Genomic DNA, 57,671 nt, shown 5'->3' on the forward strand with positions numbered 1-57,671 from the left:
TTTTTTGTTTCTGATGATAAGTGCTTTGGGCTATCTGATAACTTGGCTAAAAATATCTTTGATTGGTGTTAAGTCTCATTTTTTCTTTTTACTCGTGCCGAATTGGCCATCAGTTTTCAATTTTTAATATAGATCACATATAATAATACAATATTATTTTATTGTTCTGACAACCTACATTATGACGACATAAAGGAAACCCAATAATGAAGCTGTCTTACCTTAGCCTACTGACTGCCAGCCTTTTAGCCGCTCCCGCTCTTGCTTCTAATCACGATATTGGTCAACAGTTCAATCTTGACCCTGCAAAAGCACCAGCACAAAACTTCGATTTATCTAAATGGAAAATTAACTTACCGGAGCTGACGACTGAAGGGTCTAGAAAAGGTAAAACGCTGGAGATTGGTAAAAAGGAACTGTCGAATGTAGACACGCCTTACGTTCACCCTAAATGGTTCTACACGGATGCTGAATCTGGTGCGATGGTGTTTGTGGCTCCGAATACAGCTCCAACGACGCCAAACAGTAAAAACACGCGTAGTGAGCTAAGAGCGATGCTAGCGGATAGCTACTCTGCGCCGAGCAACAACTTCGCGATTTCAAGCCATAAGAACGCGGAAGAGTTTGGCTCTATCGGTGGCCAGATGACGGCAACACTTTCTGTTGATCAGGTGAGCACCAGCGGTAATTATAAGAAAACCGGTGCATTCTCTGTGGTTATTGGTCAAATCCATGGGTCGGATAATGAACCTCTGAAAATTGTTTACCGCAAGTTGCCAGAACATGAGCATGGTTCGTTAACGTGGAACTATGAGTTAAACCCGCCGACAGAGATGAAAAACGCGAAGGATGAAAACGGAAAGAAACTTCGTAAAGACATTCGCCATGATGTATTTGGTCAATACAATCTGAAAAAAGGCAGCTCGGACCCTGCTGATGGCATCAAGCTAGGTGAAGTGTTCTCATACGATGTGAATATCAAAGATAACATCATGCACTTAACCTTTACTAAGAATCCAAACTCAGCCGATCCTATTGTGAAGACGTATGATGTTGATTTGGCTAAGGGTAAGTATCAGGGGCATGATATCGACCTTGGTTATGGACAGGACTGGATGTACTTCAAGGCGGGCGCATACAATCAATGCAACACTAAGAAGTCGAGCTCAGCCTGTGAATGGCGTGGTATGGAAGCGGGTGATTACACTCAAGCGAGCTTCTACCAGTTAGTGCTCAACCAATAATATGGCTGAATCAGTCACCATTTGAACAATATTTAACTGATTAATATCTATTTGAAAAAGACCTTCCACATGAAGGTCTTTTTTTATGGCATCTGGAATAGGGTTGAGGTTTCAATGTGGCGACAAATGCGAGAGTTTCTCAACATTGGAGCCTTAATTGGCAAGGGATCGGTCACTTTTTACCTTTATGTAAAAAGATACGGGAAAAAATAGATTTTTTTTACTTATTCCCTTGAAAACCAGTTTGCAGCCCTTATCTATGGTGCATACGAAAGCAAATTACATTTGCACTTTAATTTTGTGTATTAGGGTTGATTCCCTGATTACCACCCCCACATATGTGGGTATAGCAAAAACTTAATAGAAAATATTTCGGAGATGGCCTGATGGGTAAAATCATTGGTATTGATTTAGGTACTACTAACTCTTGTGTTGCTGTTCTTGACGGCGACAAACCACGCGTAATTGAAAATGCTGAAGGCGAACGCACAACAGCATCAGTAATCGCATACACAGAAGGCGAAACGCTAGTTGGTCAACCTGCAAAACGTCAAGCTGTTACTAACCCTCAAAACACACTGTTCGCTATCAAGCGTCTAATCGGTCGTCGTTTTGAAGATGAAGAAGTTCAACGCGATATCGAAATCATGCCTTTCAACATTGTTAAGGCTGACAACGGTGATGCATGGGTTGAAGCGCAAGGCCAAAAAATGGCTGCTCCTCAAGTATCTGCTGAAGTTCTTAAGAAAATGAAGAAAACAGCTGAAGACTTCCTAGGCGAAGAAGTAACTGGCGCAGTAGTAACTGTTCCTGCTTACTTCAACGATGCTCAACGTCAAGCAACGAAAGATGCTGGCCGTATCGCTGGTCTAGATGTTAAACGTATCATCAACGAACCAACTGCTGCTGCTCTAGCTTACGGCCTAGACAAGCAAGGTGGTGATCGCACTATCGCTGTATACGACCTTGGTGGTGGTACATTCGATATCTCTATCATCGAAATCGATGAAGTAGAAGGCGAGAAGACTTTCGAAGTTCTTTCAACTAACGGTGACACTCACCTTGGTGGTGAAGATTTCGATAACCGCATGATCAACTACCTAGTAGATGAGTTCAAGAAAGAGCAAGGTATCGACCTTAAAGCTGATCCACTAGCAATGCAGCGTGTTAAAGAAGCAGCAGAAAAAGCGAAAATCGAGCTTTCTTCTACTACTCAAACTGACGTAAACCTACCTTACGTTACTGCTGATGCGACTGGCCCTAAGCACATGAACATCAAAGTGACTCGTGCGAAGCTTGAGTCTCTAGTTGAAGACCTAGTTCAACGTTCTCTTGAGCCACTAAAAGTTGCTCTAGCGGATGCTGACCTATCGGTAGGCGAAATCACTGACGTTATCCTAGTTGGTGGTCAAACTCGTATGCCTATGGTTCAAGCTAAAGTAACTGAATTCTTCGGTAAAGAGCCACGTAAAGACGTGAACCCTGACGAAGCTGTTGCAATGGGTGCTGCTGTTCAAGGTGGTGTACTAGCTGGTGACGTTAAAGACGTTCTACTACTAGACGTTACTCCTCTATCTTTCGGTATCGAAACGATGGGCGGCGTGATGACTAAGCTTATCGAGAAAAACACAACTATCCCTACTAAAGCGGATCAAGTGTTCTCTACAGCTGAAGACAACCAAAACGCAGTAACTATCCACGTTCTTCAAGGTGAGCGTAAGCAAGCGACTTACAACAAGTCTCTTGGTCAGTTCAACCTAGAAGGTATCCAACCAGCACCACGTGGCATGCCACAAATCGAAGTAACATTCGACCTAGATGCTGATGGTATCCTGAACGTATCTGCTAAAGATAAAGCAACAGGTAAAGAGCAGAAGATCACTATCCAAGCATCAGGCGGCCTGTCTGAGGAAGAGATCGAAGCAATGGTACAAGAAGCAGAAGCTAACAAAGAAGCGGACAAAAAGTTCGAAGAGCTAGTAACTGCACGTAACCAAGCTGACCAAATGATTCACGGCACTAAGAAGCAAGTAGAAGAAGCTGGTGAAGCTCTACCTGCAGACGAGAAAGCTAAAATCGAAGCGGCTATCACTGCACTAGAAGAAGTTAAGTCTGGTAACGATAAAGAAGCTATCGACGCTAAAGTTCAAGAACTTATGCAAGCAGCTCAAAAGCTAATGGAAATTGCTCAACAGAAAGCTCAAGCTGAACAAGCTGGTGCTGACGCTGGTGAACAACCTAAGCAAGACGACGATGTTGTAGACGCTGAGTTTGAAGAAGTTAAAGAAGACAAAAAATAATTTCGTCGCAGAGTAGCCTGATTTCGTTATCGGAAGTGTCCACCTACTAACGTAGGCTCCGCGCTTCCACTTAGGACTCAAGCTATCTGCTTAGAAATTTGTCTCAAAGACTTATTATTGCGGGCGTCAGAGGTAACTCTCACGCCCGTAAATTTGTATTTAGACTTGTCGATCTAGATAATAGCTTTATTCGGCATTTCAGCCGGCAGAACTTTTATCTAGATTGATACACAGACTACTGAAGTGATCATTCGGTAGTAGCAATTATTTTGGTGACCTAGAACATGTCAAAACGTGATTTTTACGAAGTATTAGGCGTAAGCCGCGATGCATCAGAGCGCGATATTAAAAAAGCGTACAAACGCTTAGCGATGAAATTCCACCCGGACCGTAACCAGGGTGATGAGACCGCAGCAGATAAGTTTAAAGAAGTAAAAGTAGCGTACGAGATCCTAACCGATTCTCAAAAGAAAGCAGCTTACGACCAATACGGTCATGCAGCCTTTGAACAAGGTGGCATGGGCGGCGGCGGTGGTTTCGGCGGCGGTGGCCAAGGTGACTTCGGCGATATCTTCGGTGACGTATTTGGCGACATCTTCGGCGGCGGTCGTCGTGGTGGCGGTCAACAGCGTGCACAACGTGGTTCAGATCTACGTTACAACATGGAACTTTCTCTAGAAGAAGCGGTTCGTGGTGTTTCTAAAGAAATCGAAGTACCAACACTTGTAGAGTGTGATACTTGTGACGGCAGCGGCGCGAAAGCGGGTTCTTCTGCACAAACGTGTGGCACTTGTCATGGCCACGGCCAAGTACAAATGCGCCAAGGTTTCTTTGCGGTTCAACAGACTTGTCCTACTTGTAACGGTAAAGGCAAGATCATCAAAGACCCATGTAACTCATGTCATGGTCAAGGTCGCAAACAGAAGACGAAAACACTTAACGTTAAGATCCCTGCTGGTGTTGATACTGGCGATCGTATTCGTCTATCAGGCGAAGGCGAAGCGGGAGAGCAAGGCGCTCCAGCTGGCGATCTGTACGTACAAGTACACGTAAAAGAGCACAACATCTTCGAACGTGACGGCAACAACCTTTACTGCGAAGTACCAGTAAGCTTCTCTATGGCTGCTCTAGGCGGTGAAGTTGAAGTTCCAACACTGGATGGTCGTGTAAACCTTAAGGTACCAGAAGAGACACAAACGGGCCGTATGTTCCGTATGCGTGGCAAGGGCGTGAAAGGCGTTCGTGGTGGCGGTGTGGGTGATCTAATCGTTAAGCTAGTGGTTGAGACTCCAGTTAAGCTAAGCGCTCGCCAGAAAGAATTACTGCGTGAATTCGAAGAAACCTGTGGTGGTGAAGCGGCAAGCAAGCATAAGCCAAAGTCTGAAGGTTTCTTTAGCGGCGTTAAAAACTTCTTCGATGACCTAACTAAGTAATTAGATTGTTGATACTTTAAGTTGTTGATAAAATTAAAAAACCTGCTCATGTAGCAGGTTTTTTTTGTATCTCAAACCTGGTTCTTTCTCTTTCTCTTTCTCTTCACCTGAAACCCTCATCACACTACATCCAGCAGGCTTCTGGGTATTCGACATTAGCACTGTCGAGAGTGAGCACTTTATGGTTTTGTCCATCGAAGCAGTTGTCTTTATCTTGACCTACTCCCGACTGAGGTGTTGCTGTAATCGTATAGGCAGCAGAAGCCGAACTGGTGACACTGAAAACAAAACGACTCGCTTCGGTATCGCAGATCAAACAATCGCTTCCCGAAACAATACCACTCCAGTCATAACCGCTGTCATAGGCTGCTTCTAGTTCTAATTGAATTCGAGCTATGTCAGCGAGTGCGCTAGTTCGATGTCCAGTCACTACGTGGTTGGTATAGCTCGGATAGGCGATAGCCCCCAAAATCCCAATGATGGCAACCACAATCAATAACTCGATCAATGTCATCCCTTTTACGCGCGTGTTGTTGCTGTTGCATTTATTTTTTCGAATCATCACGAGGACTTCCTTTTCACTTATCTGGCTATTTTTCCTTAGTGTTAGCATGTGCGCAAGGTTGAGTACGGTTGCTCAAGTTATTACATAGGAATTTGGGAAATGACTCGCGGGTTTACGCTATTAGAGCTGCTGATTACTGTAGTGGTGCTTTCAGTGCTACTGGCTGCGGCTGCCCCTAGTTTTAGTTCTTTGTTGGCTTCTTCTAAACTGCAGCGCTTAGCCCCTGAGGTTCATAGTTTTCTTATTACTGCCCGATCAGAAGCGGTCACTCGTAACCAAGAGCTTTATGTTTTGTTCTTGGTTTCAGGTGCCTTAGGTGGAACCGAAAGTTCTGATGGTGATTGGGATATGGTGTTGAGCAGTTCAACATTTTACGTTTCTGATAATGTACTTATGCATCTTGATGGTTCGGCATATAGAGGTATAAAAGTAGACTTTAATTTCTCCAATAGTACTTCAATTGCGATCGATAACGTCAGGGGACGTTTTCGAGACGGTAATGTTTCACTCGCCTCCACGAATGCGCTGTCGGATGTACTTTCAATCATCGCATCGAAAACGACAGGGCGGATCCGAATTTGCAGCAGTGACCCAAACAGCGATGGGCGCAATAGCATAGGTCATTATGGTTATGAGATCTGTGGCTAGGAGTGTTCAAGGTAGTACCTTGGTCGAAATGTTAGTGGCCTCTGTGATCGGTGTGATTGTTATCGGTACTATCGGCTCGGTATTTGTTACCAACCAACGTTTGAGTTCAGAAAAGAGCTTGGAGCTGCTCTTATCTCAGAACCTATTCGCTACTACTCAAATGATGAAAGAGGAGCTCTGGCGAGCCGGTTATGATGCAGACTCTGGACAATCAGTGAAGCTATCGGGCGCTGCCAATACGATTTATACCTTTCAATCCAGTGCCAGTGAATCTTACGTTGGTTTTGTTTATCGACAAAACAGCGCATCTTCGGCCTATCGAAACATTGTCTATCAATTTAAGGGTAATAAGCTGAACTATTGCCAAGAAGAATCTTCTTATTTATTAGATATCACTCAGATTACGTCATCTGGTTTGGGAGCAATGACATGTGAAAGTTTGTTTTTCGAAAAGCAAATAGAAGTAGAACTTTTTTTGGTTTCTGTAACTGAGTTATCTAACAGTCTGGCAACCTCGCAAAGAGTCGATATCGCTCTAGAAGCTTCTCTTGTGAATGCAGATGAAAGTCAGAGAGTAGTGACTTCAGTGGTACAAAGGAATTGGCAATGATGCGATTAAAGCAAAATGGAGCGGTAACACTACTTCTAGTCAGTATTCTATTGATTGGTGTGCTGATCGTTTCTCTTGGTAGCTTTAAAACCACTTTTTACCAAATAAAGCGTGCTCAAAACGAGGTTCAAGCTCGCAAAGAACATTGGACCGCCGAGGGGGGATTGGAGTGTGGTCTAAGCGTTATTATTGAAAACAGCAGTACCGCGATCCCAGGTGATCTCCTGGATTCCTGTAGCAACAAGCTTTCTTCATTAGATAAATCATCCGATAACGCTAATATCCTTGTCTCAACCGCCAACAGAACATCGATTAATAAAGAAATTCGATTTTCTAATGATTCGGGTTTGGGGGCCATACAAGCAATATCGGCTCTCGAAATTATTTCCGAGGACATCATGGATATCGACCCTGAACTCAGTGAAACCAGTAACAACGGTGTATATGAGTGTGTGGCAGTTCGGTTTTTCGACTCTGTTATACACACCAAAGGTACAGGGGGGAGCTTAATCACCGTTTCTAATCCTGAGAATGCACCTGCAGATTTTAGCGCTTGTAAAGATGCGGTAACTGACTTGAGTGAGAGCGCAACGATTACCGCATCGGGTAGTGATCCTAGCGGTGCTTTTATGAGTGATTACGTTCATGACACCAATCTAAATGGTTTCGAAAACTACTTCGGGGTAAAGAAAACAACGGACAATATCAACGCCCTTAAAAGTAATGAATATGAGGTAATAAACCTATTAGAGACGGATTCTCACGGGAATACCGTGCATGTAGATTTCGATTCAAACACAAATAAATACGTGGGCAAGGAGTGCAGTACTCGAATCAATGATGCCTTTTCAGCTGGTAAAACTAAGGTGTGGGTCATTGGGGACTGTGTAGTTTGGCACCCAGCCATTAATATTGTGGATAGTGCAGGAACGATCACACCACGATCTTTAGTGGTCGAAAATGGGATTTTCGCAAATGGAAACGCCAGTGTACTTGATGGTGCTTTTTATCACTTGAATGACATGAGTGTCTTCAAGGACGCTTCAGGTGCTGAAAACAACACGGACTTTCTTGCTGATAGTTGGGATAAGTTACCAGCAACGATGGATTACTCTTTATTGGTTAAAGAAAATAGTACCTATATAGCTAACGCTTCCTTCTTCCCTAAAGGAGGCATATTTTTGGATTCAATCGGGGGGCTTTCTACGATTAAAGGCTCGATGAATCTAGATTATCGAGGAGAATACAACCCGCATGATGAACCTGTCGAAATACAGTGGAAAAAGGGCTCATGGAGTGATTTCTAACCAGCGTGGTTTTAGTTTACTTGAAGTACTTATCTCTTTTCTACTGGTGGGCGTGGCCGCGTTAGGCATGGTCAAGCTGCAGACCTACACTGAGCAGAAAGCCGACTATGCGATTCAGAGTATCGAAGCGCTGCATTTTGCAGAAAGGCAGATGGAGTATTATCGAACTCGGGCGTCTAATGCGAGTGGGGCGGTAGGTTTAATTCCTTTTTCGGAACTAAATCAGGCGAGTTATTGTCTCAACATAGCAAGTTCAGATGCTTTATCCGGTTTGTCGGGTTCTGCCTATGCCATGACCTGTGAAGTGACTAATGCAAACGGTGCTCTGTCTAGCGCATTAAAAAGCATTACTGTCACAATTGCATGGCAAGATCGTATGAACCACGCACAAAGTATTTACCTCGAAACTATGCTCTCCAAATACAGTGAGTTTGATTGACCCTCAAGCAAACGTTTACTGCATGCCAAGGCTCATGCTACCCCTTTTACTGATAATTTTCACTCCTCGGACATTCTTTATGTGCCAGTTAAAACTCTGTATATGGAATGGTATGTTTTGTGTTTTTATATTGTTGCTGTTGTATGGTATTTTTGCAAAACATGTCTCCATTTATGGAAAATTAGGTGGAATCTTGTGCTTTTTAACAACGACTTTAATAGAATATGTGCTGTACCAATAGGCCGTGGTCAAAACTTATATTAGGCCTAAACAAAACAACATCACATATGGAGTTACAATGAGTAACCAAGCCGTAAAAAAAGCACCATCGACTGAGAAGATCAGTGGTATGGACCGCTTTCTAAACTTCATTGAACGCGCCGGCAACAAAATTCCAGATCCAGCAATCCTGTTCTTCTGGGCTCTAGTTATTGTATGGGTAGCATCTGCACTTTTATCGAATCTTTCATTCGACTTAATCAACCCTCAAACGGGTGCTGCTCTTGAAGTAAACAACCTACTAACTGGTGAAGCGCTTGCTAGCTTCCTAGCGAATATGGTTACCACGTTCACAGGCTTCGCACCTCTAGGCATCGTACTTGTTGCTATGCTAGGTGTTGGCGTTGCAGACTCTTCAGGCTTCATTACGACTGGCCTTAAGAAGATGCTTAACTTCACGCCAGCTAAGCTACTAACGCCGATGCTAATCTTGGTTGCTATCGTGTCTCACACAGCAGCTGATGCAGGTTACGTTCTAGTAATCCCTCTTGGCGGTATCATCTTCCACGCTGCGGGTCGTCACCCTCTAGCGGGTATTGCAGCAGCGTTTGCTGGTGTATCAGGTGGTTTCTCAGCGAACTTTATCCCTTCAGGTATTGATCCGCTACTAGCTGGTTTCACTCAAACAGCGGCAAACGTTCTTGACCCTGCATATGTGATCAACCCTCTAGCGAACATCTTCTTTACTGGTTTGTCTTCAATTCTAATTGTGGCAATTGGTTGGTACGTTACAGAGAAAATTATCGAGCCTCGTCTTGCTAATACGCCTGTAGATGAAGATGCAGAACAAGCACCTGATCTAGGTACGTTCACAGCCATTGAATCTAAAGCATTCAAATTCGCTGGTTGGGCAATGGTTGCCGGTATTGGTCTGCTTATCGCGGCTCTAATGCCTGAAAACTCAGCACTTCGTTCACCTGAAGGCGAATTAACGGCGTTCTCAGCACCAGTAATGAAGTCTATCGTTCCTCTGATCTTCATCCTGTTTATTATTCCGGGTATCGTCTACGGCCGTGTAGCGGGTACATTCAAGAATAGTAATGATGTTATCAAAGCAATGTCTGAGACGATGGCAACGATGGGCGCATACATTGTAATGTCGTTCTTCTGTGCTCAGTTCCTATCTGCATTCGCTCAATCAAACATCGGTACTATGCTGGCACTTTACGGTGCTGAAGGCTTGAAAGCGATGGACCTTCCAGGTGAAGCAACGGTTGTTGGTATGATTCTACTAACGGCTGCAGTTAACCTTCTTGTTGGTTCTGCTTCAGCTAAGTGGGCACTGATTGGTCCTATCCTAGTTCCAATGCTAATGGTTGTGGGTATCTCTCCTGAGCTATCTCAAGCGGCTTACCGTGTAGGTGACTCAGTGTCTAACATCATCTCTCCACTAATGGTGTTCTTCCCACTGGTTGTTGTTTACTGTCAGCGCTACGTTAAGTCGACAGGTATCGGTACTCTAGCTTCTCTAATGATGCCATTCTCGATTGCGATGTTAATCGGTTGGTCTATCTTCTTGCTAGCTTACTGGGCTCTTGGTATCCCACTAGGTATCCAAGCACCTTACACTTACACAATGTAAGATTGAACTAAGCAAAACTAAGCTTTATTCATTGCTAAGCCCGCACCGAAATGTGCGGGCTTTTTTTCGCTATTTTTTCCGTTTTTTATATCCAAGGTTTTTATATCCAAAACTTTCTATATCCAAAACTTTTTATATTCAAAATAAAGGCACTCAGCTTATACTCCGGATTACGGCTAATTGTTGGCCGGTAAATTTAGGAAATCCAAGCCACATGAAAATTCTGCTTTTAGTAGGGTTAATTGTTTTAAATGGTCTGTTTGCCATGTCTGAGATTGCATTGGTAGCAGCAAAAAATAGTCGGCTGAAACGCTTAGCCGAAAACACCGCTCCGCTCAGGTTGCTCTTGATCTCAAAGAAAACCCAACCCGCTTCCTCTCTACAATCCAAATCGGTATCACGGTAATCGGCCTACTCAGCGGGATTGTGGGTGAGGCGACGCTATCGGCTCCACTGGCCGTTCAACTTGAACTGTGGGGATTAGACCCAACACAAGCAAATATCTTGTCTACTGCGGTTGTGGTGGTGGGTATTACTTATTTCGACCAAAGCGTTTTGCTCAGTCTCAAGCTGAAAACATTGCTGTGTTAGTCGCGCTGCCAATCTTCTGGTTATCTAAAATCGCGACGCCGTTTGTGTTTGCGTTGTCGGCTTCAACGGAAGGTATTCTTAAGTTGATGGGCCGAGGCGGTGAAGAAGATAGCGTTACCGAAGATGATATCCATGCACTTGTGAAAGAGGGCTCAGAATCGGGTGTGATTGAACGCGGCGAACAAGAGATGATTCGTAATATCTTGCAGCTTGATGATCGTCTTGTGAGCTCATTGATGACTCCGCGTCGAGACATCGACTTTCTGGATGTCGACCAACCCGTTGAGCAGATATTAAAGAAACTGCGTTCATCAAAACACAGTGTGTTTCCATTGTGCCAAGATCACCTCAATAAAGTGGTGGGTACATTGTCAGCCAAAGCCTTGCTGAATCAGGCGGGCAATCTAAGCATTCAAGTGATCATGGGGCTGTCTCGCTCGCCGATCTATGTTCCAGAATCGATGAAAGCTCTGCGTCTACTTGGCTACTTTAAAGAGTCGGGCACCGAGATGGCATTCATTGTCGACGAGTATGGCGATGTTCAAGGTCTTGTGACTCATTACGATATTCTTGAGGCGATTGCTGGCGAGCTATCGAATAATCCGAACGATCTTTGGACCGAGCAAGTGGAAGACGGTTTGTTGGTGGATGGATTGATTCCTATCAGTGAACTGAAAAACCGTTTAGAGCTATCGGATTTTGAGGGCGAAAGCGAGAGCTTCCAAACGCTGAATGGCCTTGTGACATGGTTAATAGGGCGCTTACCGGATGCAGGCGAAGTTGTTCAATACCAGCAGTGGCAGTTTGAAATTATCTCTGTTGAGAACAATCGCATTGTGAGTATCAAAGCGACGCCAATAGCCGATGACATAGAAGACGCTAATAGCTAACAGTTCGACCAACCAGCAAGCGGCAATGGTTCATTGTCTGTTGTTGTCTATTACCTCTTTATTGTTCATTATCTCTAAGATTAGGTATGCTTCACCGCATACCTATTTTCGTTTTTATCCTTTGTTTCTGGAGTTCCCTTTGTCAGACCATCAATTCACCCCTCAAGATGAAATCTTCATGCGACGCGCCATTGAGGTAGCTAAGCAAGCAGAGAGCGAGGGAGAGGTTCCAGTGGGTGCGGTATTAGTGAAAGATGGGCAGATTATCTCTGAAGGATGGAACCGTTCGATTGGCAGCCACGATGCTACGGCACACGCAGAAATTGAAACCTTGCGTAAAGCCGGTCAAGCCTTAGAAAACTATCGGCTACTCGATACCACTTTATACGTTACGCTAGAGCCTTGCCCAATGTGCGCAGGTGCCTTGCTACACAGCCGAGTAAAGCGCATTGTGTTTGGTGCTCCAGACTTAAAAGCAGGCGCTGCAGGTACAGTGTTGAATTTGTTTGAAAGCCAAGCCTCATACCACTATGCCGACGTTGAACATGGTTTGTTAGAGGAAGAGTGCCGTGAGCAATTACAAGCGTTTTTCAAGCGTCGTAGAAAAGAGATAAAAGTGAAGCGAAAGCAAGAACGTCTGTTGGAAGAGCAGCGTTTAGAAGCAGAGATGAAGGCTGGCAATAAGAAATAGCAGCGTACTTTCGGCACTCTCTATCGCAAGAGTGCCAAGCAAACTGACTGAGTAACTACATTTACTCAGCAATCATCTGCATGAAAGCGCGATTGCGCCAAATGATCTTCTTCTTATTATTTGAAAGCATACGCTTACGACGGTTTGCAGCAACGGTCTTATCAAGGCGTTTCGATTTCAGTTTCTTCATCATTTCAATGATTTCCTATTTGTCGTCTGACTTTTTAGTTTGGACTAACGATTTAATTATAGTGTTATTCGTTTGTTTGGCCTGTCGCACGCTTGGCTTAAATAGAAGAGCAGTTCTAGTCTAAAGCCAGCATTGCAGTGCAACAGAGCATAATCTTGATTGTGGTGTGCCGTTATAAGGTTCGATTGTTACTGCAATATGACACTCTAGATCTCATCATCATTTTCTTGCCTGCTTCCCTTATCCCTTAGTGACGAAAGAAGAGTCGAAAAAAGACAATAAAAAAGAGCAATGCTAGATGGCATTGCTCTTTTGGGTTTTACTGTGAAGGCTCAGAACTGCTTACTGTCGACTGAGCTGCGCTGATACTCGATTCAGCACCTGAGGTTTCTAAAGGTGGGATCACCACCAAACCTTCAAGGGTCGCTTCTTGTTCTTTATTGCGCTTATTTACATGGCCAATAATGCTTTGGTAATAACGGCGAATGTTTTCAACGTAGTTTCTCGCTTCATCACCACGCGCATACCCATATCGAGTTTGGCTGTAGTACTTCTTCTGTCTTAACAGAGGTAATCTGTCTTTCACATCGCCCCAAGCATCAGGATCTCCTCCTTGTGCCTTCGTGAGGCGACGCGCGTCCATCATGTGCCCGTAACCGACATTGTATGAAGCAAGTGCAAACCAGATCTTTTCGTGTTGAGTGATTGAATCTGGTACTCGGTTCACGATACGACGCAGGTACTCAACACCGCCTTGTACCGACTGGTTCGGGTCGAGACGGTTGGTTACCCCAACACTCTTCGCGGTGGGCAGTGTCAACATCATCATGCCACGAACACCCGTTGGTGAGCGCGCAACAGGGTTCCAGTGTGATTCTTGGTAGGCCAAAGCGGCAATCAAGCGCCAATCAAATTCTTGAGAGTACCTTTGAAATAGCGGCGACCATTTTGGCAACTTGCTGTCCAGTGCGCGGATAAAGGCACGAGTATCAACGTAGTCAAAAGTGCCGATGTGGCCGATGTATTTCTCTTCTAGTGAAGCCAGTTCACCAGACTGTTTTAGGTTACCGAAGAACTCAATCAACAGAGCATAAAGGCTTTCATCTTCAGACTTCTGCAAATACCAAGAGATAGGTTGGTCTTCTGTCAGCTCAAATGCCAAGGCAACATCTGGGTACAAACGTTGCGCCAGTGATAGCTCGATAGAGTCGGCCACTGTGAATAAACGTTCGCCTGTTGATACTTCTTTGAGCAGGTCGTTGATATCAGCATTGCCGACCGCATCATAGATAAAGTCATCGTGTGTTTTCTGCAGCTGCTTTAGTGTTGGCTCAAAGTGTGAGTCTTTCACCACAACCAAAGATGGCGTTAATGTGTCAGTAGACGCCGCCTCTTCTGATTCAGTTTGTGCTTTAACAAAGTCAACCTGACGCTCATTCTCGAAATTGATCAGTTGTTCAAGGTTTCTCGGTCGCCACTGGCCTTTTTTGTATACGACCTGTTGGCTTACGTAGTAATAAGCAGGTGCGGCGCGATAAGCTCGTGTCAGTTTGTTGTTTTGCGTTAAGCCGGTCGCGATAAGATCGATTTCGCCTTTCTGCAGTGCAGGGAACAAGCCAGACAAACGGTAAGCGGGTTTAACCTCAAGCTTTACACCAAGCTCCTGCGCAAATTCACGAGCTAATTCGTAATCCAAGCCAGCAGGACCATCAGGACCTATGTAATAAGAGAGTTGGTTATTTAGGGTGCCGACACGAAGAACGCCACGATCTCGTATCTGCTCAAGGACACTTTTAGGTTCAGATTCAATCTGGCATCCAGCCAACCCAAATAGGGCGATGGCGAGCAGAAGGAACTTAGACGAAAAGATGAGCGTAAATTTAGGCATCAAAATGAAATCTCGAAAAGTGGAAGCTCCTTTATACCAAACCCCGCAAGGCTGGCAAAGCAGGTTTAATTAAACAGTTGTAAAAGTGGTGATAAATGCAGCAAAAGTACCATTTACGCAGAAAGATAAAAAAAATCACGCAAACGGTTGCTTTTGGTGTTACGTCACAAAAAGAAATGCTTTATAATGCGCTCGCATTGAAGAGGTGGGATCGGCATAGGTTTTTAAACCTTCGGGAATAGCTTCGAAGAAAACAGTTAGGTTTTTCCTTTAACCCACTGAATTTATTCCAATACTACCTTAATCAACTGCATAAGAGACGTAAGCACATGAGAATTTTGCGTGGCTCCCCAGCTCTATCTGAGTTTCGTGTTAACAAGCTTTTAGAGCTTTGTCGTGAATTAAGCTTACCTGTAACAGGTATTTACGCTGAGTTTGCCCACTTTGCTGATCTAACGGCAGACCTAGATGAGTCTGAAGTTGAGAAGCTAGAAAAGCTACTGACTTACGGTCCAACGATTGAAGAGCATGAACCTGAAGGTTTACTGCTGCTTGCAACGCCACGCCCAGGCACTATCTCGCCTTGGTCTTCAAAATCAACAGATATCGCACACAACTGCGGACTGGCTAAAGTGTCACGTCTAGAGCGCGGTACTGCTTTCTACATTGAAACCTCTGCTGAACTTTCTGAACTTCAACTTGTTGAGCTGAAAGCAATCCTGCACGACCGTATGATGGAAGTGGTTTTCACTGACTTCGAATCAGCGGCGGCACTATTTACCGTTGCTGAGCCTGCTCCTTATGCGGAAGTTGACCTACTAACTGGTGGACGTAAAGCGCTTGAAAAAGCAAACGTTACCCTAGGTCTTGCACTTGCAGAAGATGAGATTGATTACCTTCTTGAAAGCTTCACTGAGAAGCTAGGTCGTAACCCGACGGACATCGAGCTAATGATGTTTGCACAAGCGAACTCAGAGCACTGTCGTCATAAGATCTTTAACGCTGATTGGACTATCGATGGCGTTAAGCAAGAAAAATCATTGTTCAAGATGATTAAGAACACCTTTGAAACGACACCAGAACATGTTCTGTCTGCTTATAAAGATAACGCAGCGGTAATGACAGGTTCTGAAGTTGGTCGCTTCTTCCCAGATCCAGAAACTCGCCAGTACAACTACCACCAAGAGAAAACACACATCTTGATGAAGGTTGAAACGCACAACCACCCAACGGCAATCTCTCCGTGGCCAGGCGCATCGACAGGTTCAGGCGGTGAAATCCGTGATGAAGGCGCAACCGGTATTGGTGGTAAGCCAAAAGCGGGTCTTGTTGCTTTCTCTGTATCTAACCTTAAGATCCCGAACTTCGTTCAACCTTGGGAAACTGACTTTGGTAAGCCAAGCCGTATCGTTACTGCTCTGGATATCATGCTTGAAGGTCCTCTTGGTGGCGCGGCATTCAACAACGAATTTGGTCGTCCAAACCTACTTGGCTACTTCCGTACTTACGAAGAGAAAGTAAACTCTCACGCAGGTGAAGAAGTGCGTGGTTACCACAAACCAATCATGCTAGCTGGTGGTCTTGGCAACATCCGTGATGAGCACGTTCAGAAGAAAGAGATCCCGGTAGGTGCAAGCCTAATCGTTCTAGGTGGTCCTGCGATGAACATCGGCCTTGGCGGCGGTGCGGCATCTTCAATGGATTCTGGTTCTTCTTCTGAAGATCTTGATTTCGCTTCTGTACAACGTGAAAACCCAGAGATGGAGCGTCGTTGTCAGGAAGTTATCGACCGTTGTTGGCAGCTTGGTGATGCGAACCCAATCGCATTTATCCACGATGTGGGCGCGGGCGGTATCTCGAATGCTCTTCCTGAGCTAGTCGACGATGGCGAGCGTGGCGGTATCTTTAATCTACGTGACGTGCCAAACGATGAGCCGGGCATGAGCCCACTTGAGATCTGGTGTAACGAATCTCAAGAGCGTTATGTAATGGCGGTTGCTGATAAAGACATGGCAACGTTCGACGCGATTTGTAAGCGTGAACGTGCACCGTACGCAGTGGTTGGTAAAGCAACTGAAGAACGTGATCTGAAATTAGAAGATTCACACTTCGACAACACGCCAATCGACATGCCAATGGACATCCTATTAGGTAAAACACCTAAGATGCACCGTGACGCGAAAACGCTAAAAGCTAACAACCCTGCGATTGACCGTTCTGGCATCGAGATGAACGAAGCGGTTGACCGTGTTCTTCGCTTGCCAACAGTCGCTGAGAAAACATTCCTTATCACCATCGGTGACCGCTCGGTAACAGGCCTTGTAGCTCGTGACCAAATGGTTGGTCCATGGCAGGTTCCTGTTGCTAACTGCGCAGTAACAGCGGCAAGCTACGACTCTTACCACGGTGAGGCTATGTCTCTTGGTGAGCGTACGCCAGTGGCACTTCTAGACTTCGGCGCATCGGCTCGTCTAGCGGTTGGTGAAGCAATTACTAACATCGCAGCGACCAACATCGGCGATATCAAACACATTAAACTGTCGGCTAACTGGATGTCTCCAGCAGGTCACCCAGGTGAAGATGCAGGTCTTTACGAAGCGGTTAAAGCGGTTGGTGAAGAACTATGTCCAGCTCTGGGTCTAACTATCCCAGTGGGTAAAGACTCAATGTCGATGAAGACTAAGTGGGAAGAGAATGGCGAGCAGAAAGAAGTAACGTCTCCGCTATCTCTTGTTATCACTGCGTTTGCACGTGTTGAAGATGTTCGTAAGACGATTACTCCTCAGCTTCGCACTGACAAAGGTAATACAAGCCTAGTTCTTATCGACCTAGGTAACGGCAAAAACCGTATGGGTGCAACAGCACTTGCACAGGTTTACAAGCAGCTTGGTGACAAGCCAGCAGACGTAGACAACGCAGCGCAACTAAAAGGTTTCTACGAAGGCGTTCAAGCACTTGTAGCGAACGACCAAGTTGTCGCTTACCACGATAAAGGCGATGGTGGTCTATTCGTAACGCTAGCAGAAATGGCATTCGCAGGTCACTGTGGTGTTAATGCAAACATTGAAGCGTTAGGTGAAGACACGCTAGCAGCACTGTTCAACGAAGAGCTAGGTGCAGTAATCCAAGTCCGTAACGACGACCTAGACGCAGTACTTTCTACTCTTGCAGCTAACGGTCTAGAAGCATGTTCTCATGTGATTGGCAGCGTTGTTGGTGAAGGGGAAGCATCAGATGAACTAGTGATTAAGTCTGGCGAGTCTGTAGTGATTGAACGTAACCGTACTGAACTACGTACTATCTGGGCTGAGACAACGCACAAGATGCAAGGTCTGCGTGATAACCCAGTATGTGCTGACCAAGAACATGAAGCGAAGAAAGACAACTCGGACCCAGGTCTGAACGTGAAACTGAGCTTTGACGTAAACGAAGACATCGCAGCACCGTTCATCAACACAGGTGCTAAGCCTAAGATGGCGATTCTACGTGAGCAGGGTGTTAACTCTCACGTTGAAATGGCAGCAGCATTCGACCGTGCAGGCTTCGAAGCAACTGATATTCACATGAGCGACATCCTAACAGGTCAAGCGGTACTAGAAGAATACAACGGCCTTGTGGCATGTGGTGGCTTCTCTTACGGTGATGTACTAGGTGCTGGTGAAGGTTGGGCGAAGTCGGTTTTGTTTAATGACTCTACTCGTGACCAGTTTGAAAACTTCTTCAAGCGTGAAGATACCTTCTCTCTAGGTGTGTGTAACGGTTGTCAGATGCTGTCGAATCTACGTGAACTTATCCCAGGTGCGGAGTACTGGCCACGTTTCGTTCGCAACGAATCTGAGCGCTTTGAAGCACGTTTCAGCCTAGTAGAAGTTCAGAAGTCAGATTCTGTATTCTTCAACGGCATGGAAGGTTCTCGTATGCCAATCGCTGTTTCTCACGGTGAAGGCCGCGTAGAAGTACGTGATAACGACCACCTAAACGCGATTGAAAACTCAGGTACGGTTGCTCTACGTTACGTTGATAACAACGGTAACCAAACGCAGCAATACCCGAATAACCCGAATGGTTCGCCAAACGCTATCACAGGTTTAACAACGACTGACGGCCGCGTGACAATTATGATGCCTCACCCAGAGCGTGTATTCCGTACGGTTGCAAACTCTTGGTCTCCGGAAGGTTGGGGCGAGAATGGCGCTTGGATGCGTATGTTCCAAAACGCACGTAAGAACGTGGGTTAATTGAAAACGATTTAAACAGTGTTATCGGGACAATAACCACAAGCGCAGATCGAAAGGTCTGCGCTTTTTTTGGTGGTGAGTGTGGTGTAGGGATCACCGTATAGTGGATATGTGTATAACAAACTTTTGGACAGAAATGAGTTTTGGAAAATCAAACATTAGCAAATGACTAATAACTTCAGGTATGACAAATAACTAAACCTGATAGAAAAACTGCCACCAAAGAGCAAAAGACAAGACCTGACCCTATTGTTTTTTGTACGCAAAAAAAAGGTTCATCGCGGATTAGCGGGAACTAAAAACAAAAACGGTAGTACAGCAGTCAGTGATAGGGTTTAATCGCCAAATAAATTCTACGCAAACTACCATTTTCATGCCGGGCTAAATGACATGGTTCAGCATGCACTCCCAAGGGCCTCAAAGGGAAGATTGAGCACCTTCTGCCCATTTGGTCAGCTTTAAATCGTCCAAAATAAGCAGCACGCAAGGCACAACAATTGACGCTAGTAACGTAGCCGAGACTAAGCCAAACGCAATACTGGCAATTAACGGGATCAGAAATTGCGCTTGCGTACTGGTTTCGGTTAACAGTGGAAGCAATCCTGCAAATGTGGTTAACGAGGTGATAAATATCGCTCTAAATCGGTCACGTACCGCCTCTCGACAAGCGTCTATCAAGCGCTCGCCTTGGGCGATATTCTTCTTAATAAAATTGACCAACAGAATGTTATCGTTAACGACGATACCCGCTAAGGTAGCAAAGCCAACCAAGCTTGGAATAGTCAAATCGAACCCCATGCCCAAGTGCCCCCATACCACACCAATCCAGCCCATAGGGATTGCCAGCAGCACAGCAATCGGTTGAGTGTAGCTTTGTAACAGGAACACTAAAATAAGATAAATCCCCACCACGCCAAGAGCAAAGAAGGTCGCCAGCGAGGAGCCCGTATCTGAGCTTTCTTTATCCTGACCTTGCGAGGTGAAGGTGATGTCTGGGAATTTGTGTTGAGTTTGCGAGACAAATTCGCTATTGAACTGCAGCATGATTTCACGCGCATTGGCAACCCGCGTATCGATATTGCCTTGCACAACCACAGTGTTCATCCCATTAATGCGGTGAATTCGCGAGAAGGCTTGTTTTTTGTCAAACGTCGCAACACTTGATAATGGAACTAGGGTTCCATTGCCTGCCGTCACCATCAAGTTATTCAACTCATACAGGCTAGCTTGGTGCGTAAACTCATCCAGTCTCACACTAATATCCACCAGCTCGCCTTGTTGGAAAACCGTCAGATCAGTACTGCCTTTTACCGCGCTGCGCAGCGTTTGAGCAATGTTGGAAGCATTAACTCCCATCACGCCAGCTTCATCTTTAAGGTTAACGTGAAATTCGGTTCTGCCCTCACGCAGATCGGTGGAGAGGTTATAGACACCGTCAAATCCCTTCAACCATTTCACCAGCGAGCGGCTGACTTGATTGAGCTCTTGTAACGACTCACCCTGAACCCGAATATCAATGCCATTGCCAGCAATGCCCCGTTCTTTATCGGTAAACTTGAGTGAAACCACATCCGCCGTAGGGCCTACTTTTTGTTTCCAATCTTGGATCAGATCTTTAATGCTCTGCTGCCTAAATTGCGCTGGCAATAGATCGGCACTGACGGTTGCCATATGCGGCCCCGACTCATTAGCATCAGCATTTGAGTTGAACATGATCGTGGTGCTCGCGACCAAAGGTTTTGAGCTTGGGTATTTCTCTGCGTATTCTTGGTTGAGTTCATCAAGCGCGTTTGAAACCTTCTCCACCACCGCCTCTGTCTGGCTCAGTAAACTGCCTTGAGGGAGCAAGATACGCGCCTGCAGCACATCACTTTCCAAGGCAGGCATGGCTTTGAATTTCAGCCAACCTGACGAAATGGAAGCGGTTGAAATCATCACCACCATCACCAATATCCCTACTGAAAGATAAGGTGCATTCATCGCCTTGACACTCACTGGCACAAAGAATCTGTCTCTGATGTTTTCAAAACCGGCAATGAACTTGTCCCGTATAGGATTAGAGCGAGATTCAGTATGGCTATGTGCCAAATGAGACGGCAAGATCAAGAAAGCTTCTATCAGACTAACAAGCAAGGTAATCAATAACACGATGGGAATATAGCGTAGTACTTCGCCCATCTTGCCTGTGAGAAACATCAGCGGCCCTATCACCATGATGGTGGTAGCAAACGATGCAATCACACCTGGGAAGACTTGTTTGGTACCTTCAACTGCAGCGTCAAACGCGGGTAGCCCTTGTTGCCTCTTGGCAGCGATGTTTTCTGCAATGATCAACGAGTCGTCCATTAGCAGACCAATCGCGACAATCAGCCCGACCAGCGTCATCATATTCAGGGTATAACCGAGAAGTTGTATCGCAAAAATGGCGCCAAGGAATGAAACCGGCAGCCCCATGGTGACCCAAAAGCTAAAGCGAATATTAAAAAACGCCCACAACATCAAAAATGCCAGTGCTAATCCCTGTGCGCCATTGCTGGTGAGGATTCTCAGACGCTCAATAATATTGGTGCTGGAATCTTGGGTGATGGTTAAAGCGACGCCTTCAGGGGCTCTCGCCTGTTCTTTTTCAACGATGCTGACGATCGCATCTTTGACCGTTAAGGTATCTTGAAATTGCGTTTTGGACACCTGAAGCAAAGCGGCACGCTGACCATTGAACAGGATTTGATTTTCATCGCTAGTGAACTTCTGCTGAATAACGGCAACATCACCGAGGCGAACCTGAGTCCCCGTCTCACTGGATTTAATCACGATATTTTCGAAGTCTCTGACGTTGCTGCCTAAGTGGTCGAAGCGGACGCTGATCTCTTCCAAGTCATTACTAAATACGCCAGCAGGAGTGCTGATACTTTGCTGTTGTACTAGATTGGACAAGTCGGACACACTCAGGCCGTACTGCTGCAACTTCCACTGCGATACGCGAATTTCTATTTCTTGATCCGCAAAACCGCTCACGGTCACCTGAGCGATCAATGGGCTCTCTTTTAACTTGTGCTTAATTTGTTGGGCATAGAGATATAAGTCCCTATCTGACATATTGCCGGTAATCGCGACACTGGCCACCGTTGCCACTCGGTCCAGTTTCGACACCGTGATCTGCTCAACTCGATCCGGAAAATCACTGATGGCGTTAACCTGCTGTTGAATATCGCTGGTTAAAGTGTCAATGTCTTCATCATCGCCGATTTCCACATTGGCGATGACCAAACTCTCTCGGGCATCACAGCTTAACTCTTTAATTCCACTCAGCTTATCGAGAGAATCTTCCAACGGGTAACACACTTCTTCCATCATCTCAAAAGGTGACGCGCCCGGATAAACGATCCGAACCTCAATATTTTTGGTCGGCGTCAACGGAAAAGTGTCTTTCTGCAGTTTGGGCAAGGCAAAAGCCCCTAACAGCAGTACCGCCATCATCAGGACATTGGCGCCAGTGGTGTGCCGAGCAAAAAAAGCGATCATAATTTGCCCTCTTTCTGAATCGCGTTTAGGGCTTTAAATCCGCTCTGCGTATCCAACCAAAGGCCGATTTTCTCATCCGGTTGCGGTTGTAAAGCCATCCCCTCAACGGCGGGTGAAAGTTTACTTAGCACAACCACATCACCGAATTCCACGCCAGATTTGATCACCGCAACCTGCCCTTGGACGAAATCTATCCTGACAGGTTTGCTTTTCAGTTTACCTTCAGAGACAGTGTAAACTTTACCATCATGGATGGCGTTTATCGGTAGCAAGACTTGTTGCTCCATCATTGGTGCTTTAATCGTGACTTTAACGAAAGTCCCACGAATAAGTGGTGGCTTCTCCCCGGGAATGGCTTGCTGATAGGGCTGATTTACTTGTGCAACCAGGCTTTGGCTTTGAGTCTGAGCATCGATTTCACCGCCGGAGCGGCTGATCTCGGCAGGCCAAGTAATTACTTTATCGCCTGCTTGGAGCTCGACTGTCGCGCTCAAGTTGCTATGAACATCTTCGTCAAGCGAGTCAAAGCGATTGGAATTTCTTAGCGGACGCATTTTACCAAGCGGAAACTGCGCGCGAACCTCAACGGCATCGATGTCATCCGCTTTGAGCAGCAATTCCCCCTTGTTGACATACTCGGCGAGTCCAACCAAGGTTTCGACAATGCGAATATCAAATGGGGCTTTAATTACGGTTTGTTCGAGATCTCGGTTTGCAAGTGCTAGTTCCGTTTGCAAAACCTTTTGCTGCGCTTGATTAATTGCCAGTTGGTTTTTCTGTGTCTGGAGCTGTTGCTGGCTGCTGAGCAAGTCTTTGGTCGCGCGGTCTTTCTCTGTTTTGGAGATATGCCCGGTTTCACTCAATTTGATTGAGCGGGCATATTCTGACTGTTGTACCTCAAACTCTTTCTCTGCAATCTTGAGCGAATCGATAATGGTCTGATTCGTTAGCATTAGCACTTCAAGCTCAGCTTGCAAACGGGCAATAGTAAGTTGATAAGCGGTGGGGTCAATTCTAAGGAGTTCGCTGTCTTTGCGGATAATAGCGCCCGTTTTGTATTGCTCAGAAACCCACACAACCGCGCCGTCAAGTTCAGACTGTGCCTGCCAGTCTTGAACAGACTCGGTATGTCCATATCCGATGGCAGAAGGTTGGATATTTCGCGGCTCGACTTTCAACACCCGAACCACCTTTTTAGCAGCCGTATTACTCGCATTAGGCGGTTCAGCCTTCATCCCTGGTGCGATCACCAATAACGCGATGCCCAACAAAACAGGAGGAACAAACAGAGCCCTTTGTAACCAGCTATACCTAGTCATAGCGATTCCCTTACTATACATTAGCTTTTCCTTAAGCAAAAGGTAGCACACCAACATAAGCGGATTTGCTTCCTTGATCTCAAAATAAGTCAGGCCTCACAAATGGAGGCCTGATTGAATTGAGCTACTGATTGTTTTTGCCTTTGCCCATGGTATTTTTGGGGTTCACCATGCCTTGATGAGCATTAAACTCTTGTTGAGAGATAGCGCGATCCGCGTTGCTATCTAACGAAGCAAAACTGTGGCTTTGATTGATATTTTTCAACGTACGTCCCTCTTCTGCTCGCTGGGCAATACGTTCTGAGCGTGCTTGATTGAACTCGGCTTCGGTTATCTTGCCATCACCATCGAGATCAAACTGTGAAAATACTGGGCGTGACATATTGTTATTCATGCCTTTATTCATTCCACCAGCCATTGCTCCGAAGGCAATAACGATACCGAGTAACGCGATTATCGTGCTTTTGATTTTCATGACGTTTTCCTTCTCTTTGTTTCACTACTTAAGAATATACTAATGTAAGTAAGATAACGTCATGTGATGTAAAGGTATGTAAAGATGGCTAAGTAGATATCGATTTATGTTCTTATCGGTTTGTAAGCGCAGCGCAACAGAAATTATGAAACTTCTGCCGCTAGTACTCTGGTAAGAGTACAGGCATAGCTATGTCCAAATGGTTTTCAAATTATCCCAAACTTTCAGCCACCGAAACCGAAAAGCCAATGATATAAAATCCCTAGTTTCGAAAAATATGGCGATTTTTAGACATTCAGAGTGTTTTCGAACTTTTGCCCAGCAGTTTGCCTTGCAAATATCCAACAGACAAGGGATTACTTTTAGTAGGGCAAATGCATGTTAACATTCTGTTAACTCTGACTGGTAATGGGGCAATAATGATTCCCAGAACATACAAAAAAGCCGCTGGATTGAACCCCAGCGGCTTATTATTTTCTAGCATCTAGCATCTAGCATCTAGCATCTAGCATCTAGCATCTAGCGCTTAGATTAGTTGTTGCTGTGTAGTTCGCTGTTTAGCTCAACAGCAGACTTGTTCGCAAGACATTCAATTTGGCCAGTGATTGAGTTACGACGGAACAGAAGATCAGACACGCCAGCAAGATCGCGAGCTTTAATGATTTCTACTTCATTGCCTTCTTTATCTAGCATGCGAACCTTAGTACCCGCAGTCACGTAAAGACCAGACTCAACTGTACAACGGTCACCCATAGGGAAGCCAAGACCCGCGTTTGCGCCTAGTAGGCAGTTTTCGCCGATAGAGATAACCATCGTACCGCCACCAGACAGAGTACCCATGATAGAAGCGCCGCCGCCGATGTCTGAACCGTTACCTACAACAACACCCGCAGAGATACGACCTTCAACCATGCTCACGCCAGTTGTACCAGCATTGAAGTTGATGAAACCTTCGTGCATTACTGTTGTGCCTTCGCCTACGTGTGCGCCAAGACGAACACGAGAAGTGTCAGCAATACGAATACCTGTTGGTACTACGTAGTCCACCATTTTAGGGAACTTGTCTACGCAATCTACAGACAGAGCACGACCTGCAAGGCGAGCTTCGATTTGACGCTCAGCCAGCTCAGGTAGGTCGATAGGGCCTTCGTTTGTCCATGCGATGTTGTGCAGTAGACCGAAGATGCCGTCCAGTACCGTACCGTGTGGTTGTACTAGGCGGTTAGAGATAAGTTGTAGCTTTAGGAAGCCTTCAGCAACTGATGCTGGCTTCTCGTCAGTAGCAAGAACAACAAGAACAAGTGGCTGTTCAGACGCTGCCGCTTTTTCTGCGAAAGATGCGTTAGCTGCATCATCGTTTGCTGCGAATGCTTTCGCCAGTTCTGCGCTTTGTGCAGCAGAGATTTCGATAGCTTGGTTGCCTTCAGCGTAACCTGACACTTCAGCTACAGCTGCTACAAGAGCGTCGCTTGGGTTTAGAAGCGGGTTAGGGAAGAACGCTTCAATGATTTTATTGTCGCGGTTTTTGGTTGCCGTACCGAAGGCTAGTGAAAAGTAAGCCATGTTGAATCTCCATGTGTTGAGTCTTGATTTTGCTATTCCATAACAGCGACTCGAATAACAAGCGCTGCCGTTAGCAAAGTTAATTTAATTGCGTTCATCATAAAGAGAGCGCCCTCGTTATGAAAGGGCGTATCGGGATAAAGTCTGTAAAATGATATTGCTTGTCTTTTGAGAGATAGTTTTCTGCAATGAGAAAATGATGTAGTTCCACACAATTGTGGTCGTACTCTAAATAAACAGCGCCTTGTAAGCCTGTTCTATCCCTTCAATCAGCATCTGCATACCAATAACGGCGAGTATCAAACCCATCATTCGGGTAATTACATTCAATGCACTTGGTCCAACGGCTTTAACGAAGCGCTCGCCAAATACAAACAATACGTAGGTTAAGGCGCATAGTAGGCCAAAGGCGACGATGGTTTCGTAGATGCCTTCGGTGCTGGCAAAGTTCATCGCGGTGGCAATGGTGCCCGGTCCGGCTAATATTGGCATTGCCAGTGGCGAGACGGCGATACTGAGCGCCGCATCTTGTTGAGCGTCTGAGTTGACCTTCTCTTTTGCTTTAGAGTGTGTTGAGTCACCTTGCAGCATATGAAAGCCAATCAAGAACACGAGGATCCCGCCGGTGATACGAAGCGCGTAAAGCGTGATACCAAAGAGGTCGAAGATGAGTTTACCCGAGACAGCAAAGGTGCTGACGATGATGAAGGCGATGAACACTGAGCGGAAAGCGATAGACTTGACCGTTTCCCTATCATTATCACCTGTTAATCAAAGAAAGATCGGTGTGTTGGCGATAGGGTTCATGATGGCAAAAAAGCCCATGAACACGGTAATGGTATGAATGATGAGCTCTTTCATATTATTCCTTTGAAAATATGTAGTTAAATACGACAGCAGAATGTATTTAATCTTAGATACAAATAATTATTAGAAATAGATAGTAGAGCAAGTGTGAATAAAAAACAGCCAGCATAAGGCTGGCTGTTTGGTTTTAGTGATAGGTGTAGAGTTTTAGTCGTCCGTTATTGCTTGATTCTCAACTAACAGACTCTACATAACAGGCAGATTGTGGGACTCACTTTGTCGTTATGCGTGTTGAGATTCACTCACTGCCACAGCCAATGCAACCGTCGCTCCGACCATTGGGTTGTTGCCCATGCCGATGAAGCCCATCATCGCCACGTGAGCAGGAACTGAAGAGCTACCTGCGAACTGAGCATCAGCGTGCATTCTGCCCATGGTATCGGTCATGCCGTAAGACGCTGGGCCTGCTGCTACGTTATCTGGGTGCAATGTTCGACCTGTACCGCCACCTGAAGCAACTGAGAAGTATGGCAAACCTTGGCGAGTGCGTTCTGCTTTGTAGATACCCGCTACTGGGTGTTGGAAGCGTGTTGGGTTGGTTGAGTTACCCGTGATACTCACATCCACTTCTTCTCTGTGCATGATCGCTACACCTTCACGTACATCATCAGCGCCGTAACACAAGATCTCGCCACGAGGGCCTTGTGAGAATCGGCGACGTTCTGTTTCAACTAGCTCACCCGTTTGGTAATCAAATTGAGTGCGAACATAAGTAAAGCCATTGATGCGAGAGATTAGGTAAGCGGCATCTTTACCTAGACCGTTCAAGATAACTTTCAATGGTGTTTTGCGTGATTTGTTCACGTTCAGTGCAATCTTGATCGCACCTTCTGCAGCAGCAAAAGACTCATGGCCTGCAAGGAAAGCAAAGCAGTGGCTCTCTTCATTGAGAAGGCGAGCAGCCAGTGCGCCATGGCCGATACCGACTTGGCGTTGCTCCGCAACACTGCCGGGTTTTGTGAATGCTTGAAGGCCTTCACCAATGATATTCGCTGCTTGTTCTGCGTTGTTCGCTTTACGGAACAGAGCCAATGCTGCACCAAGAGTGTAAGCGTCAGCTGCGCTTTCAAATGCGATAGGTTGAGTGTCCATCACTAATGCTTTTGGATCGACATTGTGTGATAAACAGTATTGGTTTGCTTGCTCTAAAGAGTCGAAGTTCATTTCTGCCAATACGCGAGTTACTGATTCATTAAATTGAGTGTTCATCATATCTTTCCTCTTTTATTGGCAAAAATTATTGTTGGCGTGGGTTAATGGTGGTCACGGCTTCGTCGAAGCGACCATAAGTCCCTGTCGCAAGGTCAGCAGCTTCATTCGCTGGTACGCCTTGGTTAATCGCCTTCATCATTTTGCCGAGGTTGAGATATTCATAGCCAATCACTTCGCTGTGATCATCAAGTGCAAGCTTAGTTACGTAACCTTCTGCAAGTTCTAGGTAACGAACGCCTTTCGCTGAGGTTGAATAACTGGTGCCGACTTGGCTACGCTGTGTTTGACCTAAGTCTTCCAATGCTGCGCCGATTTCTAGGCCACCTTCAGAGAAAGCAGACTGAGTTCGACCGTAAACAAACTGCAGGAAGATTTCGCGCATCGCTACGTTAATCGCGTCACATACTAAGTCAGTATTCAGCGCTTCTAGAATGGTTTTTCCGGTGAGGATTTCCGCAGCCATCGCGGCAGATTGAGTCATACCTGAACAACCAATCGTTTCGATTAATGCTTCTTCGATGATGCCGTTTTTTACGTTAAGAGTCAGTTTTGCAGCACCTTGTTGTGGTGCACAAGTGCCAACACCGTGGCTTAAGCCAGAAATAGCGATGACATCTTTTGGGCTAACCATTGCGCCTTCAACTGGAATTGGAGCTGAATTGTGAAGATCACCCCTTTGAATAGGGCACATTGATTGAATTTCTGAAGAGTAGTGCATAATGTTTTCTCACTTATAGAGCCATTTAAGGCCTAGGGCGTTGAGAAAACAGGACGTGTTGGAAGAGGTGCGGCTAATTCACTACAGATCTTGAGTATCGATAATCCAAAGGTGTCATGGAACTTGGTCTTAATAGACTAAGTCCATTTCAAAATGGAGGAATAGCGATACGTCCAACAGTATTACCTGTTTTCGATTCTGTAGGAGTCATTAGCACTGTTCGGAAAGAACGGGCGGTTGAAGCAAAAGCTTAGGTGGAACCCCATCACCTGATGGCTATAGATTAGATCTTCCTCACACTTTCATGCAAGCGAATGTTTAGAGCGATTTCGACTATAAACAAGCTTCATTATATTTCGATAAGTATAAAAAAACGCCAATAACGAACTCTGATTAGAGGCGTCATTGACGTTTTTTAGAAAGGTATCAGCTAGTTAAGCTGCATCTTCTTCTGCGTCTTCAACAGCTTCAAGCTTCTTAGCTTTTTTCGGAGCTGGCTTACGCTTAGCACCTAATGCGTAAAGAACTTCTTCTTTGTTCTTCGCTAGGTACATTGCAAGTTCTTCTTGCTTGCCTTCATCTTCAACTAAATCGCTTTTGCCTAACAGTTCAAAAAGCTCATCAGCCATATCCAGCATTTTGTCGTATGCGTCAGCTTCGGCTTTAGAGGTAAAAGTCATTTTCTCTTCTCCGTTGCGTTCCACCACGTACTTGACGATAACAGCCATGGTTAATCCTCTAAGTTTGATAAATTTTACTGGCTTTTTATACAGTTTCTGATGTTAAAAGTCCAGTTGGAGCCCGTACTATGCGGCCTCAATCTTGATGTGCCGCCCAGTCTTCACAATAACTCATGAAAGATTTCAGCAGTGGGCTTTGATATTTGTCTTTATGGACCAGCATCCAGAATCGGCGTTTCATATCAAGTGGCACATTAAGCGCTTTTACTCGGCCTGAATCGATCGCTCGCTGAGCAGCTAAACGGGACAAACAGGCAAAGCCAAGACCGGCAGAAACAGAGTTGATGATTGCTTCTGTGGTGTTGAGTTCAAAAGATTCATACCAATGTTCGATGCGCGGTGCGACGGCACGAAGGAAAAACTCGCGAGTCCCTGAGCCTGATTCACGTAAAATCCAATGGCTGTCTTCTAAATCGCTTAAAATCACTTTTTCTTTGGCAACGAGAGGATGTTGATTACTAACAATAATGCACATTTCATCGCTGCTAAACTGACTCGAAATGAGTTCAGGGTGTAATGTTTTTCCTTCAATTAGCGCGATATCCAGTTCATAATCCACCAACTTTTGGCAGATCAGTGCACTGTTTGAAATGAACAAGCTTTGATCCTGATGTTGAGTTCGTTCGCGAAAGCCTGACAAAATAAACGGTGCGACCTGATTACCAATCGTGTCACTCGCGCCGACCTTTAGATTGCCACTTAAAGGCTGATCATCACGGAACAAAACATCAATACCAGCAGCACGATGTAATATTTCATCCGCCAATGGAAGTAACTTATGTCCCTCTTGGTTGAGAATTAATCGGTTGTTGACCCGGTCAAATAGAGAGTGGCCGAGTTGTTTCTCCATTTCGCCTAGTGCCATGCTGACCGCAGCTTTAGACAGAAACAGAGCCTCAGAGGCAGCAGTCAATGTCGAGTGCTGAGTAATAGTGACGAACACTTTGAGCTGTTTTATTGAAATATTAGCCATCAGATTCCTAGTTTTACTCTGCTGGTGAAAATGGATTCTGTTCAGTATTGATGAACACTTGTTATATATAATTGGATATTGTTTAACGAAGCGCAAGCGTATTATGGCTTCAACAAGCTGATGAGTTCACAAGTTTAGTGAATTAGGTTTAAGAGAGGCTGACATGATTCAACGTATTAAATATAGATTAACAGGAGCTCCAACATCCATGGCAGGGTTAGCACTCGCAATTGCAAGCTTAGGCTGGTGTTGGGATGGTGTTCTAGTCGCACAAGATATCTTACACACACCGGGTTTGGTGCAGTGGATCAGTGCTGGCATTGCGGCGGTATTACTTCTTGTTTTAGCTGTGAAATTTTTGATTCATGGTCACCTATTGCGTGAAGATCTTGCTCACCCTGTTGTCGGCAGTGTGGTACCAACATTTGCAATGGGGTGCATGGTGGTGTCAGCGTCTTTGGCGCCAATCTCTCAATTCTTACAAGAAGCTATGTGGTTGGCTTCTGTGGCTTTGCATGTTGTGTTTCTAATGAGCTTTTTGTACCACAGAGCTAAAAACTTTGAGATTCACCACATGGTGCCAAGCTGGTTTGTGCCGCCAATCGGTATCATTGTGGCAGACGTTTCTTTTTCTGGTAATCCAGTTTTAGAGCCAGTAGCGAACGCGACTTTGGTATTCGGCTTATTGGTTTACGCAGTAATGCTACCAATCATGGTTTACCGTTTGATCTTCTCTCACGAAGTGCCAGATGCTGCAAAACCAACGATTGCGATTATGGCAGCACCGGCAAGCCTATCTTTGGCGGGTTACTTAACCGTTACTGCTAACCCTTCACCTGTGATCATTGGTTTACTATTTGGTATTGCAGTGTTGATGACGTTCATTATCTATATGGCGTTTTTCAAACTACTTCGTCTTCCATTTAGCCCTGGTTATGCAGCGTTTACCTTCCCAATCGTGATTGGTGCAACAGCGTTATTTAAATTGGCTGCGTGGATGCAAGCACAAGGTATTGAAGCGCATTACATTAACCAAGTGTTTAACCTAGCTTATTTAGAGCTGATTGTTGCGACGTTGGTGGTAGGTTATGTGGCGGTTCGTTACTACATGAACTACAAACCTCACCGTGTTTTAAGTGCGGTAGCGGGCAGATTGTAAAGGGCAATAGTTCAAAAGATAAACGGACCTTAAGCTTTCGGTATTTCATAAGCTTATATTCCTCATCCAAACTCAGCACTTATGCTAATCTGGCAGTATATTGTGGCAAGATTAGCGTGAGTGCACTTTGTTTACTGTTTACCATTCCAATAAAGTTGATACTTTAAAAATTCTTCTCGTTCACTTAATCAAAAGTGACCCTTTAGCCAATCCTTTCGAAAAAGAGCAGATCTTGGTTCAGAGCCCAGGTATGTCTCAATGGCTTAAGATGGAACTCGCCAAAGAGTTTGGTGTAGCAGCAAATATCGATTTTCCTCTTCCAGCAACCTTCATTTGGGATATGTTTACCCAAGTGCTTCCTGACGTACCGAAACGCAGTGCTTTTAACAAAGAAGCGATGACGTGGAAGCTAATGAGTTTGCTACCTGCGAAGCTTGACCACCCTGATTTCTTACCCTTACAACGCTATCTTGAAAACGACGAAGATGATTCGAAGCTGTATCAATTGGCTGAGAAGATTGCCGATATCTTCGATGGATACTTGGTATATCGTCCTGAGTGGATGGCGATGTGGGAAGCGGGCGAGCCCGTTACAGAATTGATTGATGGTGAAGGGCAGCAAGAACACCCTTGGCAGCCAATTTTGTGGAAGGCACTCTACGAGCAAACCCTGTCTCAAGGCCAATCGAAATATCACCGTGGTAACCTGTACCACGACTTCATTGAAGCGCTAGCCAACCAACAAGGTCAGCTACAACGCTTGCCGAAACGTCTGTTTGTGTTTGGTATATCGTCGCTGCCTCCTCGTTACATGGATGCCTTGAAAGCGCTGGGTGAGCAGATTGATGTTCACCTGATGTTTACCAACCCTTGCCAACATTACTGGGGCGATATTCGTGACCGTAAATACTTGGCGAGAGTGGAAGCGCAGCGTCGTAAGCAGTTTGCTTTGGTTGATGGTTTACCTCAGCTAGAAGGCGAAGTCTCACCATTAAAAGATGGCATTGAAGCCAATATTGAAGACGAACTGCATACCAGCCAAGCGGTCGGTAATAGCTTACTGGCGTCTATGGGTAAACTGGGCAGAGATAACCTGTCCTTGCTGTCTCAATCAGACAGCGAAGAGCATGAGTTCTTTATTGATGTCGAGAGAGACAGCCTGCTGCATCAACTGCAAGCCGATATTCTTGAGTTAGAAGAGCACCAAGACGATCACATCTTAGACTCCAGCAACCACAAACAAGTGGTTGAGCTGGGCGATCGTTCGTTGACGGTACACGCTTGTCACAGCCCAATGCGCGAGGTGGAGGTTCTCCATGACCAGTTGTTAGCGATGTTTGATGCTGATCCAAGCTTAAAACCACGCGATATCATTGTGATGGTGGCAGACATCAATGCTTACAGCCCTGCTATTCAGGCGGTATTTGGTAATGCTCCGGGTGAGCGTTATATCCCTTACTCGATCTCGGATAGAACGGCAGACCAAGAGAGCCCAATTCTGACCGCGTTCATGCAGTTGGTCGCGTTACCGAACACGCGTTGTCTAGCTTCTGAACTTCTAGAGCTATTAGAAATCCCAGCGATGATGGCACGCTTCGGTATTGATGAATTTCAATTTGAACAAGCTAAGCAGTGGGTTGAAGAGGCGGGCATTCGTTGGGGGGTTGATGCTTCAACTGCAACAGAATTTGATCTACCTGCGACTGAGCAAAATACCTGGCTATTTGGTATTCAGCGTATGTTACTGGGCTATGCGATGTCAGACTCTGCGGGCTTGTTTGAAACTGAACATTCTCCGATTGCGGCTTATAACGAAGTTCAGGGTATTAACGCCGAACTTGCGGGTAAGTTAGCGCACTTTATTGACCGTATCGCTCATTACCGCCAACGACTAACTGAAACCCAATCAATCGATATGTGGCGTGAAACCTTGCTGCAAATGATTGACGATTTCTTTGCCGTTGAGCTAGAAGGTGAGGTGGTGCTTAAGTCGATTCGTGATGCACTTTCACAACTGAATGAACAGCTTGATGATGCCTTGTATGAGCAAGAGTTGTCGCCGAGTATCATCTATCAGTACTTAAATAATAAACTGTCGGGCGCCCGTATCAGTCAGCGTTTCTTAGCGGGACAAGTTAACTTTTGTACCTTGATGCCGATGCGTTCTATTCCGTTCAAAACCGTCTGTTTGTTAGGCATGAATGATGGTGTTTACCCTCGCTCAATGCCGCCAGAAGGTTTTGACCTGATGAACGGACGCACACGGCCTGGCGATCGTTCTCGCCGTGATGATGACCGCTATCTATTCTTAGAGGCGATGCTGTCAGCGCAAGAGTGTTTATACATCAGTTATGTCGGCCGCTCGATTCAAGATAATACTGAGCGAGTGCCGTCGGTATTGGTTTCAGAGTTGATTGAGTACTGCCAGCAAAACTACTGCCTAAGTGAAGACCAACCATTACCAAGTGATGATTCAGGCATCAAACTGACTCAAGCGATCAGCTTTGAACACACAATGACGCCGTTCAGCCCTGCAGCCTTTACGCAAGGTGATGCAAGCCATGTATTGAGTTACGCCAAAGAATGGCTTCCTGCGGCTAACCGTTCCGGTGAATGCAGTGGCGAATTCAATCGTGCGTTGGATGACTATTTGCTTGGTGCGACTTATCCGTTAGAACTCGATCTGGTTGAACTGCAGCGTTTCTGGCGCTTGCCGGTACAATACTTCTTTAATCGTCGCCTAAAAGTAGTGTTTGAGCCACCGCTTCCGGTAATGGAAGACGATGAGCCGTTCGTGCTTAATGGCTTAGAAAGCTTCCAGCTTAAGGATGCTCTGCTGCAAGTGTTACTAGACCATCCAGAAGGGGCTGATGAAGCGGTTCGATTGTTTGTCTCTGAGCAAAAAGCACAGGGCCGATTACCGGTCGGCGCTTTTGGTGATATCGAATTTGAAACCAATCGCGTTCAAGCGGAAGACTTAGCCAAAGAGATTCGATTTGTAAGTGGGCAGCCACAGCAAGATCTTGAGGTAAATATTGAATTTGACGTGCTAGGCGAGGGTAAACCCGTTCGTTTGATGGGTTGGCTTACTCAAAACTATCAATCAGGTCTAGTGCGTTTCCGTAGCGGCAAAATACGCTCTCAAGATTACTTGGCTGCGTGGATTGATCATCTATCCTGCGCTGTTATGGGACACGGAAAAACGACCCATATTATTGGCTATGACAGAAAAGAGGGCGTGGTTCACCAAACGCTACAACCTATCGGCGATGCGCTTCAGGCGAAGAGTTTGCTGGCTGAGTTAGTACGACTGTTTTATCAAGGCATGACAGCACCACTGCCTTACTTCCCGAAAACCGCGTTAGCTGGTGTTGAAGCGGGCTTTAGCCGCGGTAAATGGGTTGATGACGAAGAAAAGTCCCTCAAGAAAATGGCTGATACCTTTAATGACAGCTTCGCCTTTACTGGCGAGGGTCGAGATACTTACATCTCACGTATTTGGTCTAAGTGGGATGATGCTCTGGCTGCTGAGTCGCGAATGTATTCAACGCTTGTGCTGCAGGCCGCAAGACTCGCCGCTGCCGATCTTGAAGATCAGGAATAATCGGCAGTGATCAGCAAGATCACCAACAATATGCTTATCAAAGAGATGCGTTTGAATAAAAGCATGGGAAATAAAGAGTTAGATGTAAACTTGGTGTGCAGGGCTTATAAAATGACGAGAGGAAGTCGTTTATGAGGAAGCAAGGTACAGGAAATAAAGTGGCCGCCAGTAAATCATTATTAGTGTAGGGCGTTCGCTGTACGGCCACAGGTCAGAGGGACCATTATTCTGTGGTTCAAAGTAACGCCGTAAAGTACAAAACTCGTACGTGCTCCTGAACTCGTGGGCGCATAGTAGCGAGGCGATCCGAATTGATCCGTGAGAGAGATCGCACTAACTATTAACAAATTAGCGTAGGACGTAAATTGAATGACGTTTTCCACGCTAGGTCACATTTATAGCAATAGTCACATTTTTAACAGACTCATCTATCAAAAGGCAGTAAGGCATGACGACCACAAGCAGTGTTCAGGTAATCGCTCCAAAAACACTCGATACCATGACGTTTCCACTTCATGGCGCGCGTTTAATTGAAGCATCGGCGGGTACAGGTAAGACATTTACTATTGCTGGCTTGTACTTGCGCTTACTGCTCGGACACGGCACGGCCGCTCCACAAGGTGATCTGACTGAAGCCACTCGACACCATGAGCCGCTAACCGTAGACCAAATTCTGGTGGTGACCTTTACTGAAGCAGCTACGGCTGAGCTGCGAGATCGTATTCGTGCTCGTATTCATGATGCACGCATTGCGTTTGCACGTGGGCAAAGTGACGACCCAGTGATTGCGCCTTTGTTACAAGCCATCGATGATCATGCTGGCGCGGCTAAAACTCTGCTTAACGCTGAAAGACAAATGGATGAGGCTGCGGTATACACCATTCACGGTTTCTGTCAGCGAATGTTGACTCAAAATGCTTTTGAGTCTGGAAGCCGCTTTGATAACGAATTTGTGACCGATGAAAGTCACCTAAAAGCACAAGTAGTTGCTGACTATTGGCGTAAACAGTTTTACCCGCTGCCCATTCAACTGGCTGGTGAGGTTCGTAATATCTGGGGTTCACCTGCTGCGTTATTAGCAGACGTAAATCGTTATCTGACAGGATCTCCGCTGAAATTGACGGTAGATGCGATGTCGGGCGACTTGCAAACTCTGCACAACCAAAACCTAGATAAAGTGAAGCAACTTAAAGCGCTGTGGTGTGAATCCGAAGCGGACTTTTTGGCTTTGATCTCTGCTTCGGATGTGAACAAGCGTAGCTACACTAAGAAATCTCTGCCGACATGGTTAGAAGCTGTGACAGCATGGGCGCAGAGCGACACTCATGATTACCAGTTTCCAGATAAACTAGAGAAGTTCTCACAAGCAACGTTAATTGAAAAAACACCAAAAGGCACCGCGCCTCAGCACGCGGTGTTTGAGGCTATTGAGAATTTCTTAAATTCTCCTGTAGATCTAAAAGCTCCATTGCTGGCGCATGCGATTACTCATTGTCGAATCATGTTAGCTAAGGCTAAACAGCAGAAGCAGTGGTTATCGTTTGATGACCTACTGACCCAGTTATCTGCGTCGATCGATGTCGATGAGCAGTCACTGCTGGTGGAAAGGATTCGCACGCTCTACCCGGTGGCGATGATCGATGAATTTCAGGATACCGACCCACTGCAATACAGTATTTTTAGCCGAATCTATCTTGATAATCCGCAGTGCGGCTTGTTTATGATCGGTGACCCAAAGCAGGCGATTTATGGCTTCCGTGGCGCAGATATCTTTACCTATATCAAGGCGAGAAACCAAGTTAGTGCTCACTACACCTTAGGCACTAACTGGCGCTCAAGTGCCGATATGGTCAGTGCAGTAAACCAAGTGTTTATGAATTCGGACAGCCCGTTTATCTACGATCAAGACATTCCATTTTTGCCCGTTGCTGCCAGTCCATCAGCCGACAAACGCCAATGGGTGATGAACGGAGAAACTCAGCACGCACTTACCTTTTGGCTGCAAGAGGCTGAAGATAAGCCATTGCCGAAAGGTGAATATCACAAGGCAATGGCAGAAGCGACAGCGAGTCAAATTCAAACTATTCTGACCGCTTCTCAAAATCAACAAGCCTATTTTGATAACGGCAAAAAACAACATGCCGTGAATGCGGGTGATATTGCTGTTTTGGTTCGAACCGGTAGTGAAGGTCGTCTGATTAAGAACGCGTTGTCGGAACAAGGCATTGCGAGCGTGTATTTATCCAACCGAGACAGTGTGTTCACCAGCTTGGTCGCACAAGATATTCAACGTTTGTTGCAGGCGGTGCTGACACCTGAAAATGACCGAGCATTACGCGCCAGTTTAGCGTCGGAGTTGTTTGCTCTGGATGCCGCATCATTGGATGAACTCAACAACGATGAAGTGGTGTGGGAAAACGTCGTTAACGAGTTTAGAGAATATCGTAAGTTGTGGCTTCAGCGCGGCGTGTTGCCAATGCTTCGCAGCGTGATCAGTAAACGACATCTCGCGGAACGCTTACTGGAAGAAGAAAATGGTGAGCGCTCACTCACTGATTTAATGCACATTGGCGAATTGTTGCAACAAGCAAGACAAGAACTCGACAGTGACTATGGCTTGTTGCGTTGGCTGGCTGAAGCAATCTCAGATGCACAAAATGGTTTAGGTGGCAGTGAGGATGACATTCAACGCCTTGAATCAGAAAGAAACTTGGTTCAAATCGTTACCATTCATAAATCGAAAGGCTTGGAATATGACTTAGTATTTTTGCCGTTCGTTGCAAGCTATCGTGAAGCGAGTGAAGGTAAGTTCTACGACCATGATTCAGACACCACAGTACTCGATATTACTGGCAGCGACAGTGCCTTAGCGCAAGCCGATAAAGAACGACTAGCGGAAGATTTGCGCCTGGTTTATGTAGCGCTGACTCGTGCGGTTTATGGCTGTTTTATTGGTATAGCGCCACTGCGTAAAGGGCGTTCAACCAAAGAACCGACAGGCGTGCATTTGAGTGCGATGGGCTACTTGGTTCAAAACGGACAAGAGCAGGGTATTGCCGAATTGCATCAAGCTCTATCGGCTATTGAGGGTAAGAATTCCAGTGTGCTGTTAGCCGAAACACCTACCGCTCACGAACAAATTTTTGTGCAAACAGAGCAAGTGAGTGACGACTTACAGGCCAGTGAACTTAAGGCTTCAATTGACCGAGCTTGGCGTATCACCAGTTACTCGGGGCTTGTCAAACAGGGCAGTCACGGTGCGAGTCATGACGCGACCATTGAGGTGTCTGGTTTTGATATTGACTCGGCTGATGAGCAGGATGAGTCTGAGTTGATTGAGCCTGAACGCTCTATCTTTACGTTCCCTCGTGGTGCTCGCCCAGGTACTTTCTTACACACCTTGTTTGAGGAGGTTGAATTTACCGAGCCAGCAACCAGTGAACATAACACGCAAGTAATCACTCACTTATTAGAATCAGAGCAATATGAATTAGAGTGGCTACCTGTGCTTCAGCAACTGGTCGATACAGTGCTGAACACCGCATTAGACGGCAAGAACTTAAAGCTAAGCGAGAAAGACTCGACGCAACGTTTAGTTGAGATGGAATTCTTACTGCCGATCGAAGTATTGGCTGCATCTGAACTGAATCAAACCATTCAATATCACGATCCATTGTCAGCCAAAGCGGGCGATCTAGGTTTCCAAACCGTGCAAGGTATGTTGAAAGGCTTCATCGATTTGGTGTTTGAGCACCAAGGTAAATACTATGTACTCGACTGGAAATCGAATCACTTAGGAGATGATGTTGCTGTCTACCATGGCGAGGCATTGAAATCGGCGATGGCCGACCATCGCTATGATTTGCAATATCAAATCTATGCATTGGCGTTGCACCGTTTCTTACGCAGCCGCGTTGCCAATTACAGCTACGAACAACATTTTGGTGGCGTGTACTACTTGTTCTTACGAGGAATGGACGGCCAATCTCAGCAAGGTATTTTCTCGGCGAAACCAACACTGGTTTTACTTGATGAAATGGATCAATTGATTGACGGTAAAGTGATAGACAGGCGTTCGGCACAATTGAATGACGATGAAACTGGACAGATGGGGCTTTTATAATGACAACAACGACCACTAATACCGGCATAGATACTGCGAACACAGCAAAGCCAGTTTCACTTATTCCTGAGCAACTGATGGATGTACTCCAGTTTCTTGCGGATAAGGGTTCTATTCGTCAGTTGGATTATCAATTTGCCCGTTTTCTTGCTCAGCAAGCCACGAGCTACCCTCAAGAGATCGGCTTTCTCGCGGGGGTAGTGAGCCATGAATTAGGCAAAGGACACATTTGTACTCAGCTTATACAGCAGCATACGACAGGCCCTGAACTAGCGGCAGATCTTGCTCAGTTACTTGGGTTATACGGTGAAACTGCACTGCAATTGAACCAAAAACTGTTGGGTATTGATTGGGTGGCTGTGCTTCAATCATCAAACTTAGTGGGAACGACCAACGATTGTGTTAAGCCTCTAATGTTCGATGGGCAGCGTGTCTATTTACAGCGTTATTGGAACTACGAAGTTGTGTTGGCTGAGACCTTAAACCGTTTAAGTAAGCCGGTAGAGTTCAATACTGAGCAGAAAAAAGCGCTGACTGAAACGCTCAATCTGCTTTTTGCACGTAGCTATCATTTTCTGTTTAACGCCTTAGCCAAGGCTGAAGCAAGCCAACAAACGTCTCAGGTATTACGCCAACAATTGGTGTGTGACCATCTTGATATTGTGAATGAGCAGGCTTTAGATTGGGGATCAATCGACCAAGCGATTGTTCAAGCCAAGCAAGTGACAGATTTAGATGCGCTGGATAGCCTCGTGCCGTTATCTGTCTGTTTGAACTGGCAAAAGGTCGCGGCAGCGGTAGCGTTGAGTCGTCGTTTTGCGGTGATTTCTGGTGGGCCGGGTACTGGTAAAACAACCACGGTAACCAAATTACTGTCGGCGATGGTCGAGCAATCTCTCAGCCAAGGTAAAACACCAACGATTAAGCTAGTGGCACCAACGGGTAAAGCGGCGGCGCGTTTAACCGAGTCGATCGGTAAAGCAATTGAACAGCTGCCATTAGCGCCTGAAGTGAAAGCCAACATACCGACCGAATCGAGCACCTTACACAGATTACTCGGCGCGATTCCTAACCGTGCTGAGTTTAGGCATAACCGACGCAATCCACTCCACCTTGATATCTTGGTAGTGGATGAAGCTTCAATGGTTGATCTGTCGATGATGTATAAGCTGGTGGATGCACTTCCTGAGCACGCAAGGCTCATCTTATTGGGTGATAAAGACCAACTCGCTTCAGTAGAGGCAGGTGCTGTGCTCGGTGATATCTGTTCATTCAACTCTGCAGGGTACAGCACAGCGCAAGGCAATTTGATTGCAGAGATGACAGGTTTTGATGCGATAGCTAAACCAAGACAAGACAAAGCTGGAGCGGTGAATCCGCCTGCGATTGCGGATAGCTTGTGTATGCTGCAGAAGAGTTATCGTTTCGATGCGCGCTCCGGTATCGGTCAGCTGGCAAAAGCAATCAATAATGGTTCTGCGAATCAAGTAGACCAAGTGTTTGCCAAAGGTTTTGGCGATATCGAAAACCACCCTCTGTCGAGTGACAGCTATAACCTGATGCTGCGTACTTTGGTTAACGAGTATGGTGCGTACCTCAATAGAATGAATGTGCCGTTGGAAGAGTTAGAAACTCAAGAAGCGAGAGCGAAATCGGTACTCGATTTGTTCAGCCAATGCCGACTGTTGTGTTCCATTCGTGAAGGGGATTTTGGTGTTAAAGGCCTCAACCACAGAATTGAAAGAGCACTGGCCGCAAGGCGTTTGGTGAGCCCTCATAATGATGAGCTGTGGTATCACGGACGTCCTGTTATGGTGACGCGAAATGATCATGGCTTGGGTTTGTACAATGGTGATATTGGTATCTGTATGCTTGAGGCGGGTTCTAGTCAACCTGACTTAACCCCTCGTTTGAAGGTCTATTTTGAGTTGCCCGATGGCAGCGTAAAAGCTGTGCTACCAAGCCGAGTGCCCGATCATGAAACGGCTTATGCAATGACAATACACAAATCTCAGGGTAGTGAATTTGATCTGACCTTAATGATCTTGCCGCCAGATTTCAGCCCTATTTTAACGCGGGAGCTTATCTATACAGGTATTACACGTGCGAAGAAACGACTGATGATGTTCAGCGATACAAATGTGTTGAAGCGTGGGATTAAGGTGAAAACAGAGCGAGTGAGTGGTTTAGGCAGTCGCTTAACGAATTAGTCGTTATGGACGGCTAGAGAAGGTTTTGAACTTAGGGCTAGACAAACACAAAGCAACCATCCTTGGTTGCTTTGAGCGTTATTAGGAATCAGAGCCTAAAAACGCTCGAGTAAACGATATGTGGTTTATCTTGTACTTTGCTTGGCAATTCAAAATAAACTCTTTTAGATTCTCGCTAACAGGGAACACGCAGTGTACGTCTAGCCCTTCTAAGAATTGGTTATCAGCCATATCCCAAAAACTTTGCAGCGAGTTACAAACAATGGTTCTCATATCAATATTGCTCTTTTTGCTGTTTATATTAACGAGCAGAGCTAATGTTAGCGTGCTGGCCGTCAACGGGTATAGCAATCCGTGCAGTGACCACCTCAATGAGTTCGACATGACTATCGAGATGGCAATTCCAATAGAAACATTTGTTAAGATTATTAAAGCGTCTAAATTTTATACAATTATACGTGTGAGTGAAAGTGCATAGTTAATAAATCTCATATAGAAAACGATTACATTTGCAATTATTTTTCTGTCGAAGTGAGATTGTGCTCCAAAAATTTATTTATACGTTGAGCGCCAAGATCTTTGAGTTTCTCTGATAGTTGTATAACCCTTGTTTTTCCATCGGTAATTCATCAACCGCTATCTCGTAAAAACCCTGTTCACGGAACCAGTGAAGGCTGTGCGTAGTAAGGACAAAAATCTGGTCGATATCACGAGATTTTGATTGGTGACGCATGTAATCCAGCAACAATTGCCCACGGTTTCCATCGCGATAGTCAGGGTGAATCGCCACACACGCCATCTCTGCCATGTGATCTTCCGGATACGCATATAGTGCAGCGCAACCAATAATCAGTCCGTCTTTTTCGATAATCGTAAAGCGGTGAATCTCTTGTTCCAATTGTTCTCTTGAGCGACGAACGAGAATGCCTTGTTCTTCCAAAGGACGAATAAGGTCAAATATGCCACCAATATCGTCAATCTGAGCTTGTCTTACTTGCTCGGCACTAGCCATGACCACTTGGGTTCCAATACCGTCAAAAGAGAACAACTCTTGGATTAATGCGCCATCTACCTTGTAGCTGATTAGATGACAACGAGGCACACCAGCTCGACAAGCGGAGATCGCTCCTTTCAAGAAGCGCAGTGTTCCTGTGCTCATGTCTTCGGCAGGATTTTGAGATTCCGTTAATCGTTCTAGAATTTGCTTGGCATCTTTAGGGAAGAGTTCGGCGAGCACGTTACCGCGTTCATCTGTTACCCCTTGTTCGGAGCAGAAGCCAATCAGCTTGTCGGCCTTTAGACGAATAGCAACTTGGGTAGCGACCTCTTCAGAAAGTAGGTTAAAGCTTTCGCCTGTCACGGAGCTGGCAATAGGGCCAAGCAGTACAATTGAACCTTGGTCAAGCGTGCGATTGATCCCTTCGATATCGATTCGACGAATACGCCCGCTGTGGCAATAATCCGTACCGTCATCCACGCCAAGCGGTTGAGCCGTAATGAAGTTACCACTCATAACATTGAGTTGAGTGCCTGCCATCGGCGTGTTGTTTAAGCTCATTGAGAGGCGTGCGGTGATGGCAAGTTGAAGCTGTCCAGCAGCCTGCATAGCGACGCCCAAAGAATATTCATCAGTGACCCTAATATTCTTGTGATAAGGCGTATGGCAATCTTGCTTGGCGAGCAATTGGTTGATCTGCGGTCTTGCCCCGTGAACGAGAACAATCTTTACTCCAAGGCTGTGGAGCAAGGCTATATCACTAATAATGTTACCAAAGTTCCTGTCGGCAACGGCTTCGCCTCCCAGCATAATGACCATGGTTTTGCCACGGTGAGCATTTACGTAAGGGGTTGATTGTCTGAAACCTTTTACTAGCGCTGTACTTCTTAATTTCACAGAACAAGTCCATTTTGTTTATTTATTCGATAATTTAGCATTTAAATTCAAATGTAAACAACACCTTTTTGGAATAAAGCGCAAACTATTCTTATCTAGGCTTCAATATATAAACTGTCTCAGTGTAGAATGCGCATAGCATCCTTATGAGTAGTCACCGAATGCAACAAGCTCCAGCAACAAAGAACAAAATCGATGAGATAACCAAAGGTCTCTACAGCGAAGCTGATCAGCGCAATCAATCTAAGTTGAAGCGTAAGATCATTGAACGCTGTTTAATGGTTCTAGCCTTAGTGGGTTCGTTTGCGGTGGTTTCTTTGTTCGGCGATGTGCTTTCCCGAGTGCAAAATGCGGCGACGCCCGACAATCTGATATACGGCACTTGGATAGAGCAAGATGTTGCACATTATGCGACCGATGAGTTTGTTCTGAATGCTAATGGTGTGTCAGTTCGTGGGTCTGTTGTTTCGACGAGCTTTGACTTTGATGGAAACTACTTTGAATACAAGGCGGGTGATAAAACCTATCGCTTCCGCATGACCAATTCTGACAATACAGAAATGGTGCTCGATTCTGACAGTCACTACAATCCCATCTTCCGCCTTAAGGGCCATATCGATAACTCCGTCCGATAGGTTATCTTCTTGTAAACTCTTACAATCTAAGATTGTGTTATCTGACTGTTTTTGTCATCCTCGATGCATAGAATTTTTAGGATGACTCTTGTGATTAAAAAATGGCTTCCCCTTGTCGCTGCCTCTTTGTTATTTGGCTGTGCTCAACCCACTGATCTTGCTCAGCAACACCTTGATGACGAATTTCCTCGCACCTTGAATGAGGTCGATCAGGTTGAATCCAATAAACCAAGAGACTACACCGCATTTGCAGAACAAGCTGAGATGGTGGTTTCTAAATCCCCTTCGATGGCTAAAATCTATGAGCCGCTTTATCAACAACTCAATGAGTGGGCGATGCTGAGTGGAGATCCAAGCGAGCTAGCGAATTTTGGCGTTCAAACCGCTCAACTAGGTGGTGGTGATAAACAAGGCAATGTTTTGTTCACGGGCTACTTTTCTCCTGTGATGGAGCTGCGCCACGAAGCGAATGAAGAATACCGTTACCCTGTTTACGGGCTTCCTGAGTGTGGCAAAGAGTGTCCAACACGCGAAGAGATTTACAACGGCGCATTAGAAGGTCAAGGCCTTGAGTTAGGTTATTCAGCAAACCGCATCGACCCATTTATGATGGAAGTGCAGGGCAGTGGATTTGTGCACTTCGGTGATGATGACACGCTGCAGTATTTCGCCTACGCGGGTAAGAATAATAAAGCTTATGTGAGCATTGGCCGTGTTCTGATTGAACGAGGCTTAGTTCCACGCGAAAAAATGTCGCTAAAAGCAATCAAAGAGTGGGTATTGGCAAACGATCCTGAAGTAGTGAAAGAGCTGCTTGAGCAAAACCCTTCTTTCGTTTTCTTTGAAGCGAGAGACGACCTATCGGTAATGGGCAGCGCGGGCATTCCTCTATTACCGATGGCGGCGGTAGCGGGCGATCGCTCTATCTTACCTATGGGAACACCGATTCTTGCTGAGGTTCCACTACTGAATGCTGATGGTACTTGGAGCGGCGCTCATCAACTAAGACTGCTATTGGTTTTGGATACGGGCGGCGCGGTTAAGCAAAACCATTTGGACCTTTACCACGGCATGGGCCCTCGAGCGGGTACAGAAGCGGGCCATTACAAGCATTTTGGTCGTGTGTGGAAGCTCGGTTTAGATGGCAGCGCAACTGAAGCGCCTTGGGCTTTGCCTCCTGAAAAGGTTGAGTAAGCTACAATAAAATAGGGCATTGAAAGCGAATCGCTAATCCCCTAGACTTTTTATTCAAGAGTGCGTATAAAACGCACTCTTTTCTTTTTCTCAGAAATAAATTGGCGGCAACAATGCGTGAATTGACCACTCCAGCTTCAGAAAACTATGACCAACGATTTGGTGGCACCCGTCGCCTATATGGCAATAGTGAAGTCGACATACTTAGAGCAGCACACGTGTGTGTGATCGGTATTGGTGGTGTCGGTTCATGGGCGGTTGAAGCGCTTGCTCGTACTGGTTTAGGTGAGCTGACTTTGATCGATATGGATGATGTGTGTGTGACCAACATCAACCGTCAGATCCACGCAATGTCGGGTACCGTTGGTAAAAGCAAAATCGAAGTGATGGCAGAGCGCGTTAAGCTGATTAACCCTGAGTGTAAAGTTAACCTGATTGACGACTTCATCGGCCCAGACAATCAGGCTGAATACCTGTCGAAAGAGTTCGACTTTGTATTAGATGCGATTGACAGTATGAAAGCTAAGGCTTCACTGTTGGCATATTGTCGTAGCAACAAAATTAAGGTGATCACCACTGGTGGTGCGGGTGGTCAAATCGATCCGACTCAAATCAAAGTGGCTGATCTGACGAAGACGATTCAAGATCCGCTCGCGAAGAAGCTAAAAGATACCCTTCGTCGTCATCATAATTTCCCTAAGAATTCAGCACGTAAGTTTGGTATCGATTGTGTGTTCTCAACTGAACAGCTGAAATACCCTCAAGCTGACGGCAGTGTATGTGCTGCGAAAGCGACAGCAGAAGGTCCAAAACGCATGGATTGTGCGACGGGTTTTGGTGCGGCAACGGTTGTAACCGCGACGTTTGGCTTTGTGGCTGTTTCACGTATCGTCGAAAAGCTGATTCAAAAGCACGCTAAGTAACGTCTTCTACTCAATTAACAATCGACTGGATATTAAAATGACCACATTCCCAAGCTCTCCATTCGGCACTGAAATTACCAGTGATGATATTGTCGCGAAAATGCAGACATTCAGCGGCTGGGAAGACCGTTATCGCCAAGTGATTCAATGGGGTAAGAAACTGCCAACGATGCCTGATGAACTGAAAAGTGAGCAGGTGATTGTCTCTGGCTGTGAAAGCCAAGTGTGGTTGGTTTCTCAGAATATCGATGGTGTTTGGCACTTTTGTGCTGATTCTGATGCGCGTATCGTTCGCGGTCTGATTGCATTAGTAATGGCTGCGTATGATGGAAAAACATCAGAGCAGGTTCAAGCGTTCAATATTGATGGTTACTTTGAACAAATCGGTCTAATTACCCACCTTAGCCCATCTCGTGGTAATGGGTTAAAAGCGATTGTTGCTCAAATCCAAGAGCTAAGTGCTTAACATCTCCTAGATACACAGAAGCAAAAGGGTTGACGTTAAACGCCAACCCTAAGTAATTTCGCTACTCGCTAAAGCATATCAACGGCTTTTTCTATCGCCGCTACGAGTTTTTCAACATCATCCATGTTGTTGTAAATACCAAATGAAATTCGAACCGTTCCTTTCACATTAAGTGCATCCATTAATGGGTGAGCACAATGATGTCCTGCACGTACTGCGATACCTTGCTGATCCAGTAGAGTCGCTATATCTTGATGGTGAACACCATCCATCACAAAAGTAATCACACTTGCGTTAGGTTGATACCCTAAAATCTGAATGTCATCCAGTTTACTGAGAGCAAGATAAGTCTCGTGTTGTAGCTGGTGGATATGATTTTCGATATCTTGTTGTGCAAAACCACTTAACCATTCTATTGCGGTGCTTAAGGCAATCGCTCCCGCCACATTTGGTGTGCCCGCTTCGAATTTGCCAGGCAGTTCTGAAAAAGTAGTGCCAGAGAAAGAGACGCGCTCAACCATTTTGCCACCGCCATGCCAAGGTGGCATCGCTTTGAGCAATTCAAGCTTGCCGTAAAGCACACCGATACCCGCAGGGGCATAGAGTTTGTGCCCAGAGAATACGTAGAAATCCGCACCTAAAGCAGCAACATCAATAGGCTCATGAACGATCCCTTGCGCGCCATCTACCACCACAATTGCATTCATCTTGTGTGCTTTCTCGATGACAGCTTCAATTGGCTGACGAGAACCCGTCACGTTGGTTATCTGAGCTAATGCAACAATCTTGGTTCGTTCATTTAAAAGTGCATCAAACGCAGTGAGGTTAAGTTCACAATCCGATGTCATCGGTACTTTAACGACTTTAGCACCGGTTTGTTCTGCAACAATTTGCCAAGGCACTATGTTGGCGTGATGTTCCATTTCACTCACTAAGATCTCATCGCCTGGCTGAAGGGTGCTTCTTGCGTAGGTTTGAGCTATTAGGTTGAGCGCCTCGGTTGCACCGCGAGTCCAGATGATCTCTTTTGAAGAGCTTGCTCCAATAAACTGAGCGACCTTATCTCTGGCTGCTTCAAACTGACTGGTCGCGTTCGCTGTTAAACTATGGCTACCGCGGTGAACATTGGCATTTTGTTTGGAGTAATATTGGCTAATGGCATCAATAACCACCTGAGGTTTTTGTGTCGTTGCCGCGCTGTCTAAGTAAATCAATGGTTGTTGATTGATGGTTTGTGATAGCGCAGGAAACTGCTCTCGGATGTGATTGATATCAAGCATCTATTCTTACCTAAAATCTTGGGAATTGGTGCTAGCGTTGTGCTTAGCGGTATTATTATTTTATCGCGACTTGTTAACCGTTGCTGACTAATCTTGATGATTCCAGCTATTTTCTTGCCCTTTGACCTGATCGAAAAGCTCTTGGTTAACGGGAGCTTCTATCTGATGCTTAAGCGCTATTTTTATTAGGTGTCCAGTGATGAAGTCGATCTCTGTCTTGCGCTGGTAAAACATATCCTGCTTCATGGATGAGTTGTTTTGCGCCGTGGCTTGGATAACCTGTTTGACGCTTGCTTCCAATTCATCGAATGAACAAACGATCCCTTCGGCTTGCATAACCTGCGTGAGCTCTTTAACGATAGAACTCAAAATATCCTCAAACCTTTTATCTGCAAGCTCGCCATTCTTGATCTGTTCAAGGCCCGTGAGTGGGTTGATCGCACAATTGATGGCGAGCTTAGTCCAAAGCGCGGTTTCTATTTGTGGGTTCCAACGCACAGCAGGGAGAGCATCATCTAGGACATTAACTAGAAACCTACACTGTTGGCCAGTTTGGTTGAAAGCACCCAATTGAGTTTGGCCGATTCCTGTGTGAGATACATTATTGCGGTCGGGTTTGAATGCAGCTTGAGTAGTCGTCGCCAATATTATTGGGTAAGCATCAATTTGAGTAGCTATCTCATCAACCGCGCCCATTCCGTTATGCATGAACATGAGAATGGTGTCGGGATCGAGATGTTGAAGTAACGGAGTAGTGGCTTCTGCCACTTGCCAAGCCTTGACGGTGAAGATAACCAGATCACTCGCGGCTAATCGTTCGATATTGTTGTTACTGATAGGGAGAGAGGGTTGTCCATCAAGTGATAAGTCAATTGAGTTATCAGTGGAACGACTCCACAAAGACACATTATGACCAGCTTGAGAGAGTTTGATTGCCCACAAAGAGCCGATGGCCCCTGGCCCAACAATAGTGATGTTCACAGCAATACCGAGATAAGAAAGTGATGCTGCAAGGATAACGAGGCATTAAATGAAAGCAATAAAAAATGGCACCCGAGGGTGCCATTTTGGAAACTTTCTTAGAAGTTCTATTAGAACTTGTAAGTTACTGCTACGTAGTGACCTACGCCTGAAGACTCAGCTTGTGCTGATGCATTCCATGGAAGGCCTTCGCCATCTGCAAAACCGTATACATCTTTGTATAGTTTTAGACCGTAGCCAACTGCGAACTGATCTGAGTGCCAGTAAAGGCCGTTGAACATTGCACCACCATTGCTTGATGTTGCATACCCTTTACCTTCATCCATACCGAATTGGTAATCGATGTAACCTTGGTAAGAGATGAATGAACCGTTCTCGAAGAAGTGGAAAGGTTTGAACCAGTTAGTCGAGATTTGGAAACCGTTCCAATCTTTTTTGTTTGAGTCGTATGTACCGTAAAGGTTTAGACCCATTTTACCGAACCATGGAACCATTACGTCAGAACCAAGACCGATTTTTTGAGTGTTAACACCAGGGCTACCATCGATACAACCTGTAGCATCACAGTTAGTAGCACCACCACCACCCCATTCCATAAGAGATGCAACGTATAGCTCTTGAACTGGACCAAAAGAAAGGTCTTTACCAGTTAGGCCATCGATAGACATACGAGGAGCAAACTTCATGAACATTTTTTCAGATTTTGCTTTATCGCTGCTTGAGTCCGACGTTAGGTTAAATACATCAACATAGCCGTAAAGATCGAAAATACCATTGCGACCACCAAACTCCATCTCTAGGTAATCATGAGTAGACTCAGAAACACCTTTCTCATTAAAAGCACCCATCAAGTTGAACTGTAGGAACTTGTAATCGTTCTTGTGGATGTCGCCGTCAGAATAATCCGCTGCCATTACTGGAGCAGAAGCTGCTGCTAGTAGGGCAAGAGTTAAAAGTGATTTACGCATAATGGAACTCTCTATGTTTGAAATAAGTAACCCGCTAATCCGTGCGTGTTTATGATGTCCGAATGCCGAGCATAATAGCGATTTTGTTCTCAAATAAAAGTGAGACAGAGTGAAAACTACAATTATTAATTTGAAGTTGATCACACTAATGATCTAAATGATGGAACTTTAAGGTGGTAATGCATCTTGATGCACTTTGGATTCTATTGATTTTGTGAAATCTGATTATTTTGTAGATAAATTGGTGAATTGATGCTCTAAGCAAACGATTATACTAAATAGAGTGATATGCATATCAAAATCAACAGTATTCTTTTCTAAGCGTTTTCTCTTAAAAAATGACAATTCAACCCGTCTTACAATCCAGTCTTTGATCTATCTTTGACCGAAAACGGTGGGTATTGCTGGCAGCACTCCGGCGCTAAGTGATGTGAAATTCAAAGATTATGCGAATGGCATTTATGTTGCGGCGGGGTCTTATTTTGTGACGATTACTGTAGCGGGTCAGCCGTCGGTTGTGGCTATCGACTCTGCGCCCGCAACCTTAGCTGATGGTGTAGTGTATCAAGTGGTGGCGATCGATGACTCGGCTGGCACAGGCTTCAACCTTATTGTGAGTGATACAACAGACTAGTTCTTACAGGTTACTAGTGACAAAGAAAAAGAGGGTAGCGTGATGCTACCTTCTTTTCTTTTGCTTTTTTGTTCAACTACTCTTGGTTGGTTTTTGCTTTTTCCAGTAAATCTGTGAAAAAGTGGCGCAACGAATAGAGCATGATCAAACTTGGAATCACCATAAGTGCGGTTAGTATAAAGAAGGTTGACCAATCATTGAGGTAATCAACCAACTCACCACTGAATGAAGCCAGCGTTGTTCGACCGAAATTCCCCAACGATGCTAACAAGGCATACTGTGTCGCTGAGAAAGCTTGCCCGGTTAATAGTGTTAAGAAAGAGACAAACGCTACGGTTGAAAACGCAGTTGTAAAGTTATCGACAATGATGGTTGCCAAGAACAAGGTTTCACTCGGGCCAGTGTGAGCGATCCACGCAAACATTAGATTACTGGCCGCCATTGCCACACCGCCGATCATCAGTCCGCGTACAATACCGAATTTCACATTGAAGACACTGCCTACCAAAGTGAAGAATATCGTCGCGCCCCAGCCAATTAACTTCGAATAGTGGCCGATCTGTTCGTTACTGAAACCTATCTCTTTATAGAAGGTGATCGACATGCGACCTAGGAAGGCTTCACCTATCTTAAATAGGAATACGAACAGCAGTAGGGTGATGGCAACTTGAACTCCGTTTCGTTTGAAGAAGTCATAAAACGGTTCTAACACGGTAACACTGAACCAAGCCACGACTTTCGAACCGACAACCTTATTGTGGCGTTGCTGAGCCTGTTCTTGCAGGGCTTCGCGTTGTGTATTTGGCTCTCCGACAAAAAGAGTAAACAGCATTAGTACGACAACGACGCCTGCCATTCCGTAATACACGCCATTCCAACCGATTGAGTCTGCGTTAATAAAGGCAAGGTAGCCTGGTAGAGAATACCCCGTCCACCAACCAATTACGGCCATTGCAGAAGCTTGCGGCAGTTTTGATGCTTCGGATTTTGGGAAGGTATCAATACGAAATGCATCAATCGCGATGTCTTGCGTGGCTGAGGCAATGGCAATAGCGAGCGCCAACATTGAAGTAAACGCCAAGTTCTCTGCGGGATTGACGCCTGCGATGAATAAGGTACCGATTAAAACAATGGATTGGCAGAAAAAGATCCAACTGCGTCGCTGGCCGAGTATTGCGTGAAGCACCGGCAGTTTTACTCGGTCTACCAATGGTGCCCATAGAAAGTTAATCGCATACACGGCAAACACACTGCCAAAGTAGCCGATGGCAGCACGCGTTAAACCTGCATCTTTTAGCCAACCAGACATATTGGATCCAATAAGAACCCATGGGAAGCCACTCGAACAGCCGAGCATAAACACCCAAAGTAGACGTTTATCTAGGTAGCTGCGAAAAGTCTGCATCCAAGAAAGAGAGGGAGTGCCTGATGACATAGGGCGTCCTTGTATAGAAAAACGCCCTTAAGAAATAAGGGCGTTACATTGGATTACTTAAGAAGGGTCACTTTAGTGATGACGATTGGGTCAACTGGTATGTCTGACATGCGGCCCATTCGCTTGGTTGGAATCGTTGCCATCTTTTGAACAACATCAAAACCTTCAGTTACTTTGCCGAATACAGCGTAGCCTGGGTTGCTACCTTTTGCGTTCAAGAAGTCATTATCAGAGAAGTTAATGAAGAACTGACGAGTTGCAGAATCTGGCGCATTAGTACGAGCCATCGCGATTGTTGCTGTATCGTTCTTCAAGCCATTGCTGCCTTCATTCTTGATAGGAGCGTAAGTTGCTTGTTGATTCATCTCTTGATCGAAGCCGCCACCTTGAGCCATAAAGCCAGGAATAACACGGTGGAAGATAGTGCCTTCGTAGCTGCCGTCAGCAACGTATTTTAGGAAGTTCTCCGCACTAACCGGTGCTTGTTCTTGGTTAAGCTCAATTGTGAAGTCGCCTAATGTTGTTTCTACGTTCACTTTAGGACCAGCCCAAACGCTCACGCTCACCAACATTAATGCGATAGAAGATAAAATACGAACCATTAGAAACGTTCCTTCATGTAAGTTTGTAGCTCTTGGTCGTTAGCGATTTCCGTAAGAACCAAGTTAATCACGTCATTAAGAGCCATAGAGATGTCGTCATTTGACGCACTCAAGGCACCAGTGCGCGTTGCAGTACCGTTGAATGTTTTCACTAGTTTGCCTTCAGGCGTTTCAGCCGTAACTTCAAGCGTTACTTTACCGTCCATTTTGTTTTCCATAATGGTGTGTTCTACGGTAACAAGCGCTTCTTGAATCTCCAAAACAATTGAGTTTTCACTGTTTACGCTTGCACGAAAACCTTGAGACTCTAACTGCTGAGCAATAGCGTTTTCTAGAGAAATACGCATGTTTTGCTTAGCATGAATTGGTTGAATGTTTGAACGGCCACTATCAACCAATGCAACATATTGAGCGGCACGAACATCTTTACTGGTTAGTGTGTATGTTTTGCCTTGTACAAGGTTGCTTGAGCTTAGTGAAGCTTCTGGCATTACATTGATTTGTTCTTGCTGAGGGGCTGAACATGCTGTCAAAGCCATAATAGAAGCAGCCAAAATCAGTTTTTTCATTCCTTTATCCTTTCTAAATTCACACCAGAAGCTCGGTATCTTAAATTCTTGTGAAGTCGTTTCTGCTTATTTATTAAAATTCGCAGGCTCTCTTGTTGCTTGTAATATCTCAAATTTTTGGTTTAGTTCAAGCGTTTCAACGTTAGCTTCACCAAATAGTCTCGCTAGTTTGACATCGTATCCGAGGTGTCGGTTGCCAATAACAATTAATTTGCCTCCATTGCTAAGAACATGCTTTGCATCACAGAACATTTGCCATGCAATGTGATCAGTAATCGCTTGTTGCTGATGGAATGGAGGATTACACATCACTAAGTAGGTGCTGTTTTTCTTAAAGCCATCTAAACAGTTGTTGGCGATGAACTGGAAGTTGCCGTCTTCACCAAGGTTATCCTTGACGTTTTGGCGTGCTGACTCCACAGCCATAAAGCTTTCATCCACACAGGTAATACGAGCTTGTGGGTTCAATTGCCCTGCTTTTACGCTCAATACACCGTTGCCACAGCCTAGGTCGATGATATGACGCAGCTCTGGATCTTGAGGGATATGCTCTAGCATATAGCGAGCGCCTTGATCGAGTGCTTCCCCTGAGTAAACATTTGGTAAATTTTTCAGACGGATATCTTCACCGTCCACATCCCATTCAACAAAAGGCTCTACTGTTTGAATAGGCTGGCAGTTTGGAGACGAGAATACTAAGCGGTGTTTTTTCTTCGCTAGTGATGTTTTGGTTTCGCCTAGGTACTTTTCGAACAGGTTAAGCGTAGAAGTGTGAATCTCTTTTACCTTGTTGACGCCAATCACTTGGCAGCCTACAGGCAATGCTTGGCGTAGCTGGCTCAGTTGCCAGATTAGGTGACGATTTGTTTTTGGCAGCTGCATGATCACAAGGTCGATACCGTGTGGGATATCATCCATCGTGTTCAAGAAGTTCACTCGGTTACTTTGATTGCGCTGCAAGTTTTTCAGGGCGCCACGGTGAGAGATAAATGAGTCGCTCATCATAGTGACATCATGATCTTTCGAGAACCAAGTCGATAGGGCACCGAAGCTGTCGTTCATGATCAGGATGTGTTTACCAGGTTCAAGGTTCATCTCTTCAACATGGCTAATAATGTATTCGTCGCCCGCATCCCAAGCTTGAAGGGTTTCATTTGAACGTTTCGGGAAACGATGTAAGGTCAAAGTTCTGTCGTGAAGGGTAAGTTCGGTTTTCATTGCTTGAGATACTTATGTAAGAAATAACAAAGATATTGTCTCAAATGCAGGCTGAACAAGATAGAAAAAACTCAACCAAACCTATGCCATTCGCTATCAAATACTCAGACACTCGACCTGTTAGGGTTTATACTCAGCCCACGGATAATGCCAATACGTTATTAAGGAATCACAATGATCCAAGAAGTTATCGAAACAAAATTGCACAATGAGTTTTCACCAAGTCATTTAAACGTGGTCAATGAGAGCTATATGCACAATGTTCCGGCTGGTTCTGAGAGTCATTTCAAAGTGATTGTTGTCAGCGATGTGTTTGAAGGTTTGCGTCTTATTGCTCGTCATCGAGCGGTAAATAAGGCACTTTCAGAAGAGTTAGCCAATAATATCCACGCACTGTCTATTCACACTTATACAAAAGATGAATGGATGAAGCAGCTAGATAGCGTGCCAGACAGTCCAATGTGTATGGGTGGCGGAAAGTAAGAAGGCCTATATACAGAGAAAAGCGCCATGGCGCTTTTTTTGTCGTCAAACGTATGTATTTTTCGTTGTTATATCACTCAAACTGATGTCAAATTGAACGAGCTCAAATACCTACAATGAGTAATGTTTTTATTAACAGTGTTTCAACATAACTAGTAAAATATTAGTTTGTGACAGAGTATTAATCTCTTGTTTAAAACACGATTCAAAAGCCATTTTATCTGTGCGGCTCGTCAAATTTATACATATTTGAGAGGCCATATGCTTCAAATCTCACCAAATAAAGGCTGTATTCAAGTTATTGGTCATGGCATCGAGTTGTCAAAAAATGCTAGAATATCGCACCTGATAAATCTCACATGATTCGTGTGGTGATTTTATTATGAAAATGTTGCGATTTTGGTATCTCAAATTTACCAAAACCGGACACTGTAATGTCGTGTCTAAGGGCGAGTTTAAAACGTCCTGAATTTACGCAATTAAAAGAATCTTTTTCCCGATAAAGTAGTGCAAGTGCGTATGATTACAATAAATAAGGGTTTGGATCTTCCTATCGCAGGAACTCCATCCCAGGTGATTAATGATGGTAAGTCCATCACTAAAGTCGCCTTGCTTGGCGAAGAGTACGTTGGTATGCGTCCTACGATGCATGCTCGCGTTGGTGATGAAGTGAAGAAAGGCCAAGTTCTTTTTGCAGATAAAAAGAACCCAGGTGTTGTATTTACTTCTCCAGCAAGCGGTAAAGTTATTGAAGTGAACCGTGGTGCTAAGCGTGTTCTTCAATCAGTAGTGATTGAAGTAGCAGGCAATGAGCAAATCACGTTCAATAGCTATGAAGCTAACCAACTAGTAGGCCTTGACCGTGAAACGGTTAAAGCTCAGTTAGTTGAGTCTGGCGCATGGACCGCTTTGCGAACTCGTCCGTTCAGCAAGGTTCCAGCAGTTGATTCTGAAACTCAGGCTATTTTCGTTACTGCTATGGATACTAATCCGCTAGCAGCTGAGCCAGAATTAATCATTAACGAGCAGTCTGATGCTTTCGTTGCTGGTTTAGATCTTCTTTCAACTCTGACTAACGGTAAAGTGTACGTTTGTAAAAAAGGTACTAGCTTACCTCGTTCAGCTCAGTCTAACGTTGAAGAACATGTTTTTGATGGCCCACACCCTGCAGGTCTTGCAGGCACGCATATGCATTACCTATATCCGGTAAATGCACAAAATGTAGCGTGGAGCATTAACTACCAAGATGTTATCGCATTCGGTAAGCTTTTCCTTACTGGTGAGATTTACTCTGAGCGTGTTGTTTCTCTGGCTGGTCCAGTGGTGAACAACCCACGTCTAGTTCGTACTCAAATTGGTGCTAGCCTTGAAGAGTTGACAGACAGCGAGTTAATGCCAGGCGAAGTTCGTGTGATTTCTGGTTCTGTACTTACGGGTACTGAAGCAACAGGTCCACATGCTTTCCTTGGTCGTTACCATCAGCAAGTTTCTGTTCTACGTGAAGGTCGTGATAAAGAGCTATTCGGCTGGGCTATGCCTGGTAAGAACAAGTTCTCTGTTACTCGTTCATTCCTTGGTCACCTGTTTAAAGGTCAGTTGTTCAACATGACAACGACAACAAACGGTAGTGACCGCTCAATGGTTCCAATTGGTAACTACGAGCGCGTAATGCCTCTAGATATGGAACCTACATTGCTGCTTCGTGATCTATGTGCAGGCGACATTGATAGTGCTCAAGCACTAGGTGCGCTAGAGCTAGACGAAGAAGATGTAGCATTGTGTACCTTTGTATGTCCAGGTAAGTACGAGTACGGTCAACTACTTCGTGAATGCCTAGATACGATTGAGAAGGAAGGGTAATTTTCATGGGCCTTAAAAAGTTTCTTGAAGACATCGAGCATCATTTTGAGCCAGGTGGTAAACACGAGAAGTGGTTTGCGCTTTACGAAGCAGCAGCGACAGTGTTCTACACGCCAGGTCTTATTACAAAGAAAAGCTCGCACGTTCGTGATAGCGTTGATTTAAAACGTATCATGATCATGGTTTGGTTCGCGGTATTCCCAGCAATGTTCTGGGGTATGTACAACGCGGGTGGCCAAGCTATCGCAGCACTTAACCATATGTATGCAGGTGCTGAACTAGCATCTGTTATCAGTGGTAACTGGCACTACTGGCTAACCGAAATGCTTGGAGCCTCCTTAGGAGCCGATGCAGGTGTTGGCAGCAAGATGCTACTTGGTGCGACTTACTTCCTACCTATCTACGCAACGGTATTCATCGTTGGTGGTTTCTGGGAAGTTCTGTTCTGTATGGTGCGTAAGCACGAAGTAAACGAAGGTTTCTTTGTTACTTCTATCTTATTCGCGCTTATCGTTCCGCCAACACTTCCTCTATGGCAAGCAGCACTAGGTATTACCTTCGGTGTTGTAGTCGCTAAAGAGATCTTCGGTGGTACGGGTCGTAACTTCCTGAACCCTGCACTTGCTGGCCGTGCGTTCCTATTCTTTGCATACCCTGCACAGATTTCAGGTGACGTAGTTTGGACTGCTGCAGATGGTTTCTCTGGTGCAACTGCTCTTAGCCAATGGGCTCAAGGCGGCGGTAGCGCACTAATGAACGTAACATCTGGTGAAGCAATCACTTGGATGGACGCATTCATTGGTAACATCCCAGGTTCTATCGGTGAAGTATCGACTCTAGCACTTATGATCGGTGCTGCGATGATCGTTTACATGCGTATCGCTTCATGGCGAATCATTGCTGGTGTAATGATCGGTATGATTGCTGTGTCTACGCTGTTTAACGTGATCGGTTCTGATACTAACGCAATGTTCAGCATGCCTTGGCACTGGCACCTAGTTCTAGGTGGCTTCGCATTCGGTATGTTCTTCATGGCGACTGACCCAGTATCAGCTTCATTTACCAACAAAGGTAAGTGGTGGTACGGCATCCTAATCGGCGCAATGTGTGTAATGATTCGTGTAGTTAACCCTGCATACCCAGAAGGCA

At 45.4% G+C, this 57,671-nt stretch carries 40 protein-coding genes, 4 pseudogenes and 1 riboswitch (1 of these 45 running past the window's edge); of the genes and pseudogenes, 23 read left to right on the forward strand and 21 right to left on the reverse strand.

Annotated features, from left to right (window positions below):
• The first annotated feature begins 206 nt into the window (after window positions 1-206).
• The 3 genes from A6D97_RS11185 to dnaJ all read left to right on the forward strand — a co-directional run bounded on the left by A6D97_RS11185 (window position 207) and on the right by dnaJ (window position 4,977).
• Window positions 207-1,244, forward strand: a complete 1,038-nt coding sequence (locus tag A6D97_RS11185; protein WP_017059866.1) for a polysaccharide lyase family 7 protein — start codon at window positions 207-209, stop codon at window positions 1,242-1,244.
• Window positions 1,245-1,630: 386 nt separating this feature from the next.
• Entirely contained in the window at window positions 1,631-3,544 is a 1,914-nt protein-coding gene (gene dnaK, locus A6D97_RS11190; protein WP_017067645.1) for a molecular chaperone DnaK, read from the forward strand.
• A 284-nt stretch (window positions 3,545-3,828) separates the two neighbouring features.
• Window positions 3,829-4,977 carry a molecular chaperone DnaJ gene (dnaJ, locus tag A6D97_RS11195; protein WP_017059869.1) on the forward strand — a complete coding sequence of 383 codons (1,149 nt, stop codon included), beginning with the start codon at window positions 3,829-3,831 and terminating at the stop codon, window positions 4,975-4,977.
• A 124-nt stretch (window positions 4,978-5,101) separates the two neighbouring features.
• Here dnaJ and A6D97_RS11200 read toward each other — a convergent pair whose 3' ends face one another.
• Window positions 5,102-5,539, reverse strand: a complete 438-nt coding sequence (locus A6D97_RS11200; RefSeq protein WP_017059870.1) for a type IV pilin protein — start codon at window positions 5,537-5,539, stop codon at window positions 5,102-5,104.
• A 102-nt stretch (window positions 5,540-5,641) separates the two neighbouring features.
• Between A6D97_RS11200 and A6D97_RS11205 the strand changes: the two genes are divergently transcribed.
• The 7 genes and pseudogenes from A6D97_RS11205 (at window position 5,642) to tadA (ending at window position 12,579) form a co-directional block, all read left to right on the forward strand.
• Window positions 5,642-6,190 (forward strand): GspH/FimT family pseudopilin, encoded by a 549-nt coding sequence (locus tag A6D97_RS11205; protein WP_017059871.1) that lies wholly within the window; start codon window positions 5,642-5,644, stop codon window positions 6,188-6,190.
• 28 nt (window positions 6,191-6,218) lie between these two features.
• Window positions 6,219-6,800 (forward strand): hypothetical protein, encoded by a 582-nt coding sequence (locus A6D97_RS11210; protein WP_017059872.1) that lies wholly within the window; start codon window positions 6,219-6,221, stop codon window positions 6,798-6,800.
• Entirely contained in the window at window positions 6,797-8,107 is a 1,311-nt protein-coding gene (locus tag A6D97_RS11215) for a hypothetical protein (protein ID WP_065584389.1), read from the forward strand. The genes A6D97_RS11210 and A6D97_RS11215 overlap by 4 nt, the downstream gene beginning before the upstream one ends.
• Complete coding sequence (locus A6D97_RS11220) at window positions 8,097-8,546, forward strand: prepilin-type N-terminal cleavage/methylation domain-containing protein (RefSeq protein WP_083190229.1); 450 nt, start codon at window positions 8,097-8,099, stop codon at window positions 8,544-8,546. Before A6D97_RS11215 ends, A6D97_RS11220 begins: the two co-directional genes overlap by 11 nt.
• Window positions 8,547-8,844: 298 nt before the next feature.
• Window positions 8,845-10,407, forward strand: coding sequence for an AbgT family transporter (locus A6D97_RS11225; protein ID WP_017059875.1), 1,563 nt, complete (start codon window positions 8,845-8,847; stop codon window positions 10,405-10,407).
• Between the two features lie 214 nt (window positions 10,408-10,621).
• A pseudogene (locus tag A6D97_RS11230) lies at window positions 10,622-11,888 on the forward strand (hemolysin family protein).
• Between the two features lie 86 nt (window positions 11,889-11,974).
• Window positions 11,975-12,579 (forward strand): annotated as a pseudogene (gene tadA, locus A6D97_RS11235) (tRNA adenosine(34) deaminase TadA).
• 61 nt (window positions 12,580-12,640) lie between these two features.
• Here the strand turns inward: tadA and A6D97_RS22305 are convergent.
• Together A6D97_RS22305 and mltF are read right to left on the reverse strand one after the other, a co-directional pair.
• Window positions 12,641-12,772 (reverse strand): hypothetical protein, encoded by a 132-nt coding sequence (locus tag A6D97_RS22305; RefSeq protein ID WP_017059878.1) that lies wholly within the window; start codon window positions 12,770-12,772, stop codon window positions 12,641-12,643.
• Window positions 12,773-13,088: 316 nt separating this feature from the next.
• Window positions 13,089-14,657: a membrane-bound lytic murein transglycosylase MltF gene (gene mltF, locus A6D97_RS11240; protein ID WP_065584391.1), complete on the reverse strand. Its 1,569-nt coding sequence runs from the start codon at window positions 14,655-14,657 to the stop codon at window positions 13,089-13,091.
• Between the two features lie 329 nt (window positions 14,658-14,986).
• On the opposite strand from mltF, the gene purL reads away from it, so the two are divergent.
• Entirely contained in the window at window positions 14,987-18,895 is a 3,909-nt protein-coding gene (gene purL / locus A6D97_RS11245; protein WP_065584392.1) for a phosphoribosylformylglycinamidine synthase, read from the forward strand.
• Window positions 18,896-19,312: 417 nt separating this feature from the next.
• Here the strand turns inward: purL and A6D97_RS11250 are convergent, their stop codons facing one another.
• The 9 genes and pseudogenes from A6D97_RS11250 to A6D97_RS11290 all read right to left on the reverse strand — a co-directional run bounded on the left by A6D97_RS11250 (window position 19,313) and on the right by A6D97_RS11290 (window position 30,284).
• On the reverse strand, window positions 19,313-22,417 hold the full coding sequence (locus A6D97_RS11250; protein WP_065584393.1) for an efflux RND transporter permease subunit: 3,105 nt from the start codon (window positions 22,415-22,417) through the stop codon (window positions 19,313-19,315).
• Window positions 22,414-23,736, reverse strand: coding sequence for an HlyD family efflux transporter periplasmic adaptor subunit (locus A6D97_RS11255; protein ID WP_032545691.1), 1,323 nt, complete (start codon window positions 23,734-23,736; stop codon window positions 22,414-22,416). The genes A6D97_RS11250 and A6D97_RS11255 overlap by 4 nt, the downstream gene beginning before the upstream one ends.
• Before the next feature lie 124 nt (window positions 23,737-23,860).
• Window positions 23,861-24,211 carry an EF-hand domain-containing protein gene (locus A6D97_RS11260; protein ID WP_017059884.1) on the reverse strand — a complete coding sequence of 117 codons (351 nt, stop codon included), beginning with the start codon at window positions 24,209-24,211 and terminating at the stop codon, window positions 23,861-23,863.
• Window positions 24,212-24,742: 531 nt separating this feature from the next.
• Window positions 24,743-25,774, reverse strand: coding sequence for a 2,3,4,5-tetrahydropyridine-2,6-dicarboxylate N-succinyltransferase (gene dapD, locus A6D97_RS11265; RefSeq protein ID WP_017059885.1), 1,032 nt, complete (start codon window positions 25,772-25,774; stop codon window positions 24,743-24,745).
• A 228-nt stretch (window positions 25,775-26,002) separates the two neighbouring features.
• Window positions 26,003-26,635 (reverse strand): annotated as a pseudogene (locus tag A6D97_RS11270) (MarC family protein).
• A gap of 228 nt (window positions 26,636-26,863) precedes the next feature.
• Window positions 26,864-27,853 (reverse strand): GGGtGRT protein, encoded by a 990-nt coding sequence (locus A6D97_RS11275; protein WP_065584394.1) that lies wholly within the window; start codon window positions 27,851-27,853, stop codon window positions 26,864-26,866.
• A 25-nt stretch (window positions 27,854-27,878) separates the two neighbouring features.
• The gene (locus tag A6D97_RS11280; protein ID WP_017068533.1) at window positions 27,879-28,571 is read right to left on the reverse strand and encodes an iron-sulfur cluster assembly scaffold protein; all 693 of its coding nucleotides are present in this window, start codon (window positions 28,569-28,571) and stop codon (window positions 27,879-27,881) included.
• A gap of 194 nt (window positions 28,572-28,765) precedes the next feature.
• Window positions 28,766-28,850, reverse strand: a riboswitch (Fluoride riboswitch).
• 155 nt (window positions 28,851-29,005) lie between these two features.
• Window positions 29,006-29,299, reverse strand: a complete 294-nt coding sequence (locus A6D97_RS11285) for a YebG family protein (RefSeq protein ID WP_008223840.1) — start codon at window positions 29,297-29,299, stop codon at window positions 29,006-29,008.
• 88 nt (window positions 29,300-29,387) lie between these two features.
• Window positions 29,388-30,284: a LysR family transcriptional regulator gene (locus A6D97_RS11290; protein WP_017059889.1), complete on the reverse strand. Its 897-nt coding sequence runs from the start codon at window positions 30,282-30,284 to the stop codon at window positions 29,388-29,390.
• A gap of 208 nt (window positions 30,285-30,492) precedes the next feature.
• Between A6D97_RS11290 and A6D97_RS11295 the strand changes: the two genes are divergently transcribed.
• The 4 genes from A6D97_RS11295 to recD all read left to right on the forward strand — a co-directional run bounded on the left by A6D97_RS11295 (window position 30,493) and on the right by recD (window position 41,380).
• Window positions 30,493-31,443 (forward strand): TDT family transporter, encoded by a 951-nt coding sequence (locus A6D97_RS11295; protein ID WP_139074311.1) that lies wholly within the window; start codon window positions 30,493-30,495, stop codon window positions 31,441-31,443.
• A gap of 127 nt (window positions 31,444-31,570) precedes the next feature.
• Window positions 31,571-35,047 (forward strand): exodeoxyribonuclease V subunit gamma, encoded by a 3,477-nt coding sequence (recC, locus tag A6D97_RS11300; RefSeq protein ID WP_065584396.1) that lies wholly within the window; start codon window positions 31,571-31,573, stop codon window positions 35,045-35,047.
• A gap of 448 nt (window positions 35,048-35,495) precedes the next feature.
• Window positions 35,496-39,170 (forward strand): exodeoxyribonuclease V subunit beta, encoded by a 3,675-nt coding sequence (recB, locus tag A6D97_RS11305; RefSeq protein ID WP_065584397.1) that lies wholly within the window; start codon window positions 35,496-35,498, stop codon window positions 39,168-39,170.
• On the forward strand, window positions 39,170-41,380 hold the full coding sequence (gene recD / locus A6D97_RS11310) for an exodeoxyribonuclease V subunit alpha (protein ID WP_017059894.1): 2,211 nt from the start codon (window positions 39,170-39,172) through the stop codon (window positions 41,378-41,380). Before recB ends, recD begins: the two co-directional genes overlap by 1 nt.
• An 81-nt stretch (window positions 41,381-41,461) precedes the next feature.
• Here the strand turns inward: recD and A6D97_RS21545 are convergent, their stop codons facing one another.
• Both A6D97_RS21545 and argA read right to left on the reverse strand, forming a co-directional pair.
• A complete protein-coding gene (locus A6D97_RS21545; RefSeq protein ID WP_046224581.1) occupies window positions 41,462-41,653 on the reverse strand; it encodes a hypothetical protein in 192 nt (63 codons plus the stop codon).
• 283 nt (window positions 41,654-41,936) lie between these two features.
• Entirely contained in the window at window positions 41,937-43,274 is a 1,338-nt protein-coding gene (gene argA, locus A6D97_RS11320) for an amino-acid N-acetyltransferase (RefSeq protein ID WP_017065782.1), read from the reverse strand.
• Between the two features lie 161 nt (window positions 43,275-43,435).
• Between argA and A6D97_RS11325 the strand changes: the two genes are divergently transcribed.
• The 4 genes from A6D97_RS11325 (at window position 43,436) to csdE (ending at window position 46,492) form a co-directional block, all read left to right on the forward strand.
• Window positions 43,436-43,909 carry a DUF2850 domain-containing protein gene (locus tag A6D97_RS11325; RefSeq protein ID WP_017064193.1) on the forward strand — a complete coding sequence of 158 codons (474 nt, stop codon included), beginning with the start codon at window positions 43,436-43,438 and terminating at the stop codon, window positions 43,907-43,909.
• An 81-nt stretch (window positions 43,910-43,990) separates the two neighbouring features.
• Entirely contained in the window at window positions 43,991-45,103 is a 1,113-nt protein-coding gene (gene mltA / locus A6D97_RS11330) for a murein transglycosylase A (RefSeq protein WP_065584399.1), read from the forward strand.
• Between the two features lie 113 nt (window positions 45,104-45,216).
• Complete coding sequence (gene tcdA / locus A6D97_RS11335; protein WP_065584400.1) at window positions 45,217-46,026, forward strand: tRNA cyclic N6-threonylcarbamoyladenosine(37) synthase TcdA; 810 nt, start codon at window positions 45,217-45,219, stop codon at window positions 46,024-46,026.
• Between the two features lie 37 nt (window positions 46,027-46,063).
• Window positions 46,064-46,492: a cysteine desulfurase sulfur acceptor subunit CsdE gene (gene csdE / locus A6D97_RS11340; protein WP_065584401.1), complete on the forward strand. Its 429-nt coding sequence runs from the start codon at window positions 46,064-46,066 to the stop codon at window positions 46,490-46,492.
• A gap of 68 nt (window positions 46,493-46,560) precedes the next feature.
• Here the strand turns inward: csdE and csdA are convergent, their stop codons facing one another.
• The 3 genes from csdA to A6D97_RS11355 all read right to left on the reverse strand — a co-directional run bounded on the left by csdA (window position 46,561) and on the right by A6D97_RS11355 (window position 49,721).
• Entirely contained in the window at window positions 46,561-47,772 is a 1,212-nt protein-coding gene (gene csdA, locus A6D97_RS11345; protein ID WP_065584402.1) for a cysteine desulfurase CsdA, read from the reverse strand.
• A gap of 87 nt (window positions 47,773-47,859) precedes the next feature.
• Window positions 47,860-48,753 carry a 2-dehydropantoate 2-reductase gene (gene panE, locus A6D97_RS11350; protein WP_065584403.1) on the reverse strand — a complete coding sequence of 298 codons (894 nt, stop codon included), beginning with the start codon at window positions 48,751-48,753 and terminating at the stop codon, window positions 47,860-47,862.
• 110 nt (window positions 48,754-48,863) lie between these two features.
• On the reverse strand, window positions 48,864-49,721 hold the full coding sequence (locus A6D97_RS11355) for an outer membrane protein OmpK (RefSeq protein WP_065584404.1): 858 nt from the start codon (window positions 49,719-49,721) through the stop codon (window positions 48,864-48,866).
• 373 nt (window positions 49,722-50,094) lie between these two features.
• On the opposite strand from A6D97_RS11355, the pseudogene A6D97_RS11360 reads away from it, so the two are divergent.
• Window positions 50,095-50,355: pseudogene (locus tag A6D97_RS11360) on the forward strand (2-dehydropantoate 2-reductase); the annotation flags it as partial.
• A gap of 76 nt (window positions 50,356-50,431) precedes the next feature.
• Here A6D97_RS11360 and A6D97_RS11365 read toward each other — a convergent pair.
• The 4 genes from A6D97_RS11365 to A6D97_RS11380 all read right to left on the reverse strand — a co-directional run bounded on the left by A6D97_RS11365 (window position 50,432) and on the right by A6D97_RS11380 (window position 54,179).
• Window positions 50,432-51,790, reverse strand: a complete 1,359-nt coding sequence (locus tag A6D97_RS11365) for an MFS transporter (protein ID WP_065584406.1) — start codon at window positions 51,788-51,790, stop codon at window positions 50,432-50,434.
• Window positions 51,791-51,843: 53 nt separating this feature from the next.
• Window positions 51,844-52,392, reverse strand: coding sequence for a peptidylprolyl isomerase (locus A6D97_RS11370; protein ID WP_017067737.1), 549 nt, complete (start codon window positions 52,390-52,392; stop codon window positions 51,844-51,846).
• On the reverse strand, window positions 52,392-52,961 hold the full coding sequence (locus A6D97_RS11375; protein ID WP_065584407.1) for a YajG family lipoprotein: 570 nt from the start codon (window positions 52,959-52,961) through the stop codon (window positions 52,392-52,394). The genes A6D97_RS11370 and A6D97_RS11375 overlap by 1 nt, the downstream gene beginning before the upstream one ends.
• 66 nt (window positions 52,962-53,027) lie before the next feature.
• Entirely contained in the window at window positions 53,028-54,179 is a 1,152-nt protein-coding gene (locus tag A6D97_RS11380) for a methyltransferase (protein ID WP_017059908.1), read from the reverse strand.
• A 174-nt stretch (window positions 54,180-54,353) separates the two neighbouring features.
• Here A6D97_RS11380 and bolA point away from each other — a divergent pair, with 174 nt between their 5' ends.
• The 3 genes from bolA to A6D97_RS11395 all read left to right on the forward strand — a co-directional run.
• A complete protein-coding gene (bolA, locus tag A6D97_RS11385; protein ID WP_017059909.1) occupies window positions 54,354-54,662 on the forward strand; it encodes a transcriptional regulator BolA in 309 nt (102 codons plus the stop codon).
• Between the two features lie 519 nt (window positions 54,663-55,181).
• Window positions 55,182-56,522, forward strand: coding sequence for a Na(+)-translocating NADH-quinone reductase subunit A (locus A6D97_RS11390; RefSeq protein ID WP_032547482.1), 1,341 nt, complete (start codon window positions 55,182-55,184; stop codon window positions 56,520-56,522).
• 5 nt (window positions 56,523-56,527) lie between these two features.
• On the forward strand, window positions 56,528-57,671 hold the 5' portion of the coding sequence (locus A6D97_RS11395; protein WP_017067139.1) for an NADH:ubiquinone reductase (Na(+)-transporting) subunit B. 101 nt of this gene lie beyond the right edge of the window; the window shows 1,144 of its 1,245 coding nt (coding positions 1-1,144); its start codon is at window positions 56,528-56,530; its stop codon lies off the right edge, out of view.

Origin of the sequence: Vibrio sp. ZF57, from assembly GCF_001691235.1 — a bacterium.
GTDB lineage: Bacteria > Pseudomonadota > Gammaproteobacteria > Enterobacterales > Vibrionaceae > Vibrio > Vibrio crassostreae_C.

Bases quoted from the DNA above. Each gene is read 5' to 3' on its own strand.
- A6D97_RS11275 (WP_065584394.1), bottom strand. From the start codon at position 27,853: ATGATGAACACTCAATTTAATGAATCAGTAACTCGCGTATTGGCAGAA.
- A6D97_RS11250 (WP_065584393.1), bottom strand. From the start codon at position 22,417: ATGATCGCTTTTTTTGCTCGGCACACCACTGGCGCCAATGTCCTGATG.
- tcdA (WP_065584400.1), top strand. From the start codon at position 45,217: ATGCGTGAATTGACCACTCCAGCTTCAGAAAACTATGACCAACGATTT.
- dnaJ (WP_017059869.1), top strand. From the start codon at position 3,829: ATGTCAAAACGTGATTTTTACGAAGTATTAGGCGTAAGCCGCGATGCA.
- A6D97_RS11290 (WP_017059889.1), bottom strand. From the start codon at position 30,284: ATGGCTAATATTTCAATAAAACAGCTCAAAGTGTTCGTCACTATTACT.
- recD (WP_017059894.1), top strand. From the start codon at position 39,170: ATGACAACAACGACCACTAATACCGGCATAGATACTGCGAACACAGCA.
- csdA (WP_065584402.1), bottom strand. From the start codon at position 47,772: ATGCTTGATATCAATCACATCCGAGAGCAGTTTCCTGCGCTATCACAA.
- A6D97_RS11285 (WP_008223840.1), bottom strand. From the start codon at position 29,299: ATGGCTGTTATCGTCAAGTACGTGGTGGAACGCAACGGAGAAGAGAAA.
- A6D97_RS11200 (WP_017059870.1), bottom strand. From the start codon at position 5,539: ATGATTCGAAAAAATAAATGCAACAGCAACAACACGCGCGTAAAAGGG.
- A6D97_RS11325 (WP_017064193.1), top strand. From the start codon at position 43,436: ATGCAACAAGCTCCAGCAACAAAGAACAAAATCGATGAGATAACCAAA.
- A6D97_RS11255 (WP_032545691.1), bottom strand. From the start codon at position 23,736: ATGACTAGGTATAGCTGGTTACAAAGGGCTCTGTTTGTTCCTCCTGTT.
- A6D97_RS11225 (WP_017059875.1), top strand. From the start codon at position 8,845: ATGAGTAACCAAGCCGTAAAAAAAGCACCATCGACTGAGAAGATCAGT.
- A6D97_RS11295 (WP_139074311.1), top strand. From the start codon at position 30,493: ATGGCAGGGTTAGCACTCGCAATTGCAAGCTTAGGCTGGTGTTGGGAT.
- purL (WP_065584392.1), top strand. From the start codon at position 14,987: ATGAGAATTTTGCGTGGCTCCCCAGCTCTATCTGAGTTTCGTGTTAAC.
- A6D97_RS11355 (WP_065584404.1), bottom strand. From the start codon at position 49,721: ATGCGTAAATCACTTTTAACTCTTGCCCTACTAGCAGCAGCTTCTGCT.
- A6D97_RS11280 (WP_017068533.1), bottom strand. From the start codon at position 28,571: ATGCACTACTCTTCAGAAATTCAATCAATGTGCCCTATTCAAAGGGGT.
- A6D97_RS11375 (WP_065584407.1), bottom strand. From the start codon at position 52,961: ATGAAAAAACTGATTTTGGCTGCTTCTATTATGGCTTTGACAGCATGT.
- mltA (WP_065584399.1), top strand. From the start codon at position 43,991: ATGACTCTTGTGATTAAAAAATGGCTTCCCCTTGTCGCTGCCTCTTTG.
- A6D97_RS11260 (WP_017059884.1), bottom strand. From the start codon at position 24,211: ATGAAAATCAAAAGCACGATAATCGCGTTACTCGGTATCGTTATTGCC.
- mltF (WP_065584391.1), bottom strand. From the start codon at position 14,657: ATGCCTAAATTTACGCTCATCTTTTCGTCTAAGTTCCTTCTGCTCGCC.
- A6D97_RS11370 (WP_017067737.1), bottom strand. From the start codon at position 52,392: ATGGTTCGTATTTTATCTTCTATCGCATTAATGTTGGTGAGCGTGAGC.
- dnaK (WP_017067645.1), top strand. From the start codon at position 1,631: ATGGGTAAAATCATTGGTATTGATTTAGGTACTACTAACTCTTGTGTT.
- A6D97_RS11215 (WP_065584389.1), top strand. From the start codon at position 6,797: ATGATGCGATTAAAGCAAAATGGAGCGGTAACACTACTTCTAGTCAGT.
- A6D97_RS21545 (WP_046224581.1), bottom strand. From the start codon at position 41,653: ATGAGAACCATTGTTTGTAACTCGCTGCAAAGTTTTTGGGATATGGCT.
- csdE (WP_065584401.1), top strand. From the start codon at position 46,064: ATGACCACATTCCCAAGCTCTCCATTCGGCACTGAAATTACCAGTGAT.
- A6D97_RS11380 (WP_017059908.1), bottom strand. From the start codon at position 54,179: ATGAAAACCGAACTTACCCTTCACGACAGAACTTTGACCTTACATCGT.
- A6D97_RS11185 (WP_017059866.1), top strand. From the start codon at position 207: ATGAAGCTGTCTTACCTTAGCCTACTGACTGCCAGCCTTTTAGCCGCT.
- A6D97_RS22305 (WP_017059878.1), bottom strand. From the start codon at position 12,772: ATGATGAAGAAACTGAAATCGAAACGCCTTGATAAGACCGTTGCTGCA.
- A6D97_RS11390 (WP_032547482.1), top strand. From the start codon at position 55,182: ATGATTACAATAAATAAGGGTTTGGATCTTCCTATCGCAGGAACTCCA.
- dapD (WP_017059885.1), bottom strand. From the start codon at position 25,774: ATGGCTTACTTTTCACTAGCCTTCGGTACGGCAACCAAAAACCGCGAC.
- A6D97_RS11205 (WP_017059871.1), top strand. From the start codon at position 5,642: ATGACTCGCGGGTTTACGCTATTAGAGCTGCTGATTACTGTAGTGGTG.
- bolA (WP_017059909.1), top strand. From the start codon at position 54,354: ATGATCCAAGAAGTTATCGAAACAAAATTGCACAATGAGTTTTCACCA.
- recB (WP_065584397.1), top strand. From the start codon at position 35,496: ATGACGACCACAAGCAGTGTTCAGGTAATCGCTCCAAAAACACTCGAT.
- A6D97_RS11210 (WP_017059872.1), top strand. From the start codon at position 6,219: ATGTTAGTGGCCTCTGTGATCGGTGTGATTGTTATCGGTACTATCGGC.
- A6D97_RS11365 (WP_065584406.1), bottom strand. From the start codon at position 51,790: ATGTCATCAGGCACTCCCTCTCTTTCTTGGATGCAGACTTTTCGCAGC.